Genomic DNA, 55784 nt, shown 5'->3' with positions numbered 1-55784 from the left:
GTCCGGCGGCGTGGCCTATGTTCTCGACGAGAAGGGCGATTTCGCCACCCGCTGCAACATGGCCATGGTCGAGCTGGAGCCGGTTCCGGAAGAGGACGACATGCTGGAGAAGCTGCACCATCACGGCGGCGACCTCATGCACAAGGGACGCGTGGACGTTTCCGAGGACATGACGCGCCACGACGAGGAGCGCCTCTACCAGCTGATCTCCAACCACTTCCATTACACGAACTCGTCGCGCGCCAAGGATATACTCGACCGCTGGAGCGAGTTCCGTCCGAAATTCCGCAAGGTCATGCCGGTCGAATACCGCCGTGCGCTTGAGGAAATGGAGCGCATGCGCATGGGCGTGGCGGCGGAGTAATCCGCCGCGTGAGAATTACACCAACTGGTCTCGCTGATGATCGCGGTCGCCGTTCCCACGGCGATCATCTGGACGAGCGGCGAGACCGGATTTGAGTTCATCGTGCTGGGGGCGGCTTTTGGTTTCGCTTACTGGTACTGGGGCCCGACAGGTGCTCCGCTTTGATGTGAGGACATAAACGTGGGCAAGGTTACAGGTTTTCTGGAGATCGACCGGCAGGTGGGCAAGTATCAGCCCGCATCGGATCGTATCCGCCATTTCCGCGAATTCACCATTCCGATGTCGGATGCCGAGGTGCAGAAGCAGGCGGCGCGCTGCATGGATTGCGGCATTCCCTATTGTCACGGCCCGACCGGCTGTCCCGTGCATAACCAGATCCCCGACTGGAACGATCTGGTCTATAACAACAATTGGGAAGAGGCGATCCGCAACCTCCACTCCACCAACAACTTCCCGGAATTTACCGGCCGCGTCTGTCCCGCGCCTTGTGAGGAGGCTTGCACGCTGAATCTCGAGGATGCGCCGGTCGCCATCAAGACCGTCGAGCAGGCGATTGCCGACAAGGCCTATGAGTTGGGCTTTATCGTGCCGAAGCCGGCGACGATCCACACCGGCAAGAAGGTTGCCATCATCGGTTCCGGTCCTTCGGGCATGGCGGCTGCGCAGCAGCTCGGCCGCGCCGGCCACGAGGTTCATGTCTATGAGCGCGAATCCAAGCCCGGCGGCCTGCTGCGATACGGTATTCCCGACTTCAAGATGGAGAAGAACTTCATCGACCGCCGCGTCGAGCAGATCAAGGGTGAAGGCGTCACCTTCCATTGCGGCGTCAATGTCGGCGTCGACGTGACGGTCGAGGCGCTTCTCGCCGACCACGATGCCGTGCTTTATTGCGGCGGTTCGGAAACCCCGCGCCCGGCCGGTATCGGTGGCGCTGATCTGCATGGCGTCTACGATGCCATGCCCTATCTCGTGCAGCAGAACCGCCGCGTTGGTCGCGAAAATATCGACAGCGTCGGCTGGCCGGCCGATCCGATTCTTGCCGGCGGCAAGCATGTCGTCGTTGTCGGCGGCGGCGATACCGCATCCGACTGCGTCGGTACGGCTTTCCGTCAGGGTGCGGTGAAGGTCACGCAGCTCGACATCCGCCCGATGCCGCCGGAAAAGGAAGACAAGCTGGCGGTCTGGCCCTTCTGGGCAACCAAGATGCGCACCTCGTCCTCGCAGGCCGAAGGCGCCATCCGCGAGTTCCAGGTGGCGACGCTCGAATTCGTCGGCGAAGACGGCGTGTTGACCGGCGTGAAGTGCTGCCAGGTGGATGACCGCCGCAAGCCGATTGCCGGCACGGAATTCATCATCAAGGCCGATCTCGCCTTCATCGCCATCGGCTTTTCCGGTCCCTTCACGGACAGCGTGCTGAAGGAAATGGAAGGCAAGCTGACGCTCAACACCGACCGTCGCGGCTCCACCAACGTGATCGCCAACGAAACGGACTACAAAACCTCGGTCGACAAGCTGTGGGCGGCGGGCGACGTACGCCGTGGCCAATCACTGGTGGTCTGGGCGATCCGCGAAGGCCGCCAGGCGGCGCGCGCGATCGATGAAGCGCTGATGGGTGCGACCGTTCTGCCGCGCTGAACTGGCGAAATCGATAAGAAGCGGAAGGGCCTGTTGCGTGCGCGACAGGCCTTTTTGTTAGACTGCGGCGTCGTCAGCAATAGGGAAGAGCGATGCGGAAGCAGACGCCGCCGGTGGAGGAATCGCTGATGGTGATCTCGCCGCCGTGATAACGGACGATCTCCTGCACGAGATTGAGCCCAAGCCCGGTGCCGCGATCTTTCGGTCGCAGGCGGTGGAAGGCATCGAAAACCAGTTCCCGGTCCTCCTCGGGAATGCCATTTCCTTCATCGGCTATCTCTATCACCCGGTTTGAGGCCACTCTTATGGTGATGGTTCCGCGATTGCCGCCATGTTCAATGGCGTTCTGCACGATGTTCATTAAAGCGCGCTGCAGCGAGGCATCATCGGCAAGGGCGAGGATCGGTTCCTCTTCCGGCTCGAAGGACAGATTATATCCCTGTGAGATCGCAAGCGGCGCCATATCGGCGACGACGGACCTGCACAGGCCGACGATATCAAGCGGAACCAGCGGTGCTTTCTGCCCGCCAAGGCGCTGCAAATCTAGCAATTGTTCGGCCAGCACGGCGATACGGCTGGCATCCGCCAATATTCTGCTGCGGGCCGGGCCGTCCAGCAAGGTTTCAACGCGGGTCTGGAGAATGGCGACGGGGGTTCGCAATTCATGGGCGGCATCGAGAATGAAGCGCTTGTGCCGTTCGTAGCCATCGTCCAGCCGCTTCAACGCGCCGTTGACGGCATGCACGAGCGGCTGCACCTCCCGTGGAATATCGCCATCCGGCAATCGGTATCCGCGCCTGTCGATATCGATGGTTTCCGCCGCGCGGGCAATGGTGGAAAGGGCGCGGAATTCCCTGCGGATGATCCAGGGGATGGTCACCACCGTCACGATGGACATGAGAATGAGGACAGGCATGATCAATATGTTCGAGAACAACAAAACGGGGAAGGTCATGCTGAACGGCCCGCCTTTGCCGATCATGACGAATTCTCCCGCCGGCCCCGAAGCGCGGCGAACGATGGCGATGCGCACCACGGCGAGGTAGGAATAGGACAGCGCCGCGTCGCGCACGTCGGAGACCCTGATGTCGCTCAGCTGCTGATCCATGTTACTGAATGCCTCGGGAACCTGCCCGCCCTGCACGATCTCACCTTTTTCGCTGACCGCGACGAACCAGAAATCGGAGGTATTGCTGCGCAGGTTGATGAATTCGGGCGTTTCTTGGAGAACCAGCCGATTGTCCTCATTCCGTATGATCGCGTTGGCGGTTATCTGGGCCGCCTCCGGGCTGAGCAGCGCGCTGCCTGCGCCGCCGCTCGACATATAGGTGACAATCGCGGCGGTGACAAAGAACAGGCTGCCGATCTGGAACAGCAGCAGTTGAATGGTGAGCCGGCGCTTGAGCGATTTTCTTCTGGCCAGCTTCACGAGGTTGCCCTCAGCAGGTAACCGACGCCGCGAATGCCGTGGACCTCAAGGCCCGCATCCGCGGCCGCCAATTTGCGGCGCAGGCGGGAGATATGGGAATCGAGTGCATTGGACTGGATCTCATCGTCGAAATTATAAACGGCTTCCTCCAGCAATGAGCGCAGCACCGTTCTGCCCTGTCGCCGCAACAGGGCCTCGAGGATCAGCAGTTCGCGTCTGGTCAGCGGAAGAAATTCGCCCTTGATACGCACTTCGCGGGTTTCGAAGCAAAATTCCAGCCTGCCCAGTTTTGCCGTCATCGTCACGGTGCCCGCCGGCCGGCGCATCAGGGCGCGAATGCGTGCAAGCAGTTCCTCGACGGCAAATGGCTTGGCCAGATAATCGTCCGCACCGAGGTTCAGGCCATTCACCCGATCCACAAGCGCGCCCTGCGCGGTGAGCACGATGACGGGCGGGGTGACGGGCAGGAGCCGCAAGTCTTCGATAAGCTGGATGCCGTCACCATCGGGCAATTGCCGGTCGAGCACGACAAGGTCGTGGACGCCGTCCATGATGGCGTGACGGGCAAGATCGAGCGTGCCGACCGTATCCACGATAATATCGAACCGGTGGAGCGCGGCGGACAGGGCTGCTGCCATTTCGCGTTCGTCTTCAACAAGCAGCAGGCGCATGAATTCATCTCGGTATTGTCCGGCGTACCTTCCGGAAAGGGGTGCGGTAAAAGGCAAAAAACGACGGCGCCGCTTACGCTACGAACAAGCGTGGCGTCGCCGTCAAATAGATGTCGCCATGCAAAAAGGGGACCGGGGATGATGGATGGCCAACCCCGCATTCCTGCAAAGCTGTACCTATCCTGTCATGCGCGGATTGCCTAAACATTACGCCCGCTGCGGGGCGGTCAGGCAGCTGCGAAAGCGTCTATTGTTTTGCCTGTGTGGTATCGGGCGCCACACGATAGTCATCGATGCGGCCTGCCGGTGCATCGGCCATTTCGCCCCGCTTGGTCAACCTCTCACGTGGCGATTCCACCACGGATACGCGTGTCGGTCCGGCGGTCAAAGGAGCATCGCCCAGCAGCTTGTCGCCGCCATCGAGATTGGGATCGGTGAGACTGATAGGCTGGGTGCGCACCTGCCCGGCATCGATGCCGAGTGCTGGCAGGGAGGTGAGCGCCGGCAGATTGCTGCCGTCCAGTTTCACGAGGTCCGGCCCGGCGCTATCGAGGTGCCGGCGCACGAATTTTTCGACGTAAAATGCAAGCTTACGTTTGCCGGCCTGGGTCATGCCGATGCCATCAGCCTCGCGCAGGCGCGCCTGCTGGCCGTTCATGTCGTAGCCGGTGATGACGAATTTTCCCGCCTCATCGACGAAACCGTCCCAGACGTCGACGAATTCGCCGCCATATTTTTCGACATGGCTGCGATAAAGCCGGTTGAAACCGACGAGATCGGCCGAAAGCGACGGCGACTGGAAGGCGGGCAGGCCAACCCACAAGAGCGGCACCTTTGGGCGTCCGGCAAGGGCCAGAAGCTCGTCGATCCGCCGCTCATATTCCTTGAACCAGACCTCCGTGCCGAACTTTTCCCTGATATCGCCGATCTGCATCTGCTGGCGATCGTTCGATCCCATCATGATGACGATGGTGGCTGGTTTGGTCTCGCTGATGAATTGCGGCAGGTTGGTGAACCAGTCGTAGTAATCGGTACGGACGAGGCCGGAAGAACCATTGGCACGCACATCGACGGCGATTGCAGGCGAACTGGCGAAGGCATTGACCAGTTCTTCACCCATGCCGCCGGCGAGAAAATCGCCGATGACCAGAACGCGCCGCGCATTTTCAAGCTTGGCGGCTGGCTCCGGCTTTGCGGTTCGCATCTGCACCACCGAGGGCGCTTTTCTGGCGGGTTGCGGGCGGGTGACCGATCTTTCGCGCGGAGCAGACGGAAAGTCGCGACGGTTGCGGGGCTGGTATTCGCGCCCGGATCCGCCATCGCGGCCCACCGGTCTGCCGAAGAGCATTTCAAACAGGGTGCGCCGTTGCTCCTGCGCGAAGCTTTCGAAAGGAACGAGCGGCACGGTAAGGACAGCGCAAAGAAGGACGGCGCAGAAACGCCAGCCGGTTCTTCCGTTCTTCGCCGCATGTTTCCTACTCATGACATCAACCTTTCCGGATGCATCGGCGGCGCTCACGCCGCCGCCGAATTCACCGGCACATTATCAATTGCGCAGGGCTCTCAGCAACCGCTGCGACGGCTGGCCGTCGGTTTCCATACCCATGCGCGACTGGATGGCGCTGATGGCGGCTTTCGAACCGGAGCCGAAGTTCCCATCCACCTCGCCGTCATAATAGCCGAGCTCCTTCATGCGGGTCTGCAGCTCGAATTTTTCACGAATGTCCAGCGTCCCATCGGGGCGCGGCCATTTCTGCTGCATGCCGCCATAACCGGCGATCTCATCCGCAAGCAGGCCGACGGCGAGCGCATAGCTGTCGGAGGCGTTGTATTTCTTGATGGTGAAGAAGTTTTTCATCATCAGGAAGCCGGGGCCGTTTGCTCCGCCCTGCAATTTCAGCATGGCGCGATCGGAACCGCGCGTGAAGTTCTTGCCGTTCGGGCGGGCAAAGCCGAGCTTCGTCCATTCCGCAATGGTCTTCGTTTGCCCTTCATAACGGGCGCCGCCACGCGGAACGGCGGTTTCATAACCCCAGGTCCGGCCAGGCTCCCAGCCGTTTTTGGAAAGAAGATTGGCAGCGGTTGCCAGTGCGTCCGGAACGGAGTGCCAGATGTCGCGCTTGCCGTTGCCATCCGCATCCACCGCATAAAGCAGGTAGCTGGTGGGAATGAACTGGGTGTGACCCATCGCGCCCGCCCAGGAGCCTGTCAGCTGTTTCGGCGTGACATCGCCCGCCTGAAGAATCTTCAGAGCGGCGATCAATTGCGTGCGCGCGAATTTGGCGCGTTTGGGATCGGAATAGGCGAGCGTTGCCAGCGCCTGCGGGATGTTGTGCAGCCGTTCCGGCTTTTCGAGAACCGCGCCGTAATTCGATTCCATCGACCAGATGGCGAGAATGATGTGCTTGTCGACGTTGAAGTTACGCTCGATCCAGTTGAGGGTCGTTGCGTGCTTCATCTTCATCTCGCGGCCGATCCGCACCGTGTACGGATTGACGCGGGAATCGAGATAATCCCAGATCTGCGTGGTGAATTCCGGCTGGAAGGTGGCCTTGCGCAGCGCATCCGGATCCGGCTCGCTGACACCGGCAAAGGCCTTCTGATAGGTCGCCTTGCTAATGCCTTCTTTCGCGGCTGTTGCATAGAACTGGTTGATCCACTGACGGAATCCCTGATCGGCGCGGGCCGAAACGGGCGCCAGCGAGATTGCCAGGCCTGCAACCACCATGCAGCCGAATTTGCGGACATCTGAAAGGATCATCTTTGTCATCGTCTGTCTTTCGTTCTCTCGAATGTCATTTCGATTGCGAAAACGCATCGGGCGTCATCATGGATAACAAAAGAACGTCAACAAATTCTTTACCATTAATAGATGGTAGCGTCACCCTTTACAAAACGTTGTTATTTTTGAAATAACAACAGCGTGCGGGGATTGTGATCAAGTTTTATCTCTCAGGAGGGATATGTGGTAGAACAGAAGAAAATTCGGAAGGCCGTATTTCCGGTCGCAGGTCTCGGCACGCGTTTCCTGCCCGCAACCAAGGCGGTTCCGAAAGAAATGCTCACCGTCGTCGACAAGCCGGTCATTCAATACGTCGTCGATGAGGCGGCGGAAGCGGGCATCGAGCATTTTGTATTTGTCACCGGCCGCGGCAAGGCGGTGATCGAAGATTATTTTGATATTCAATTTGAACTTGAACAGATGCTGCGCGAGCGCAACAAGAATGCCGAGCTGACATTGCTGGCCGGCCTTCTGCCCAAGGCGGGCACCGCGAGCTTCACGCGCCAGCAGGTGCCGCTCGGTCTTGGCCATGCGGTCTGGTGCGCCCGTGATATCGTCGGTGACGAGCCTTTCGCCGTGCTCTTGCCCGATATGATCATGCATTCGCAGAAAAGCTGCCTCAAGGGCATGGTCGAACTTTACGACCAGACCCAGGGCAACGTCATCGCGGTGCAGGAATGCGCTCCCGACCAGACGCATAAATACGGTATCGTCGGCGTGGGTGATGCCGTGGGTGAAGGTTTCAAGATCACTGAAATGGTCGAAAAGCCTGCCAAGGGTACGGCGCCGTCGAATTTCTATATCAACGGCCGTTATATTCTTCAGCCCGAGATTTTCGACATTCTCGAAAATCAGGAGCGTGGCGCCGGCAACGAAATCCAGCTGACGGACGGCATGCTGACGCTTGCCAAGTCGCAGCAGTTCTCCGGATATCATTTCCGTGGACAGACCTTCGATTGCGGCGCCAAGGATGGTTTCATTCTTGCCAACGTCGCCTTCGCGCTGGAGCGTGGCGATATTCGCCCGGCGATCGAAGAGCCGATCAAGGCCCTGATCAACGGGCTGAAGTAATTCACCAGAACAACAACGGAATCCCGGCCTCAGCGCCGGGATTTCTTTTTGGCCGAAGCCTATCGCTTAAGGACAAGTCCTGCGCCGACGCGCAGCTCGCTGCTGTCATAAACCGGTGTCCACTGATAGCTGACGTCCGCCGTCAGGTCGAGATAGCGGTTCAGTCCCCAGGTCAGGCCGGCGCCAGCGGTATATTCAACGGCATTTTCCATGTCGGAAGAGGGGAATGTGCGATGCACGATCTGTCCCGTCAGGCGGGCAACGAGGTTGCTGCGCAATTCGTGGGTCAGGCCGGCATCCAGCCGATAGGAAATCCAGCCACCCTGCGGTCCGCCGGCAAAGTCCTCTATCGTCGTGCGCAGGCCGAGATTGACATTGGTGCCCCGCTGAGGTGACCAGTTGAGTTCGCCATCCAGCGTCAATGCGCCTATCGAGGCGAGGCGATCGTCGTCATATTGCTTGCGCAGATAGCCGATGGCGGCCTCGCCGCGGGTCTTCTCGCCAAGATCGACTTCCGCGCCGACCTTCGCCCCATAGGCATTGGAGGAGCGGGCATAGCCCGAATTGTCGAGACGCCTGTCATATTTGGTCGTCCCGGCATTCAGTTCGAGGAAGGGGATGAGCGCTGGCGACAATTCATAACCGATGCGTCCGCGCAGGTTCGCGCCGTTCTGGTCGCGGTCACTGAGGCTGATCGGCCGGCCGTCGACGCCTTTAGCATCCGTATAGACCGTGCGCGAGAGATCGAGCGCCGCCAGGCCGCGCAGCTTGCCGAAATCCCGCTCTATCGATGCGCTGCTGGTGAAGCGGTGTTCGCCGCCCTGCACGGCAGCGCCGGTGAGAGCATTAGGGTCCGTCGTGTCTTCGCGGCTGAATTCGTAACCGGCCTTGAGATTGGCCGTCGTTTCTTCGCCGAGATCAAGGCGCAGATCGGCCTCTACCCTTGCCCGGGGTTCTTCGCCGTCCTTGTCGCTGCCGAAGTTCCTCTCCCAGGCGCCGTCGCCCGTCACCGTCAAGGCGTGACGGGACCAGTCGCTGGTGAGCGTACCGCGTATGCCTGTCGTCAGATAATTGCGTCTGGAAGGGCCGCCGGTATTCGTCTGCTTTTCCGTATTGATCGTCTGGCTGATCGAGGGCCGTAGCAGGAATGTGCCGAGCCGGATGCCGGGCGTCTGGCCGGGTTCGGTGGCTATCCGTGGATTTTCGCCACCGTCCACCGTTGGCTCATAGGGGTTTTCGCCCTCGGCATAGGGTTGGCCCGCTTCGTCCTGCTGTTCGTAAATCGGATCGCCGGGATTGTTGGACGGACGCCAGAGTTGCGGTGCAGGCGTGGGCGTGGCTGTGGCCGTGACAGCGCCAGTGCCAGTGCCGGTGCTCAACCCATTGTCCGTCGCCGGTGTGGGGGAAGCTGCTCCGTCGACGGCAGAAGCGCTGCCCGGCAATACCGGTATGGCTGTCGTTGCAGTCTGCGCGAAGGTGCTTCCCTGTGGGTAAAAAATCGTGCAGGCGAGCAGCAGGGTTGCTGCTTTCCGCGACGTCGGCAGACGTGTGGCGGTGCCCTTCACGCTCATTCCTTTTCACCCGGCGAGTTTGGCCGATGCCGGATCGAAGGGCCAACAAGACATCTCCTCAGGCCCGATGAGTGACAGGCCGATGAAATGACGTGAAGAAACCAGGGACCAGACAGGCGACGCAAGTTTTAACATCGCTTTAACAATAGGTTTTTTATGGTTAACAGTTGATAAAGATCGACGGGATTTCAGTGTTATGGCAGGCGAGGGAAAAGCAGAGACACCCCATCGCTCAATCGGGCGGCTCGATTTCACTCACCTCGGTTACTGGAGAAGAATAGTCATAAATGCAAAAAAATTCTAATATGAGAAGATTAAAACGTTTCAATTTGGCACGGAATTGCCCTATAGTTTACAGCGGCTGATCGTATATTGCGCAGCAAGTGGTATTGAATTTTATTTTGTGTGACAGCGCCGTTTCATGAATCCCGTTTTGAACGCCAAGCAGGTCGGTTTTTATTGTTGGGATATTACCAATGACCGTTTCTACCTAGATGAAGTATGTGCTGAACTCTTCGGGATTCCGCTGCGGGAAGCGATGCAGGGCATCAGCATTTTTCAGATGCTTGAAAAAGTGGACCTCGATCATCGAAACCATGTGATCGAAACGGCGTTGATCACCCTCAAGGCCGCGAGTTTTTATAATCAGGAATATGCCGTGCGCCGCAGCGACGGCTCGGTCTCATGGGTAAGGACGCTCGGGCGATATCTGGTCGACGAGGAAAACATCCCTTTCAAGCGCCTTGGAACGATGGAGGAGATTTCTTCGCCGGACCGGCGTCATTGATGACATGTCGTTGGACTGAAACCGTCGAACATTTTCGGACGACATCGACTAAAACCCCGCGCCGACGGGCTGGAGAGTGGACTTATTCCGGCTGAAAGAGTAACAGTCGGCCATGATTACGCGCGCCGTCAAACTGGTCGAAGACAATGCCATCGAATCCGCCGTGCGGACGATTTCGATGGAGCGGGCTGGCCTTGCCGCCCTTGAGGATGCTCTGAGGAACGGTCTTTCAGACCCCTTCTGCAAGGCGATCGAGACCATCGGCCAGTCGAATGGCCGTCTCATCATTACCGGGGTCGGTAAAAGCGGCCACATAGGCGCGAAGCTTGCCGCCACCTTCGCCTCCACCGGAACGCCTGCCTTTTTTGTGCATGCGGCGGAGGCCAATCACGGCGATCTGGGCATGATCGGCGGCGATGATGTGGTGCTGGCCATTTCCAAGGGCGGCGAAAGCGCCGAACTGCGCAGCATCATCAACTATTCGCGCCGTTTCTCCATTCCGTTGATAGCGCTCACCTGCTCGGAAAATTCATCGCTGGCACAGGCTTCCGATATCGTGCTGCTGGTTCCCAATGAGCAGGAAGCCTGCCCGCTCGGCCTTGCGCCGACGACCTCAACGTTGATGCAGCTTGCGCTGGGCGATGCCCTTGCCGTTGCGCTGCTGGAGGCGCGCAATTTCACCGCGGGCGATTTCAAGGTGTTTCATCCCGGCGGCAAGCTGGGGGCGAGCCTGACGCTGGTTAGCGATATCATGCATACCGGTGATCGTGTGCCGCTGGTCAACAAGGGAACGGCCATGCCGGAAGCGGTCGGGGTTCTCTCCCGCAAGCATTTCGGCTGCGTCGGTATTCTGGACGAGGATGGCCGCCTGTGCGGCATCGTCACCGAAGGCGATATGGCGCGCAACCTGTCGCGCAACCTCGCCGAAATGACGGTCGATGACATCATGACCCGCACGCCGAAGACCGTCAAAAAATCGGTGCTGGCGACCAGCGCGCTGGCGACGCTGGAAAAATACCACATTGGCGCGCTGATTGTCATCGATGACGACAACCGGCCCATCGGGCTGGTGCATTTCCACGATCTCTTGAGAATTGGCGTGGCTTGAAGCCAGCGCCGATCCTGAAAAAATGTTCCTGAAAACCTATCGGTCCAACGGCTCGATTGTCAGCGTGCGTCCGCGTGCGGAAGCAATTCTCACCCGGGTGCCGGCCGGCAGGTCTTCGCCGTTGACCGGCCACCAGGTATCGTCCAGCCTGATCCGGCCACGCCCTTCGACAATCGGCTCCTGAAGGGTAGCGGTGCGGCCGACAAGGCTTGCCTCACGCTGGTTGAGGAAGGGCTCGTCGCTTGCCGCCCGGTTCCTGCCGAAATATTTCCGGCCGAGCAGGGCGAAGACGACGGAAAGCGCGGCAAACAGCACCAGCTGCAATTGCCAGGCCCAGAATGCCGCATCCCATAAAAGCAGCGAGACCGCGCCGATGACCAGCGCGGCGAGGCCGATCCAGATCAGGAATACGCCGGGAGCGATGAGTTCGGCGGCCAGAAGCACGAAGGCGACAATCCACCAGCTCCATGGTCCCAGCTCAGTGGCAAGCCGTTGCAGCATCATCACTTCTCCGATGAAGAGCCGAAGGGATTACCGGGGATCGTGACGTTGATGCTCTGGCCGGAAGGCCGCGTCGGCGGCACGGAACGGGGTGCTGTGGACGCGGCGGGCGCAGTCGGCGCATCGCCCCTGTCACCGAAAACCTCTTTCGCAATCGTGCCGATACCGCCGAGGGAACCGATCAGCGCCGAAGCCTCCATCGGCATCAGCACGATCTTGGAATTCTTCGCCGTCCCGATCTCCGCCAGAGCCTCGGTATATTTCTGGGCGACGAAATAGTTGATGGCGTGGACATTGCCGGCGGCGATGGCTTCCGAGACCATGCGGGTGGCATTGGCTTCGGCCTCGGCCAGACGCTCGCGCGCCTCGGCATCGCGGAATGCCGCCTCGCGCTGGCCTTCCGCCTCCAGAATGGCGGATTGCTTTGCGCCTTCCGCGCGCAGGATCTGGGCATTGCGGGCGCCTTCGGCTTCCAGCACCTGCGCGCGTTTTTCGCGCTCGGCCTTCATCTGCCGCGCCATGGAATCGACGAGATCCTTCGGCGGTGCGATGTCCTTGATTTCGATACGGGTGACCTTGATGCCCCATGGTCCCACCGCCTCGTCCACCACGCGCAGCAGGCGGTCGTTGATGGCGTCGCGGTTCGACAGCAATTCGTCGAGGTCCATCGAGCCCATCACCGAACGGATATTGGTCATGGTGAGGTTTTCGATGGCCATTTCCAGATTGGCGATCTGATAGGCGGCCTGCGCGGCATTGAGGACCTGATAGAAAGTGACGGCGTCGGCGGAGACGCTGGCATTGTCGCGGGTGATGACTTCCTGTGTCGGTATATGAAGGACCTGCTCCATCACGTTCATTTTCGAACCGATGGTTTCGAAGAACGGCACGATGAGGTTCAGGCCCGGCTCGAGTGTGCGGGTGTAGCGCCCGAACCGTTCAACCGTGTAACGATGCCCCTGGGGGACGGTCTTGATGCCGGCAAACAGCACCAGAATAACGAGAACCACCGCTGCCATGACGACGATGTCGAAACCGCCCAATGCAATCATCACTTTTCCTCCTGATCGGAACCGTCCGGGTTTTACCCCGGCATCGTTATGGCAAGATTACACCCATCCTTGCAACTCCCGCCGCACAACCTTTTCGAGAACATTCATGCCCTCGGCGCTGTCGTTCAGGCAGGGAATATGGGTAAATTTCTCTCCGCCATTATGCAGGAAAATCTCGCCCGCTTCACCGGCGATTTCTTCCAGTGTCTCAAGACAATCCGAAACGAAGCCGGGATTCATTACGGCGATGCGCTTGATGCCTTCCGAGGCCAGCTTTTCCACGGTCTTGTCGGTATAGGGCTGCAACCATTCTTCCGGTCCGAAACGCGACTGGAAGGTGATCATGAAATTTTTCTCTGTCCGCCCCAGCGCCTCGCGCAGCAGCCGTGCGGTTTTCTGGCAGTGACAATAATAGGGATCGCCCTTTTTGAAATAGGATTGCGGAATGCCGTGGAAAGAGGTGATCAGCATTTCCGGCTCCCAGTCCAGCGTCGCCAGATGGTTTTTGACCGAGGCGGCGAGCGCCTCGATATAGGCCGGATCGTCGTGATAGGGCGGCACGGTGCGGATGGCGGGCTGCCAGCGCAGCTTCATCAAATGCTCGAAAGCCTTGTCGTTCACGGTTGCCGTGGTCGATGCGGCATATTGCGGGTAAAGCGGGAAAAGCAGGATTTTTTCGCAACCCTGTTCCTTCAGCGCGTCGATCTTGGAGGCGATGGAGGGCTGGCCGTAACGCATGCCCCAGTCGACCGCGACATTGGGCAGGTCCTTCAGCGCTTCTGCCAGCAGCTCGCCCTGGCTGCGAGTATAGGTGCGCAGATAGCTTTCATTGCGCTCGCGGTTCCAGATCTCCTCATAGGCCTTGCCGACTTTCTGCGGGCGCTTGTTGAGAACAATGCCGTAAAGGATCGGATACCAGTAGAGACGCGACCATTCGATTACCCGCTTGTCGCTCAGGAATTCCGCCAGATAACGGCGCATCGGCCAATAGTCCGTACCGTCAGGCGTGCCGAGGTTGACGAGCAGGACGCCGACCTTGCCAAATGCCGTGCGGGGATGGTTTGCGGGGAGTGCGGATAGTTCTGTCGCCATGAATGACACCCTGAAACTCGGACTGGTTGTGTGAGGAGCGGTTCCGTTTCGGACAAGGGCGGAAACGCTCCATCTTCTGTTTATGCGCGCCGAACGCAAACCGCGACGGGGTTGGGCCGGCAATGCCCGAGCTATACGCTCGTGCCGTCAATTTGTTCATGTGTTCTAGACGAAATTTTTCAGGATTAAACCACCGGCGGAGGCTATTTCCGGGGCGGGGGGCGCTGCAGGATGTCCTTTGCCAAAATTTGATCTGTAAGAATTTGTTTTTAAAAGGAAAATAAGAAACCGGCCCCGATTTCCGAGGGCCGGTTTCCTGTCTGCGGCAAATTGCCCTGTCTGTTCCCGTCCGGCTTATTGAGCCGGCAGCTCCAGCTCCTCGCCGATCTCGATGTGGTTCGGATGCTTCAGCGTGTTTGCCTTGGCAATCCTGCTCCAGAGAGCGCCGTCGCCATATTTCTCGGCTGCGATCTTCCAGAGCGAGTCGCCCTTTTCAACGACATATTTGCTGGCGGCTGCAGCGGCGGCTGCGGGCGTCGTCGTGGCGGCCGGTGCCGTGGCAGCAGGTGCAGTAGCGGCAGGTGCTGCGGGCGCGGGTGTAGCGGTCGGCGCAGGTGCGGTTGCGGCCGGCGCAGGTGCCGCAGGCTTTGCCGGAGCGACATAACCGGCAGGCGTCACTTCGCTGATACGGCCATCCGTGTAGGGCTTATAGGGGCTGTTGGCGGTAATATAGGCCGCAACGGCTTCCTCGAGGTTGGGGCCGAAGTCATAGGCGTTGATGGCCTTGGTCGCAAAGACCTTGAAGCCGTCGCCGCCGGTACGCACGTAATTATTGGCCGCGACGATGTAGGTCTTGGCGGGATCGAGAGGCACGAAAGCGTCGCCTTCCTTGACGTCGACCGAAACGACCCTGCCGCCGGCCGGCTTCGAGCGGTCGAAGGAATATTTCAGGCCGGAGACCTGCATGAAACGACCAGCGCCGTCATCGATCTGGCTGACGCCGTTTTCGAGGGCGGCGCGAATATCCTCGCCCTTCAGCTGGAAGGTTGCGACGGTGTTCTGGAACGGCAGAACCGTCAGCACTTCGCCCATGGAGACATCGCCGGCATCGATGGAGGAGCGCAGGCCGCCGCTATTGGCGAAAGCGATGGTCACGCCCTGATCCTTGACGCGCGCAAGCGTTGCATCCGCCACCAGATTGCCCATGGAGCATTCCTTCACGCGGCAAACCTTGCGGTCTCCCTCGATCGGGCCTTCCGAGGAGCCGACGACCTTCGACTTCAGAGCCTCGATCGGCGCCTTCAGCTCATCGATGCGCTTCAGCGTGGCTTCATCGGGCTTGAAGGAGGAGTCGATGAGGATTGGATCGCCCTTGCTTTCCTTGACCACGCCACTGTCATCGAAGACCACTTTGAGGTCGCCCAGATATTTGCTGTACTGCCCGGCCTGAACGACCGGAACCTTGTAGCCGCCGGGATTGTCGACGAGGGTGGGATAGGGGCCTTCGGCCTTCTGGTCGGTGTTGGAAAGCAGCGTATGTGTGTGGCCGCCGACCACGACGTCGACGTCAGGGATTTTGGCGATGAATTCGAGATCGCGGGGATAGCCGACATGGGTCAGCGCAATGATCTTGTCGACGCCGTCCTGCTTCAGCTTCTGCACCTGCTCGCTGATTTTCGCGACATCTTCGGCGATGGTGATATTGGGACCGGGCGTTGCCAGTTCCGCCGTGTCGTTCGCGACCGCGCCGACAATACCGATTTTCTGTCCGCCGACTTCGAGCACGATGGACGGCTTGACGCGATCGCCGATTTTCGAGGCGGTGGTGGCCACCACATTGGCGGTCACGACGGGGAACTGCACCTTGTCTAGGAAGCCGGCAAGCCCGTCCTCGCTGTCATCGAACTCATGGTTGCCGACGGTCATGGCGTCGAACTTCATGGCGTTCAGCACTTCCGCTTCCACCGTGCCCTTGTAGGTGGTGTAGAACAGCGATCCCTGGAAATTGTCGCCGGCATTGAGCAGGAGGACATTCTTGCCTTGAGCCTTCAGGGCATCACGGGTCTGATTGATTGCAGTCAGAAGACGGGCGGCGCCGCCGAAGCATTCGTTTTTGCCTTCTTCTTCAGCCGAGCAGGTCGAGTCGAACTTGTTGATCGATTCGATACGGGAGTGAAAATCGTTGATGTGAAGAATGTTGAGCTCGTAATCGGCCAGAGCCGCTCCGGCCGAAAGCGTTATCGCCGAAACGCTCAGCATGCCCAGTCCCAAAATTTTCTTCATGGTCCCTCTCTCCTGTTCAAAGCGGAAGCCCGGGGGTCGATCATCCTCCGGCCGTGCTCATTTTCTAATCTGAAATCATGTCAGTCTTTCAAAGCGCGATGTTTCCATTTAGCGGCAATCGCCGCAAGCGAAATTATGACAGGCGCACAATAAACGAAAACGCACGCCTGAGGCGTGCGTTCCAGAAGATCATCTCTTTGAAAAGGTGACGTTATCAGCCCTGGCGCGTCAGCGAGAACTGGCTGTTCGTGTCCGTCGTGCAGTTCAATTGTGACGGGGAGACGAGGGCGCAGTTGACGCGCGACTGCGTGTTGCGCACCAGCGAGGTCATGTTGATTTCGTAAAGCGTTGGCGAGATCGTGACATAGGTGCCGGAGGCCAGAAGCGTGTTGGTATCGGTCGAACGGGTGGAGAAGGCGCCGTTCTGGAATGTCGATACGATGCCGTTGCGGTCGATCCAGCGACCGTCGACGGCCGGGCCGCGGGAAAGCGAAGGCGCCATCGAGGTCTGCTGGGAGGGACCCGGCGCGACGCATGAAGACACCGCGATGGCGGCTGAAAGCAAAGCAGCGCTTGTCTTGAAGTTCATAGGCCTGTTCTCCTGCGATTCGATGAAACCTTCTGTGCTTCGACCATGCCGCGAAGCGTTGCTTATTTCAAGGCAACGTTGTTCGCTCTCCCCGGTTCCTGATGTCGTGCAGGAAAGCCCCGGCGTGACAAATATGAGACTCCCTCCCGTCAGCGCACGAGGATGTTGCGAAACTGCCAGGGATCGGACGTATCGATATTGTCGGGAAACAGGCCGGGGCGGCCATCGGTCGGCTTCCAGTCGGTATAATGTCCCTCGACGGGCCCGAGATAGGGGCGCTGCACCTCAAGGCAACGGCGGTAATCCATTTCATCCGCCTCGACGATGCCGGCCTGCGGGTTCTCAATCGCCCAGACCATGCCCGCGAGCACAGCGGAGCTGACCTGCAATCCGGTCGCATTCTGGTTGGGGGCGAGTGAGCGTGCTTCCTGCAGGCTCAACCGCGAGCCATACCAATAGGCATTCCTGTCATGGCCATAAAGAAGAACGCCGAGTTCATCGGCGCCGTCGACAAGCTCGTCTTCGCCGAGCACATGCTGGATCGGCTGGGGGGTGCCGCCATTGCCGAAAAGCTCATGCAGGGAAAGAATGGCGTCATTGCAGGGATGGTAGGCATAATGGCAGGTTGGCCGATAGGTCACGTTGCCATCATCGTTGCGGACGGTGAAATAGTCGGAAATCGAAATCGCTTCGTTATGCGTGACGAGAAATCCGTATTGCGGCCCAAGGCCCGGACACCATGTCCGCACCCGCGTATTGGCGCCGGGCTGATCGAGATAGATCGCCGCCTTGCTTCCCTTTTTCTGCTTTTTTGCGTTTTTCGGCATCCAGTTTTCATGCGTTCCCCAGCCGAGTTCGGCCGGCTGAAAACCTTCCGCGATAAAACCTTCGACGGACCATGTGTTCCAGAAAGCGCTGAAGGGCTTCGGTTCCTTCGCCCGCTGGGTGTCGCGTTCGGCCACGTGAACGCCCTTGACGCCAAGCCGCTTCATCAGCTTTGCCCAGCCATCGCGGTCATGCGGCTGCGGCTCCTCGATGTCGAGGCCGGTATCTTTGGCGAGATTGACGAGTGCCTGTTTCACGAACCAGGACACCATGCCCGGATTGGCACCGCAGGTGGAAACCGCCGTCGTGCCGCCCGGCTTGCGCGCCCTCTCCTTCAACATGGTTTCGCGCAGCGAATAATTGGTTCTGGCCGCATTATCGGCATCGGCGTCGAAATAAAAACCGGGCCAGGGTTCGACGACCGTGTCGATGTAAAGCATGCCATGTTTGCGACAAATCCGCATCAGATCGACGGAGGCGGCATCGACCGAAAGATTAACGCAGAAGCCCTGGCCCTGAACGCCCTTGAGGAGCGGCTTGAGAATCTCCCGGTAGTTTTCCTTGGTCAGATGCGTCTGGATATGGCGGATGTTCCTTTCGGCCAGAAAGGCGGCGATGTCTTCGCGCGGATCGATGACGACGAGCCGGGTCCTGTCGAAATTGAAATGACGTTCGATCAACGGAAGAGTGCCGCGCCCGATGGAGCCGAAGCCGATCATGATGATGGGGCCGTCAATATCGCCGTAAATCGGGTGGTTTTTATCCGTCATTCGTCAATTTTCCTTTTTTAGCCAATAAGTAAGCTAGATCATAAAAGCGTGCCACAATAAAGGGCAGGTGGATGACGGACATATGACGATGGCGACGGCAAGGCGGGCGCGCGCACCCTTTCCACCGCATTCTGCCTCTTCGCATTTTAGATAGTGCGTTTATAATTAAGTTCTTCTTTTCCTCTCTATGTCCAAAGGCTTGGGGGCTTTGGCCGGATGACGACGGGGGAATTTTCGCCATCACGGGAGAGTTGCCTGTTGAATAATCTTATCGAGCGTGTCGCAGCGCTTCAGAGTGCCACCCCCGTTCTTATTGCGCTTTACGATTCCGAGGACCGGTTGCGCCATGCCAATCCGTCGTTTCGGGAAAGCTTTCAGCTCGCCGCCGGCGATTTCCCGACCTGGGCGGATATCATGCGGCTGAACCATCGGCTGCGCACCGGTGTCGTCGTCCGCAACAATGATTTCGAGGGATGGCTGCTGTCGGCGCAGTCCCGGCGCGGCAAGCTGCCTTACCGCGCCTTTGAGATGGATATGCATGACGGCCGCTGGTTCTGGATGACGGAAACGGTGCAGCAGGATGGCTGGATGCTGTGCGTTGCAAGCGACGTCACCGAATTGCGCCAGGGCTACAGAACGCTGCGGCAGGACCGGGATCTGGCAGTCCGCGCCTCGCAGACCGATGAATTGACGGGAACGGCAAACCGCCGTTTCGTCTTCGCCAAGCTGGCTTTGCAGGTGGAGCGGGTTGCCAAGGGGCTGGAAACGCCTTTTTGCCTGTGCACGCTCGATATCGATTTCTTCAAGCAGATCAACGACCGTTTCGGTCATAAATGCGGGGATGCGGTGCTTCGCGATTTCGTCGGCATCGCCCATTCCGTCATCCGGCGGGTGGATTGTTTCGGCAGGATCGGCGGTGAGGAATTCATGCTCATCCTGCCGCGCAGCACGGTGGCCGAGGGCCGGGAGGTCGTCGAACGGCTGCTGCAGAAGGTGCGCCTTTCAAGGCCTCTCTCCGAATTTCCGGACTTTTCCTATAGCTGTTCAGCTGGGCTGACGGTCTATCGCGCGTCCGAAAGCGCCGACGATGTTTTCATGCGGGCGGATCAGGCTCTTTATGCGGCCAAGGAAAAAGGCCGCGACCGGCTTCTGGCGGTGACTGTTTAAACGAGTTCCGCCGCAATCAACCCATGCAGCGAATTGCCGACGAAGAGTTTCCGGCCGGCAATGTATTCCGGTTTCAGCGCCTGTCCGCGCGCCCTGCGTTCGCGGATCAGATCGGCGCGCAGCACACCCGGCAGAATGCCGCTGTCGAGCGGCGGCGTCAGCAATTGCCCATCCGGCATTTCGACGAAAATGCTGGTCGACGATCCCTCGCACAACTCACCGCGCTCGTTGAGCAGCAGCACCTCGTCGGCCTCCCCGGCTGAAAATTCGGCCCGGGCGGCATCATAGGGCTCGCGGCGTGAGGACTTGTGGCGATAGAAGGTATCGGTGGAGTCAAGCGTGGTCTGCCGGGCGATGCGAACCCGCCAGACGGCATCCTGCCGCAAGGGCTGGAAGTCGGCGGTTTCGATATCGAGTTCGCCCTTGTAGTTCATGACCAGCCTGACGCAGAGCGGCTTTTCACCACCCACCTTTTTTTCCAGCACCTGAACCGCATTGACCGGCGCGCGAAAACCGAGCGCGTCGGCGGAGCGCAGCAATCGGCGTATATGCTGGTCGATGCGCTGAAAGCCGGTCTGCGGCTCCCAGCGCAGGGTTTCCCTCAAGGTCAGATCGGCGGGTTTGCGTTTCATTGCCTGTGCTCGTCGCCCGAATTGTTGCCGGTGTCTCCGCCGGCAATATCAACCGGCAAAGCTTGTCCGAAATAGGATAGCCCTGCCGGCGGAAGAGATTAAGCCTGTTTGTTATCCAGCGCTTCCAGCTCGTCGATCAGCCCCTCGATCATCGAAAGCCCCTTGTCCCAGAAAGAGGGATCGGTCGCATCGAGGCCGAAGGGTTTCAGAAGCTCCGAATGATGCTTGGTGCCGCCCGCCTTCAGAAGCTCGAAATATTTCTCCTGAAAACCCGTCTCGGCCTTCTGGTAAACCGCATAGAGCGAGTTCACCAGGCAGTCGCCGAAGGCATAGGCATAAACATAAAACGGCGAGTGAATGAAATGGGGGATGTAGGTCCACCATGTCTCGTAGCCTTCGGAAATCCGGATTGCCGGACCAAGGCTCTCGGCCTGAACGGACAGCCACAATTCACCGATCTGCTCGGAGGTCAGTTCTCCCTGTTTGCGGGCGGTGTGCAGCTTGCGCTCGAATTCATAAAAAGCGATCTGGCGCACGACCGTGTTGATCATGTCCTCGACCTTGCGGGCGAGCATGGCCTTGCGTTCCCGGACATCTTTCGTGTCGTCGAGCAGCTTGCGGAAGGTCAGCATTTCCCCGAAGACGGAGGCGGTCTCGGCAAGCGTCAGCGGCGTCGCGCACATCAAGGCGCCCTGCTCCCCGGCCAGCACCTGATGCACGCCATGGCCAAGCTCATGGGCAAGCGTCATCACGTCGCGCGGTTTACCGAGATAGTTGACGAGCACGTAAGGATGGGCCGAGGGCACGGTCGGATGCGCGAAGGCGCCTGGCGCCTTGCCGGGGCGGGCCGGCGCGTCGATCCACTCTTCATCGAAGAAACGGCGGGCAATATCGGCCATCTCGGGGGCGAAATTGCCATAGGCGGAAAGCACGGTGTCCTTTGCCTCATCCCAGGAAATGATGGTGTTCGACGTATCGGGAAGCGGCGCGTTGCGGTCCCAATAATTCATCTGCTCCATGCCGAGCCATTTCGCCTTCATGGCGTAATAACGATGCGAGAGGCGCGGATAGGCCTTCTTGACCGCCGCCGCCAAGGCATCGACCACCTCGCGCTCGACGCGGTTGGCGAGATGACGGCTATCGGCAATATCCTCGAATTTGCGCCAGCGGTCGGAAATATCCTTGTCCTTGGCAAGCGTGTTGGTGATGAGCGTGAAGACGCGCAGATTGTCCTTGAAGGTTGCGCTCAGCGCCTGAGCCGCTTTCTTTCGGGTTTCCGGCTCCGGCTCCTGCAGCATGTTGAGCGTCACTTCCAGCGGCAGGCTCGCGCCGTCAATGTCGAAACGCAGGTCGGCCATCGTCTCGTCGAACAGGCGGTTGAAGGCCGCTGCGCTGGTCATCGATTTTTCGAGGAACAGCTGCTCTAGCTGGTCGTCGAGCTGGTGCGGCTTGTCCTTGCGCAAATCCACCAGCCACGGGCGGTAGTGACCCGCCGCGGCGTCATTCGCCATGCAGGCGTCCATCGTGGCGTCATCGATGCGGTTGAGCTCAAGGGTGAAGAACAGGAGGTGAGAGGAAATATCCGTCAGCTTCGCCTGGGCATCGCCGTAAAGCTTGCCATTCGCCGGGTTCGACGTATCGGAAAAATAGGTGAGCCCGGCAAAGGAGCCGATGCGGCCAATGAGATCGTCCAGCGCTTCATATTCCTTGAGCGCGGCGCCGATGCCGTTTTCGCCCTTCGCCTTCGCGGCTGCTTCAAGCTTGCCCTTCCATTTCTTCTCGAAAGCCGCCGCCATCGACGCCGCCTTGTCGAGATCGCCCTTGTATTCCGGCGAATCACCCGACGGATAGAGGTCCGAGAGCTTCCAGCCGGGCAGGTCGCCAAGCGCCGGACCGGTGGTTTCGGCAAGGGAGAAGACGGGTTGCGGGGTAGGGCGGTTGAGGGTCATCGAACGTGTCCTTCTGATTATGCGTGCGAAGCATATGGGGACCTTGTTTCCCGCGGCAATGGATAAAATGCAAGCAATTCTCAAAACTGGATGTTCAAGTCTCCCATGCGAGAGTGCGGAATAAGGGACCGCATGAAGCAGGTCCATAAACCGGAAACCGGAGCTAAAAATGACCGCGCATGTTCTCGTGATAGACGATGATCCCGTCCAGCGCCGCCTGCTCAAAAATGCGGTGGAACGTTATGGGCATCTCGCCTTGCTCGCCGAAAACGGCAAGGCGGGGCTGGAACTGCTCAAGCAATATAGCGGCGAGATCAATGTCATCGTCCTCGACCTCATGATGCCTGAAATGGACGGGCTTACCTTTCTCAAAGCTATCGGCGAACTCGGCACCGATGTTCCCGTCATTGTCCAGACGGGGCAGGGCGGCATCGATACCGTTGTGCAGGCCATGCGCGCCGGCGCTTTCGATTTTGTCGTCAAGCCGGTTTCGCCGGAAAGGATCGGCGCCGCCATCTCCAATGCGCTCAAGCTCGACAGGAGAGAGGCAAAGGCCCGCACGGGCCGGCGCGGACGGAGCAATGCAGTGAATTTTACCGATATCGTTTCCGCAAGCCCCGCAATGCTGAGGGTCATCGAACTCGCGCAGCGCGCCGCCCAGTCCAGCATTCCCGTGGTGCTGGAAGGCGAATCCGGTGTGGGCAAGGAAATGGTCGCCCGCGCCATCCAGTCGGCCGGAGACAGGGCGAGCAAGCCGTTCATCACCGTCAATTGCGGCGCCATTCCCCATAATCTCGTGGAAAGCATCCTCTTCGGCCACGAAAAGGGAGCCTTCACAGGCGCGACGGAAAAACATGTCGGCAAATTCATGGAGGCGGATGGCGGCACGCTGTTCCTCGATGAAATCGGCGATCTGCCGCTGGACGTGCAGGTGAAGCTGCTCCGCGCGGTCCAGCAGGGCGAAATCGAAACCGTCGGCTCCGCACGGGTGCAGAAGGTGAATGTGCGGCTGATCTCCGCCACCAACAAGAACCTCATCGAAGAGGTGAAGGAAGGTCGCTTCCGCGAGGACCTTTATTATCGCCTCAATGTCTTCCCGATCACTATTCCGGCGCTGCGCCGCCGCAAGGAAGATATTCCCCATCTGGCGCGGGTTTTCGCCGAGCGCTTTTCGGCGGAACAGAAATTGCCAAATCCCGTCGGCCTCGACGCCAGCGCGCTGGCGCTGCTGACGGCCTATGACTGGCCGGGCAATATCCGCCAGCTCGAAAACGCCGTCTTCCGTGCGGTAGTGCTCTCACAGGGCGAGGAACTCTCGGATTTCGATTTTCCGCAGATCGCGCTTCAGCTGCCGGAATTTTCGACCGGTGACGATGCGGACGATGTCATCCGCACACCATCGGGAGCGTCTCTGAAACTTGCGGCCTATTCGCCGGCCCCGCCACCGGCCGCTGAAAACCACGCCGTCATGGAGGAGCCGTCGGATATTTCCACCACTATCTACCGGGGCGGAAACCTGATCTCCAGCATGGATGAATCGGGCAATATCCGCAAACTGGCCGAGATCGAAGAGGAGCTCATCCGTTTCGCCCTGCGCTTCTATCGTGGGCAGATGAGTCAGGTTGCCAGAAAGCTTGGTATCGGCCGTTCGACTCTTTACCGAAAGCTGAAAGATTATGGCATCGATCCCGACGATCCCCTTCGAGATGCAGCCTGAGCGCACAACCCCCGTATTCGAAGGCAGATCGTAAATTCGTTAACTTCTGAGCAAGGATATCCGCTTACCGTCTATAAACCTCTTGTTAGTGGCTGATTCACTATGTAGAGGAAGGTTGTATGTGTGTGGCAATTTTGCCATCGTGTCACCGTATTTGACGTTCATTTGAGGCAATGTGACAGAAATTGTCTTCCAGGCGGGGATCGAATTGCCATATCTGCATCGGAATAACGCGCTTTCGACAAAGATCGCGCGCGGCTTGATCAAGGATATATGCACGAAGCTGTCGGCGCGCGCTGTCACCTTTGCCTGCCTGATGCTCGCCGCAATGCCTTTCGTAGGTGTTTCGGCGACGGAAGCCGCCGCCGAGACGCGAAGCCTCAAACTGTATTATATCCATACACGCGAGAAGGCGGTCATCACCTTCAAGCGCAATGGAAAATATGACCAGAAAGGTCTGCAGGAGCTGAACCGCTTCCTGCGCGACTGGCGGCGCAACCAGCCGACACGCATGGACCCGCGCCTTTTCGATCTCGTCTGGGAAGTTTATCGCCGCAGCGGCGCGACCGACTATATCAACGTCGTTTCGGCTTTCCGCTCGCCGGAAACCAACGGTTTGCTGCGCACACGCACCAAGGGTGTCGCGGAAAAAAGCCAGCATATGCTCGGCAAGGCCATGGATTTTTATATCCCCGGTGTGAAGCTTGCCCGCCTTCGTGAAATCGGTATGCAGATGCAGATCGGTGGCGTCGGTTTCTATCCGACGTCGGGCTCTCCCTTCGTGCACATGGATGTCGGCGGCGTTCGCGCCTGGCCGCGCATGAGCCGCCAGGAACTCGTCCGCATCTTCCCGAACGGCAATACGCTGCATCTTCCTTCCGACGGTAAGCCGCTTCCCGGTTATGAGCAGGCGCTCGCCGATTACAAGAAGCGTGTCAGCTCCTCCTCCATTCAGGTTGCTTCCAGCGCCGGTGCCGGCCCTGCCTCATCTGGCGGCGGCAAGCGCAAGACGTTGCTGCAGGCCCTCTTTGGCGGCGGTGACGAGGATGAAGATCCCGATAGCATCGCAGCGCCGGAGCCCGCAGAACGCCCGGCTGTCGCCCGTCCGGCGGCTCCGCAGCAGGCGGCTCCCGAGCCTGAACCCACCATTGCAGTTGCTTCGGCACAGGCGCTTCCCGGCGTGAACGATGCGCCGCTGCCGACGGCTCGACCCGCCTTCGGTAACCAGCCGCCGGCCAATACCGGCCTTGCGACTGCGCTTTATTCGCCGGCCCGCAATGCCGCACAGGATGCCCTGCAGGCAGCGACCACGCCGACTCCGGCTTCCGCGCCGGCCGAGCGCCAGCAATTTGCCGATTTGGCTGAGGTATCCGTGCCGGTGCCCACACTTCTTGGGCCGCGTGGCATGAAAGGTGATGCGGAAGGATCGATCCTGACGGCGTCCGCAGATGGTGCGACACCGGCTGCGACCGGCGAACTCGCTTCTGTTCCGGTTCCTGCCAATCGTCCGGCCGTGGCGGAAGCCCTGCTGGCGGCGGCCAATGCCGATCCAGAAGGTGAGGACGATCTCGCCGAGGCGCAGGAGGATACGCTTTCGCCGACGGTGGTTGCGGCTCTTGAACAGAGCGGTCAGGCCGCCCGGTCGCATGTCCAGTCGGCTGCCATGCCGACAGCCGCGCCATTCCCGGCCGCCGTCAACCATAAGGTTACCGTCGCACCCGCCGAAACGGCCAAGGCCGAACCGCAGGCTGGCTTCGGTGATGCTTTCGACCTGAAACCTGCGATCAATGGCGGCCTCAGCGCCGGCATGCCGACCAAGGGTTCGCGCCCGAGCAGGCAGGATGCCGCCGTTTCCCAGCAGGCCATGGTGGGCGGTGGACGTCTGACGCAGGATCTGATTTCGGATTGGGCGCTCAATCAGAACAAGGGCACGACCGGACGCTCGGTAAAGGCGCCGCGTGTTGTCGCCAACCGCATGCTCAGCAACGACATGTCGGCTTCCGCGACCTCGGCGAGCTTCAAGCCCGGTGCCGTTGCCATCGAATCCAGCCGCTTCAGCACGCCGGTGAAGATGCACTGAGCCCGCTTTCATTAAGTAAGACAGCCGAGAGGCCAACAAAAAACCCGCCGTTACCGGCGGGTTTTTTATGCGGGATATTGAAGCTTTAGACGCCGCTCTGGCCGTCCGAGCCGATATAGGCGATGCGGACCATATTGGTCGCGCCGGGGGTGCCGAGCGGTACGCCTGCGGAGATGATGATACGATCGCCCGGCTTGCCGAAACCTTCGGAAACGACGATGCGACAAGCGCGGTTCACCATGTCGTCAAGGTCGCTGGCATCGCCCGTGACGACGCAGTGCAGGCCCCAGACGACCGACAGGCGGCGGGCGGTCTGGATGATCGGCGACAGCGCGATGATCGGAACCTGCGGCCGCTCGCGCGCGGCGCGCAGGCCGGTCGTGCCCGAAGACGTATAGGTGACGATTGCCGCAAGCTTCAGCGTTTCGGCGATCTGGCGGGCGGCGAGCGAAATGGCATCGGCGCCAGTCGGTTCCGGCTGGGCGCGCTGCGCGTAGATGATATTGGAATAATAGGGGTCCTGCTCCACCGTGCTGGCAATGGATGCCATGGTGGAGACCGCTTCGACCGGGTAGTCGCCGGAGGCAGATTCAGCAGAAAGCATGATGGCGTCCGCGCCTTCGAAGACGGCGGTGGCGACGTCGGAGACTTCGGCGCGGGTCGGTACAGGTGCGGTGATCATCGATTCCAGCATCTGCGTGGCGACCACGACCGGCTTGCCGGCGCGGCGGCAGGCGCGGGTCAACTGCTTCTGGATGCCCGGAACGGCTTCCAGCGGCATTTCGACGCCGAGATCGCCACGGGCGACCATCAGCGCGTCGGAAAGCTCGATGATTTCTTCGATGCGCTCGACAGCCTGCGGCTTTTCGATCTTGGACATCAGGCCGACGCGACCGCGTGCGATCTTGCGCACTTCGGCAAGGTCTTCCGGACGCTGGACGAAGGAAAGCGCCACCCAGTCGACTTCGCCGGTGGCGAGAACGGCGTCGAGATCGACGCGGTCCTTGTCGGTCAGAACGCCGACGCCGAGCAGCGTATCCGGCAGGCTGATGCCCTTGCGGTCGGAAATGCGTGTACCGGAAATGACGGTGGTGACGATGCTCTTGCCGTCGCTCTTTTCAGCGCGCAGATGCAGCTTGCCGTCGTCGATCAGCAGGCGATGGCCGGGCTTGACCGCCTCGAGAATTTCCGGATGGGGAAGGAAAACGCGGGTGTTGTCACCAGGCGTGTCGTTATTGTCCAGCGTGAATGTCTGGCCCGGAACAAGTTCGACCTTGCTTTCGGCGAATTTTCCGACGCGCAGCTTGGGACCCTGCAGGTCGGCCAGAATGCCGATGGGGCGGCCGGTACGGCTCTCGACAGAACGGATACGCTGAATGAGCGTCCGCATCACGTCGTGGCTCGCATGGCTCATGTTGATCCGGAAAAGATCTGCGCCAGCAAGATGCAGCTTCTCAATCATCGCCTCTTCGGAAGAGGCCGGGCCGAGAGTTGCAAGAATTTTGACTTTGCGGTTACGCTTCATCAGTTTTGATTTCCCTGTGTGCCTGGCGTATCGGAGAGCTGGACCATCCAGCTGCCCTGTCTGCCCGTGTCATATTCCTTGAAACCCATTCTCTGGAAGCTGCGGGCAAAACAATCGTCCACGCCGTTGATCTTGAACTCGTTTTCCGCCACGCACATGTTGACGTCACCGGTCCAGCGGCCGCCATGGGCGGCATCTTCGGCATAGAGATAATAATAACGTGACTGCAGCTCACCCTCGATCAGCGTCGCGCAGGTCGAGGAGGGGACCTGCCACCAGCCTTCGCTGACCCAGCCCTCCTGTGCCCGGTAGCCGATTGCGACCCCCACGAGGTTCTGCGTGCTGTTGCACACGCGAAAATCCGCATGCGCGGGCGCCGCGATCATGAACGGGGTCAGAAACAATGCCGCTGCGGAAAAAAGACGGGCGATATGCCGAAAGTGGCGAGGAAGAGCGAGAGATGACTGAGTCACGGCTTCCATCCGGATTCCATGGTTATAATGAACACACTTCTTGGCGTGGCCGCCCAAGAAAGTCAACGCGATTTTAATCGATTATATTGTTCGTGGGATCGTGAGTGCGATAAGGTAGATGGCTGTTCTTTCGCCGCAACTTGCGCCCGGCCTCAAGCCATGCCATCAAGCTTCTCTCCTCAATCCTGCCCCAGAAAATCATCGATGAACGACTTCATACCCTATGAAATCATAGAAGGCGATTATGACAAAGGCATGGTTCTTCTGGCGGACCATGCCATGAACCTCCTGCCGGCACACTACGGCAAACTTGGCCTTCCGCAAACCGCTTTTCATCGCCATATCGCATTTGATATCGGTATAGAGGGGCTGACGCGCTCACTTGCCGCGCGCCTTGGCGTGCCGGCGGTGCTCGGGCGGTTTTCCCGGCTGCTGATCGATCCGAATCGCGGCGAGGATGATCCCACTCTCATCATGAAGATTTCCGACGGGGCGATCATCCCTGGCAATCATCCGATTTCGGACGAGGAATGGCAAAGGCGGATCGAGATTTTTCACCGGCCCTATCACAATGCCGTGGATCGTGTGCTGACCGGCGTGGCCGAGGCCTCGGAAGAAGCGCCGCTGGTTCTGTCGCTGCATTCCTACACGCCGTTCTGGAAGGAAACGCCGCGGCCGTGGCATGCGGCGGTTCTGTGGGATACGGATCATCGTGCGGTCGATCCGCTTCTGGCGCATCTGCGGGCCACGGGCGACATCCTCGTCGGTGACAACGAGCCCTATGACGGAGCGCTCAAGGGCGATACCATGTATCGCCATTGCATGATGAAGGGCATACCGCATGCGCTTCTCGAGGTTCGGCAGGATCTGATCGCGAATGAAGAGGGGATCGCCGAATGGTCGGACCGGCTCGCTCCCATTTTCGCCGCAATGAACGACGATCCCGTCCTGCATGAATATCAGCAGTTCGCCTCCCGCACCGGTCCCTATTGAGCCTGGAGTTTTGCCATGACGAATGAGAACGACAATCGGCAGGTCGAATTCGAGGCGGCGGCATTTCGCCGTCTCGTGCAGCACCTTCGCGAACGTCACGACGTGCAGAACATCGACCTGATGAATCTCGCCGGCTTTTGCCGCAACTGCCTGTCCAACTGGTACCGGGAAGCGGCCGAGGAGGCCGGCGTTCCCCTCAGCAAGGAAGAGTCCCGGGAAATCGTCTACGGCATGCCCTATGAGGACTGGAAGGAAAAATATCAGGCGGAGGCGAGTGATGCCCAGAAAGCCGCCTTTGAGCAGAACAGGCCCAGGGAATAACCCCGATCGACGGAAACGACTTGACGCGACGCCTTTCAGTGGGCAGTTCACAGGCCGGAATTCTGCTGCCCGTCGGCGGCGACCGGCGAAAGCTTCGCCCGGAAATAATGAACAAGGCTCGCATGCGGGCCGTCAATAAAGGATGACATGATGGACGATACCAGCACCACCGAAACCGTCGCCGCCGCAGAACTGCGCCAGATTATTGAACGGATTGAACGCCTGGAAGAAGAAAAGGCTGCCATTCAGGGCGATATCAAGGACGTAATCGGTGAGGCCAAAGGCCGTGGTTACGATACCAAAGCGATCCGCACCATTATCCGCTTGCGCAAAAAGGACGCCAACGAGCGTATCGAGGAAGAAACCATTCTTCAGACGTATATGGCTGCGCTTGGCATGGAATGATCAACAGCTAGCTGTGGGGCGACTTCCGGGTGCGCCCTGCGGCTAAATCTTATTTTCCAACACGTCCTTGTTGGCGATAAGAAGCTCCAGGATTTTTTCACTTACGAATTTGTGCTCTTTTGACAATTCGGCTTGGCGCTTTTCCGCGGATCGCGAAATCTCTGCAAACATAACGACTGTAAACAGAAACTCCTCGAAACCGCCTGACCGGGTCACTTCGGATGTGGCGCGTTCCGTCGTGAGAGTACGAAACAAATTGCGCTTCTCTTCGTCCGAAACGTGGAATACCAGTTTGTGCGCAAACCTATTCCGTAAGTTATTGACGGCCCTTAGAACATTGCCGAATTCATCACGAAAATATCCCAGCGCCTGACATAGGCTGAGCTTCTCAGCGAACGATCTGTGGCCGTTGAAATATGAGGCGGGATGATCGAGATGCATGTTCAAAACTTCAGTGACGATGTGATCCAGATAGATATGGGCGACGATGAGTTTCCCCCAATCCTCAGTCACGGAAATTCGATCTATGAACTCGCTTATATCGAAACTCGGATTGTCTCCGATGGAGTTTAAAAGACTTTCGGCTGCTTTAAATTCACTCTGCTCTGCCAAAATAAAGCCCTGCTAAGTCCAATAAATAAAATCAGTGGTATCGAATTCAGCCGCGCGTGCCGGCCAGCTTTTCCGAAAGGTCGACGGCCTCCTTGCGGGCGTCCTTGTCTGCGGGGTAGAGCGCCAGATAACGTTCCCAAGCCTTCAACGCCAGCTCGTCGCGGCCCGAGGCTTCGAGGATGTTGGCAAGGCTTGCCAGCGCCGGGAAATAGCGCGGCTCCCTTTCCAGCGTCAGGTTGATATCCGCCATCGCCTTGCGGGTGTCGCCATCGGCAAAATGCACCATGGCGCGGCGATAGGGCGCCTGCACATAGTCCGGATCGAGCAGAATGACCTGGTCGAGAAAATCGTAAGCGGCGGCGTTGCGCTTTTCGTCGGCGGCTTCGCCCGCCCATTGCATCAGCAGGTTGACCGTTGCGCTGCCGGAATCATTCCATTCGGAGGCGATCTGGTTAGCAATGCTGCGCGCCTTGACCGCATTCCGTTCTTTTTTCAGCGATGCGAAAAGCGTGTCGATCGTCTTGGCGGGTGAAGGTGAGTCCGCGACAGCAGGCGGTTGCCCGTCTGCCGCGTGGGCAATGGCAGCCATTCCCGAAAGCGGGAGGCTTGAAAACAGGAAGCCCTGGGCGAGGATGATAGCCGTGCAAAAACGATTTGGGCGCATGGGTTAAAGCTTAACCCGACTGCGCCCAATATCAAATGCAAACTTCTGCTCTGTCAACAAAGTGATCCGCGAGCTTGATCGCGAACCGCAGTCGCAGTCAATCAGCCCTGACGAGCCTTGAAGCGCGGGTTCTGCTTGTTGATGATGTAGACGCGGCCCTTGCGGCGAACCAGGCGGTTATCGCGATGACGGGCCTTAAGCGCTTTAAGCGAATTCTTGATCTTCATTTTACTGGTCCGCAGTTTTGCACGGTTTCTGCCGTGCTTATTCAAACAATCAAAAGCGCGCAACGGGGCGCGCTCTTTTCGGTTGGCAGGCAGATACCCGTTTGAGCCCTGCCTGTCAACACTTGCCCGTGTCTTTGCCTTAAAAGACTAGGCTTTTCCTGTGCGCAAAAGCTCGGTCACATGGCCCATCTTGCGGCCCGGCCGTGCTTCCGTCTTGCCGTAGAGATGCACGAGACAGTCTTTTTTCGACAGCCATGCCGGTACATCGTCGATGTCGTCGCCGATGAGGTTGGTCATGACGCAATCCGAATGGCGATCCGTGCTGCCGGGAGTAAGGCCCGATACGGCCCGGATATGCTGTTCGAATTGCGAGATTACGCAGGCCGCCTCCGTCCAGTGGCCGGTATTGTGAACGCGCGGCGCCATTTCATTGGCGACCAGCGAACCATCCGGCAGGACGAAGAATTCGATGCCGATGACGCCGACATAATCCAGCGCAGCCAGAAGCTTTTCCGCCGATTGCACGGCAACTTCCCTCGCGGCGTCGGAAAGTGCGGCCGGAACGGTGGACGTGTGTAGAATGCCGTTCAGATGAACGTTCTCGGCCGGATCGTAGCAGGTGACGGTTCCATCCAGGAAACGCGCGGCGATAATCGAAATTTCCCGCTCGAAGGAGATGAAGCTCTCGAGAATCAGCGGCACGCCGCCGAGCGCCGCAAAAGCGCCTGCGAGGTCTTCTCCACCGCGGAAAAGACGCTGGCCCTTGCCGTCATAACCCATGCGGCGGGTTTTCAGCACGCCCTTGCCGCCGAAGGCGGCCAATGCGGCCTCCAGCTCTTCCTGGTTGTCCACAGCACGGAAATCAGCAGTCGGGATGCCGCAGCCATTGAGGAAGCGCTTTTCCGTCAACCGGTCCTGCGAGGCGCTGAGCGCTTTCGGAGGCGGATAGACGGGAACGGAGAGGCTGAGCTTTTCGGCGGCCGCAACAGGCACGTTCTCGAATTCGTAGGTCACGACATCGCAACGGCTTGCGAGTTCCGCAAGCGCGTTTTCGTCGTCATATTCCGCCACGATCTGCTCGTTGCAGGCCTGCGCAGCCGGACAATCGGCCTGCGGTTCGAGTACGATGGTACGGTGGTTGAGGCGGGCTGCGGCCATCGCCAGCATACGCCCGAGCTGCCCGCCACCGATGATGCCGATGGTCAGGTTGGTCGTCTTTGCCATCACTTTTGTCGTCACTGGGTGCTGTCCATTGGATATTCCGCGACAGCCGCCGACTGGCGCGCACGCCAGGCATCCAGCCGGTCGGCGAGGTCGTCGTCGCTCAGCGCCAGAACCGCGGCGGCAAGAAGGGCCGCATTGATCGCGCCTGCCTTGCCGATGGCGAGCGTGCCAACCGGAATTCCGGCGGGCATCTGCACGATGGAATAGAGGCTGTCCTGACCGGACATGGTCTTGGACTGCACCGGAACGCCGAAGACCGGAAGCGGCGTCATCGAGGCCGTCATGCCCGGCAGGTGGGCGGCGCCGCCCGCACCGGCGATGATGACCTTGAAGCCTTCGTCCTTCGCGCTATTGGCGAAGTCATAAAGCCGGTCCGGGGTGCGGTGGGCGGAAATGATGCGGGCTTCGTATTCGATGTCGAGCGCATCCAGCGTATCGGCGGCGTTCTTCATGGTCTCCCAGTCGGACTGGCTGCCCATGATGATGGCGACGGGGGGCGTTTCTGCTGTCACGTAATGTCTCCGGGCTCAGGCGATGATATCGGGAATGACCTGGTCTTCGAGCTGGGTCATCTTGTCCTTGACGGCCAGCTTCTTCTTTTTCATGCGCTGTATTCTCAGCGCATCGCAGCTGGTCTGGATCATCGCGTTGATCGCCGCGTCATAATCCTCATGCTCCTGGCGCAGCCGCGCCAGCGTGAGCCTGATGTCCGCCTGGTCCTGATCGGGCATCTCGTCATCCCCATTTTATGCCAGCCGGATCGGCTCCGGCGCGTCTGTGATCGTTCACGAGCCTCTATCATCAAATCGCGGTAACGGGAAGTTATCCCTTGCGACCAAATTGCCCACTTATTGCCTTCATTTCGCCTTCGACAAGCGGCGCGATCCGTGTCACATTGCCGTCGTAAACCTGAAACTCCAGCGATGGAGAGCTGGAGGTAGGTTCAAAAAGGAAGGACGTGCCGCATGACCATTCAGGCTCATATTGCATCGCTCGAAAAGAAACACGGTGCTCTGGAGGAGGAGCTCGAAAGTATTCTTGCTTCCCCGTCGTCTGACGATAGAGAGATCGCGGACCTTAAACGTCGAAAACTGCGCCTGAAGGATGAACTGCAGAGGCTCAAGGCCTCGACAAGGCATTGATTTTTGCCAGCCCGTCAGCCCTCGATGAATGAGGGTTCGACGGTCTGAGCCTTTCGAGCTCTGGCGGCGAAAACCTGCTGCCAGAGCTTTTTTATTGTCGGATTTAGAACGGCAGTCCGTCCCATAGCAGTTTAAGCGCCGCAATCAGCGCCATGGCATACATGAGTGGGTAAAACACGGCCGGTTTCAGATATTTCACCACCCTGGCGCCAGCAAGCGTCGCCAGCATCGCCACCGGCAGCAGGCTTGCCGATGTCTTGAGGTTGGTGGCGTCCAGCGCGCCGAGCGCGAAATAGGGAATGAGCTTGATCGCATTCATGATGGCGAAGAAGCGCACGCTCATGCCGGTATAGGTCTTTGGATCGAGCTTCAGCGGCAGAACATAGATCTGAAAGGGCGGACCGCCCGCATGAGCCACGAAACTCGCATAACCCGACAGGCTGGACCAGAGGGTTGCAGCAGCTGGTCTTTGCGGCTTGGCCGGGATTTCCTGGCCTTTGCGGCTTTTGAAGCTCTCATGGAAGTAACGCAGCACGAACAGGATCGTGACAGAGGCGACGACGAGACGCATGGCGTCCGCGGAAATGAGGCTCGAGGTCGCCCAGCCGAGCGCGATACCGGCGATTGCGCCCGGCAGCATGATGAGGAGCGTTTCCCGGTGGTTGTAATGCCGCCAGGCAAAAAGCGCCACGATATCCATGACGATCAGGATCGGCAGGAAGATGGCCGCCGCCTGCACGGGCGATACGGCAAGCGCCATCAGCGGCACGCCCATAAGGGCCAGAGCACCGCCCAGCCCGCCCTTGGAAAGGCCGACGAGCACGACTGCGGGGATGGCGACGAGATAAAAATGAAAATCGGTGAGCATGGATGGACAGTTGATCCTTTCGCCGGTCCGGTTTATCGGATTTGTCATATGAAAACGAGTGCAGATTGCGCGGTAAGCGTCTTCTGTCTGAAATGGACGAACCGATGACCCTAGTTGAAGATCGTTGCCGCCTTGTCCTGATCGTTCCGCAATCGGACGACGCGCAAAAGCAGGCGACAGAGGTGGAAGATGCATTGCGGGGCGGCGATGTCGCTTCCGTCATCATTCCGCAATATGGTCTGGATGACGCCGCTTTCCAGAAACGCGCCGAACTGATCGTGCCGCTTGTCCAGAAGGCAGGTGCGGCAGCGCTCATCGCCGGCGACAGCCGCGTTGCCGGTCGCGTGAAGGCGGATGGCCTGCATGTGGTTGGCAATGGCGAGGCGCTTGCCGAGGCAGTGGAAAAATTCACGCCGAAGCTCATCGTCGGCGGCGGCAATGCGGATGACCGTCACAAGGCGCTGGAGCAGGGCGAGGCCAATCCGGATTACGTGTTTTTCGGAAAGCTCGAAGGCGACATCAAGCCGGAAGCGCACCCCAAAAACCTGGCGCTCGGCGAGTGGTGGGCCTCGATGATCGAAATCCCGGCCATCGTCATGGGTGGTACCGATGTGTCCTCGGTGGTTGCCGTGGCCGAAACCGGTGTGGAGTTCGTGGCGATGCGCAGCGGCGTTTTCGATAATGCCACCGGCGCCGCCCAGGCCGTTTCTGAAATCAACGCCCTGCTTGACGAAAAAGCGCCACGGTTTGACGGTTGATACAGGCGATGATCATGCGCTCGGTTCACCTCTGCCTTTCCGTTTCGCTGTTGGCGCTCGCTTTCGGCGCGCCGGCGGGTGTCGCTTTTGCCCAGTCCGGGCCGCAGAGCGAAAGCAATGCGCTGTCCCGCCAGCTGGAAAATGAGGCTCAGCCGACCCGTCAGGGCCGGGTGCAATCCGAAGAGCAGAAGGACTTGCAGCCGTCGGCAGGCGTGAATGTCTATCAGCGCATGGGCGCGGAATTGCCGGCGCTGCCGCCTGAAAAGGAATTCAAGGGCCGGGTGGACGAAGCTTACGGGCATTTCCAGCGCGGCGAATATGTGCAGGCGCTCGACAAGGCGCTGAACCGCGCGCAGAACGGTGACGCAGCCGCCCAGACGCTGGTGGCGGAAATGATGTCGCGTGGTCTGGGCATCGCCCGTGACGAGAAGACAGCCGCTTTCTGGTACCAGCAGGCGGCTCAGGGTGGCGATCCCGTCGCCATGTTCAAATTCGCGCTGATCCTGATGGAAGGCAAATTCGTCACCCGCGACAAGGCGAAGGCCGACGATTTCATGCGCCGTGCGGCGGAAGCCGGCAACGCCTCTGCCCAGTTCAACTGGGGTCAGATACTGGTTTCGGAAAATCCCGGCGCCAAGGGTCTGCTGATGGCTTTGCCGTTCTATGAGAAATCCGCCGAACAGGGCATTGCCGATGCGCAATATGCGGTGTCGCAGATTTACTGGTCGCTCAAGGATGTGCCGGCCGAGAAGAAGGCAAAGGCGCGGGACTGGCTGACACGGGCCGCGAAGGCGGGCTACGATACCGCGCAGGTCGATCTCGGCATCTGGCTGGTCAATGGTTTCGGCGGTGAGCGCAATCTGGATGAGGGCTTCCGCTGGCTCTATGGTGCGGCACAGCGCGGCAATGTCGTGGCGCAGAACAAGGTGGCGCATCTTTACATTCAGGCGCTCGGCACCCGGCCCGATCCGGTCGAAGCGGCCAAATGGTATGTGCTTTCCCGCCGCGCCGGGCTGAAGGACCCGTCGCTCGAGGACTTTTATCTCGGCATCACCGACGAGCAGCAGAAGAAGGCGATTGAGGCCGCAAATCGTTTCCGCCCGACGTGATGGAAGGGTAGCCTTGCCACGCTGGCGTTGACCCTTGGGCTTTTTGCCTTGAATTTCCGCGCGTTTTGTGGTCTTGAACCGCAAACTTTCAATTCAAGAAAATAATGACGTGCCTGCCCGGTGAGCTTCCGGGCGGTTCGCAAGCTTTCCAGGAAACAACATCGATGGCCCGTTCAGCCCTTCTCAATGTCATGGTTCAGGCCGCCATCAAGGCGGGTAAGTCTTTGTCGCGTGACTTCGGTGAAGTGCAGAACCTTCAGGTCTCGGTCAAGGGACCGAGCGATTTCGTCTCGCAGGCGGACCTGAAAGCCGAGAAGATCGTGCGCGACGAGCTGATGAAGGCCCGCCCGACCTACGACTTCCTGGGTGAAGAAGGCGGCGAGGAAAAGGGCACGGACGGCGCACATCGCTGGATCGTCGATCCGCTGGATGGCACCACCAACTTCCTGCACGGCATTCCGCATTTCGCGGTTTCCATTGCGCTCGAGCGTAACGGTGAAGTCGTCGCCGGCGTGATCTTCAATCCGGCCACCGACGAACTCTACACTGCCGAGCGCGGCGGCGGCGCGTTCCTCAACGATCGCCGCATCCGCGTCGCTGCGCGCAAGGCGCTGACCGATTGCGTCATCGGTTGCGGCGTGCCGCATCTTGGCCGCGGCAATCACGGCAAGTTCCTGGTCGAACTTCGCCACGTCATGGGGGAGGCAGCCGGCATCCGCCGCATGGGTGCGGCGTCGCTCGATCTCGCCTACGTTGCCGCTGGCCGTCTAGATGGTTACTGGGAAGCCGATCTTTCGCCGTGGGATATGGCGGCAGGCCTCGTGCTGATTCGTGAAGCCGGCGGTTTCGCCTCCGACATCAAGGGCGGCACGGATATCTTCGGCAGCAGCTCCGTCGCTGCCGGCAACGAATATATCCACAAGGCGCTCGTTGAGGTCGCCAACCGTCCCATTCCGGGCCGCTGATTGGTTTTCGGCGGAAAACCTGCCGTTTTCCGCAAGTTTTAGACGCCCGGCGAATATTCGCCGGGCGTTTTTGTTTTCCGTCATCCGGTTCCAGGCTGTTTTCGTGAAACGCCTGTGACGAAAGACCGGCTTTTCGCTTCAAATCGTCGCAATTTTCAAATAGCTTCCGCTGGATAGCTGACCAAAGGGAATGCGAACGTTATGGCGGATTCGGAGCTGCTCGATCTTGGCGTCGAGAAACCGGTGACCACACGGCAATACAGCCACAAGCTGTCCAGCCCGACACCGTTTCTCTGGACGATGGTTCTGTTTCTGGTCCTCGTGGGCTTTCTGGCGGCCATTCTTTACCGGCAGGCCCACACCGCCTTCATGACCAATCCGGGGCTCAACGGCTTCATTCTCGGCGTGTTGGCCATAGGCATCATTCTGGTGTTTACACAGACGATGAGCCTGCGTTCCGAAGTGCGCTGGTTCAATGCCTTTCGCGCTGCCGGCAGCGTCGAAAAGGTCGGCCGTGCGCCCAAGCTGCTTGCGCCGATGAGCACGCTGATCGGCAAGCGTGGCGAAGTCCGGCTTTCTGCCGTTACGCAGCGGACGATCCTCGATTCCATCGCGACGCGCCTTGACGAGACGCGTGACACATCGCGTTATCTCGTCGGCCTGCTGGTGTTTCTCGGCCTGCTCGGCACCTTCTGGGGCCTGATCGGCACCATTGGCGCCATCAGCAATGTCATCCAGTCGCTCGATCCAAGCGCCGGCGACAGCAACGATATTCTCGGCTCCCTCAAGGCAGGCCTGACTGCGCCGCTGGCGGGCATGGGAACGGCCTTTTCCTCGTCGCTGCTCGGTCTTTCGGGGTCGCTGATTCTCGGCTTCCTCGATCTTCAGGCCGGCCGCGCCCAGAACCGTTTTTATACCCAGCTCGAAAACTGGCTTTCCTCGGTGACGGATACCACGGAAGGGCCGCGGGAGTTCAAGGGCGAACCCGGCGCCGTGGTCAGCACCGAGCGCTCGCTTGCGGCCATGACCAGCCTTGCCGAAGGCATTCAGGGCCTGGTCAAGAACATGCGAAGCGAACAGCAGATGTTGCGTGACTGGATCGAAGCGCAGCAGGAAGAATCGAAATCGCTCCGCCGCACGCTCGACCGGCTGTCGGCGCGGATCGACAGCGACACGAAATCTTCCGGACGCACCCGGCACGATAACGGGAGCGAGTAGCCATGGCGCTTGCGCGCAACCGCCGCCGCGACAGGGGTGTGGATTATTGGCCGGGTTTCGTCGACGCGCTTTCGACGCTGCTCATGGCCATCATGTTTCTGCTCACGGTCTTCGTGCTGGCGCAATTCGTTCTGTCGCGGGAAATCACCGGCAAGGACGAGGTGCTGACACGTCTCAACAGCCAGATTGCCGAACTGACCGAACTTCTGGCCATGGAAAAAGGCAACAAGCAGGATATTGAGGACGCACTCGCGAGCCTGCAATCCACCCTTGCCGCATCCGAAAACGAGCGCTCGCGCCTGCAGGCGCTTCTCGATGCGGGATCTGGCAGCAATGCGAATGCCAATGCCCGGATCGGTAGCCTGACCGGTGAGCTGGACGAGCAGCGGCAGGCCAATTCCCGTGCCTCCGCACAGATCGAATTGCTCAACCAGCAGATTGCAGCGCTGAGAGCGCAGATCGCCTCGGTCGAAGCCGCGCTTCAGGCCTCGGAAGCCAAGGATGCCTCTTCTCAGGTCAAGATCGCCGATCTCGGTCGCCGTCTCAATGTCGCGCTGGCGCAGCGGGTGCAGGAACTGAACCGTTATCGCTCCGATTTCTTCGGGCGGCTGCGCGAAATCCTGTCGGACCGCGAAAACATCCGCATCGTCGGCGACCGGTTCGTCTTCCAGTCCGAAGTGCTCTTCCCCTCCGGCGGCAACGAACTCAACCCGGAAGGGCAGGCGGAGATGGAGAAGCTGGCTGTCGCGCTGCTCGATCTCGCCAAGGAGATTCCGGCGGAGATCAACTGGGTGCTGCGCGTGGATGGCCATACGGACAATGTCCAGCTTTCCGGTTCCGGGCGTTACCGGGACAATTGGGAGCTTTCCTCGGCTCGCGCCACCTCGGTGGTGAAATTCCTGATCTCCAAGGGCGTTCCGGCAAACCGGCTGGTCGCCGCCGGTTTCGGCGAATATCAGCCGATTGCCGAAGGCGATACGCCGGAAGCACGGCAGCAGAACCGCCGTATCGAACTCAAGCTCACCGAGCGCTGAAATTGCGGACCGCGTCATCGCGGTTGCCTTCTGATGAAAGTAAATTTACGTTCGCGTAAAAGTAATTCCGTCATATCTGGGAGGGGCTGATGGAAGGCTATGATGTGATCGTTGTCGGCGCGGGGCTTGCAGGGCTGGTTTCGGCAACCGAGGCGGCTGAGCGGGGTTTCAGCGTCTGCGTCGTGGATCAGGAGGGCGAACAGAACCTTGGTGGGCAGGCCTTCTGGTCGCTGGGCGGTCTGTTTTTCATCGATAGTCCCGAACAGCGCCGGATGCGGGTGCGAGACAGTCTCGATCTTGCAAGACAGGACTGGTTCGGTTCGGCCGGTTTCAACCGTCCGGAGGATTATTGGCCGCGCCGCTGGGCGGAGGCTTATCTCGATTTTGCTGCCGGTGAGAAACGCGAATGGCTGCACCGCATGGGCATGCGCTGGTTTCCCGTTGTCGGCTGGGCCGAGCGCGGCGGCAGCCTTGCCCACGGCCATGGCAATTCCGTTCCGCGTTTCCATGTAACCTGGGGCACGGGTCCGGGCGTACTTGCACCTTTCGTAAAAAAGGTGAAGGCCATGGCGGCAACCGGCCGTCTGACCTTTCGCTTTCGCCACCGGGTTGATCGTCTGGAGATCACCGACGGCCGGGTGACCGGTGTTTCAGGCTCCGTTCTCGCAGCCGACTCGGCGCAACGTGGGCAGGAGAGCAGCCGGGAAGAGCAGGGCGATTTTGTCTTCTCCGCTGCTGCCGTCATCGTCAGTTCTGGCGGCATCGGCGGCAATCAGGAACTGGTGCGGCGCAACTGGCCGGTGGAACGGCTGGGCGAGCCTCCTGCCAGCATGGTTTGCGGTGTTCCCGCGCATGTGGATGGCCGCATGATCGCCATTACGGAAACCGCCGGTGGAGCCGTCATCAACCGTGACCGCATGTGGCATTATACCGAGGGCGTGAAGAACCTCGATCCGATCTGGCCGGGTCACGGCATCCGCATCTTGCCTGGCCCCTCGTCCTTCTGGTGCGATGCGGATGGAAACCGCCTTGCCGCCCCGGCCATGCCGGGTTTCGATACGCTCGGCACGCTAAAAATGCTGGGTGAACGCGGCAGCGGCCATAGCTGGTTCATTCTGACCAAGGCGATCATCAAGAAGGAATTTGCGCTTTCAGGCTCGGAACAGAATCCGGATCTGACCGGCAAGGATATAAGGCTGCTGCTCAAAAGACTGGGCAAGGAACCGCCGGGACCGGTGCGTGCCTTCATGGAGCGCGGCGAAGATTTCGCCGTCCGGGATAGGCTCGAAGAACTCGTGACGGCGATGAATGCCATCAGCGGCGACGACCGGCTGCATATAGACCATATCCGTCATCAGATAGAGGCGCGCGACCGCGAAATCGAAAACGGTTTCAGCAAGGATGCGCAGGTAACGGCCATCCACGGCGCGCGCCGTTATCTCGGCGACCGGCTGATGCGGACGGCAAAACCGCACCGGCTGCTTGATCCGGCAATGGGGCCGCTGATCGCCGTGCGGCTGCATGTGCTGACGCGCAAGACGCTTGGTGGCCTCCATACCGATCTTGAGGGGCGGGTGCTGGATGCCGCCGGTGCGCCGGTTCCGGGCCTTTATGCCGCCGGAGAAGTGGCGGGTTTCGGCGGCGGCGGCATGCATGGCTATAATGCGCTGGAGGGCACGTTCCTTGGCGGCTGCCTGTTTTCCGGCCGCGTTGCGGGGCGCAAAGTGCTGGCGTGATCTAGGCCTGGGCGCGCAATTCGTCCGGCCCGGTCTGGAATTGCAGCCGGGCAAGCCGCGCATAAAGGCCATTCTGGCGAATGAGGCTCTGATGCGTGCCCTCTTCGATGATGCGGCCCTCATCCATCACCAGAATACGGTCAGCCTTCAGCACAGTGGCGAGGCGATGGGCGATGACGATGGTGGTGCGGGTTTTCATCAACTCATCGAGCGCCTTCTGCACCAGCGTTTCGCTTTCCGCATCCAGCGCCGAGGTGGCTTCGTCGAGCAGCAGGATTGGCGCATTGCGCAGAATGGCGCGGGCAATGGCGATGCGCTGGCGCTGGCCGCCGGAAAGCGTCACGCCGCGCTCGCCCACCTGCGTATCATATCCTTCGGTGAGACGTTCGATGAAGCTGTCGGCCTGTGCGGCGATGGCGGCGGCCCGCACCTCCTCGCGTGTCGCGTCAGGTCGGCCAAAGGCGATATTATCGTGGATGGAGGAGGCGAATATCGCCACATCCTGCGGAACGATGGACAGGCGCGCGCGCAGATCGGCAAGGGTGACGTCGCGAATATCCGTGCCATCGACGGTGATGCGGCCCTGCTGCGGATCGTAAAAGCGCATCAGCAGCGAAAAGACCGTGCTCTTGCCGGCACCGGAAGGCCCGACGATGGCGACGGTTTCGCCGGCGCTGACCTTGAAGGAGAGGCTGGAAACGATCGGCCGTTCTGTCGCGAGTGGATAAACGAAATCGACATTCTCGAATTCCGCCTCGCCGCGCGGCGGTTGCGGCATGGCGACGGGCGATATGGGTTCCGCGACGGGCGAGTGCTCGTTCAGCAGTTCGGAGAGCCGTTCGGCCGCACCGCCCGCCTGCGCCAGTTCGCCCCATACTTCCGAGAGCTGACCGAGACCGCTTGCCGCGATGACCGAATAAAGCACGAACTGGCCGAGCGTACCGGCCGTCATAGTGCCCGACAGCACGCTTTGCGCGCCATACCACAGAATGCCGACGACGCTGCCGAAGACGAGCGCAATGGCGACGGCGGTGAGGATGGAGCGGGCGCCGATTGCGGCGCGTGCGCCCTGATAGGCGGCTTCCACGGAGGCTCCATAACGGGCATTCGCCAGCACCTCGGCATTAAAGGACTGCACGGTGCGGCTCGCCGCAATCGTCTCGGAAGCATAGGCGGCGGAATTGGCCAATGTGTCCTGCGTGGTGCGGGAGCGGGCGCGAACCGAGCGTCCGAAGGCGATCAGCGGAAAAACGATGAACGGAATGGCAAGCAGCGCAAGGCCGGAAAGGCCGGGGCTGGTATAGATCATCATCGCCACCGCGCCGCAGCACATGATGATGTTACGCAGCGCTACCGAGGCGGAAGAGCCAAAAGCCGAGCGAATTTGCACGGTATCGGCGGTCAGCCGCGAGGTCAGCTCGCCGGATCGATTGCTATCGAAAAACTGCTGCGACAGGGTGGTGAGGTGGGCAAAGACATCGCGGCGCAGATCGGCGACGACCCTTTCACCGATGGTCATGACGTAATAATAACGCATGGCGCTGGCGAGCGCGAGGACAACGGCAATCGCCAGAAGCATGGCGAAATAGCTGTTGATCATGCCGCCATCAGGCGTCTGGAAACCGTGATCGATAATGCGGCGAACGGCAAGCGGCAGGGCGAGTGTCGTGGCGGAAGAAAGCACGAGAGCGAAAAGGGCAGCCGCCATCAGGCCGCGGTAACGCCGGAGATAGGGAAACAGGCCAAGAAGCGGCTTCAGGCTTCGTTGTTTCGCCGCTTTCTGCTCGTCAATGTCTGCCACGTCCTCTATGCTCCTCATTCCCTGCCGTTTTGGGCCTTTTGCGGGTGAATTTCCCGCGTGCGGCAAAATTCCCGCCCCTTTGGCCATCTCCCTTCACAAGGGGATAGCAGGCTCTTGTTATCTGGGCGACCTTCATGTATAGGCTCCGCATCGAATTGGGAAGCCATAGCCCATCTGGTCTATGGCTTCATTTATTGAAATGGCTCAGTTGACGCAATTGCGGCAAATGGACCGCACGTCACTTAACCAGGAAGATTGTCATGAAGGCTGATATCCATCCCGATTATCACACGATCAAGGTGGTCATGACCGATGGCACCGAATACGAAACCCGCTCCACCTGGGGTTCGGAAGGCGCCGTCATGAACCTTGAAATCGACCCCAAGTCCCATCCGGCATGGACGGGCGGCAACCAGCAGCTTATGGACCGCGGTGGTCGCGTTTCCAAGTTCAACAAGCGTTTCGGCGGCCTCGGCCTCTGATCCTCTTGCGGACGGATCGTTTAAAAAAAGCCCGGTTTTGCCGGGCTTTTTTTGTTGCCATTTTTCGGCGATGGCGCTCGCGCCCGCGTAGCACGCAAAAGAAAAAAGCAGGCCGGTGAGCCTGCTTTTCAAATTGTCCGGATAAGGTTGTCTTTTCTCAGTTGATCGAGAAAGCCGTGCGCAGGAGGTTGAGCTGCGCCTGCACGCTGTTTTCATTGTCCGGCACCTTGGCGGCTTCGGACGGGCGATAGATTTCGCGGTCGAGCAGGGCGATGCGGTTCTGGAGACGCAGCGAGCGCTCGATGAGGTCGCGGAAGGATTCCGGCAGGTCGTTCCAGCCGGGCGCATTGCGGTCGACGTTGAAGCTGTCGAGTCGCACCTTGTTCTTTTCGCTCAGAACCTGATCGCGCGTCATTTCACCGTTGTTGACGGCGCGCTGCAGAAGCAGCCAGGAGGCCATCTGCATCAGGCGGGTGGTGAGGCGCATCGATTCCGCCGCATAAAGAACCGAGGCCATGCGCGGCAGCACCTTGGAGGCGGCGCGGCCGGCGCCGTCGAGATAACTTGCCGTTTCCTCAACCAAGGTCATGCCTTCGGTATAGAGGGTCTTGAACTGGCTGGAAGCAGCTGCGCGACCCGCAAAGCTTATGGTATTTAAAACCTGTTCCGACATTTTCTTTAAATCCCTGCTCACGCACCACACTGTCAGGCAACGACGACGCGGATATTTTGTTCCGGCCTTTAGTGTTTTCAGGATGGTATCTTTACCTGAAATGCGCAAGGCAATTATTAAAGAAGGGTTAATACCCACAGTTTTACGGAAACCGGCCAGCGGCAAAAAAAGAGCCGCGAAAGCGGCTCTCAAGGTAAAACAGGGAGAAAAATCAGACCAATTCGCCGTATGGAGAAGATGCCTGAGGTCCAGAAGAACTGGACATGTATAGTAATCTCTCAGAAAGCTTAATTTTTGGTTAATGGTAAACGAAAGACTGCCCCGTAATATTCATTTTCGGGCGCTGGCTGAGCCTTAGCTTACGGCAGCGGAAGTGCAGTCGTGTACCTATTCTGCAGTGCGCGTCAGGATCGGAAGAGATTTTCCGCCGCCTGCCTTCCGGCGGATTTCCGTGTCCTCTCCTCTTCGAGTCGGGTGATTTCGGCTTGCAGAAGATCGATACGGCTGCTCAGTTCGTCCACGGAAAGAAGGCTGAGATCGCCACCGATCTCATGCGCTGCCGGTTTTTGCGGACGGTCATCGTCAAAGAGGCTCATATGCCTGCTCCTTTTTCCACATAGTCGCCATCGTCGCCTGGATATTGCGGCGCGCGCGGGTCAAGCGCAATACTTTCCGGCGTGACGAGCGGCGAGGGTGTCGTTGGCATCATCGTCGAGAAATTGTCTTTTTCCTCGGTTGAAAGTGCTGCGCGCCGGCGGCTTCTGATGATGGCATAGGCGGTGATGAGCAGATGGGCCACAGCCGTGACCAGAAACAGCGCATAGGGGCCGAAATGGGTCATGATCGCGCCGCCGAGCGTCGGGCCGATGATGGTGCCGATGCCGTAAAGCAGCAGCAGACCACCGGAAACCTTGACGAAGTCTTCCGATGCGGCGAAGTCGTTGGCATGTGCCACGGCGATGGGATAGAGCGCATTGGCGGCGGCGCCATAAATGGCGATCATCGAAATCAGCACATAAACATCATGCGGTTGGACCACCGCGACAGCCAGGCCCGCGACCGCGCCAAGCCCGGCCAAGCCCGCCAGCACATAGCGGCGGTCTATCCGGTCTGAAAGCCGGCCTGCGGGAAATTGCGCCAGCGCACCGACGAAAATCGTGACGGACACCATGATGGCGATCATGGTCGGGTCCAGTCCTGCCCGCGCACCGAAGACGGCGCCGAGCGTACCGTAAGCGCCGTTGGCAATGCCGATCATCAGAATGCCGATGAAGGAAACCGGTGAGTTGCGGTAAAGGGCCGGCAGATCCAGCTTCACCTTCTGCAACGGCTGTGGGCTCGCCGCTTTCGAAAGCGTGGCCGGCAGAATGGCGATGCAATAGATGATGCCGCAGATCATGAACAGCGAGGTATTGCTGATATCCCCCATCGGCACGATCATCTGCCCCGCCACGACGCCGAGCAGCGTGATGGCGATATAAAGCGAGAAGATCATGCCACGACTTTCATTGGTGGCGCGCTCGTTCAGCCAGCTTTCGATGATCATCGAGGTTCCGGCCGTGCAGAAACCGGTTAGCGCGCGCAGCGCGATCCATGAGGTGTCGTCGATGATAAGGCCGGTCATCAGCACCGTCAGGCACACCAGCGCCACGAAGGACCCGAATGCCCGCACATGGCCAGCGCGGCGCACGATGGCAGGCGCGACAAAGCAACCGACGACGAATCCCGCCGCCCAGGAGGTGCCCAGAAAGCCAAGAATTTCGTTGGAGTAACCTTCCGCCGAACCACGCACCGGCAGCACGAGGCCCTGAAGGCCGTTGCCGAGAAAAAGAAACAGAGTGCTGGATAAAAGAGCGAATACGGGTAGAAGATTTCTGCTCATGAAAACACTCTCATGCGTTCGGACGGACGGTCGGACAGGTCATAGGACGGGCGTTACCCGAATGAGTTGCACTCTTCTGGTGAACGGTAAAAATGTCCAGCCTGTGACGATGCAGAAATAAAGAAAAGGCTCAATAAATGACAAAGGCGATCGGCCTTTTTTTACTGCTGGCCATGGTGGTCCAGATCATCCGGCCGCTCGGTCTGCCGGGCCTGAAAAAAAGAGGCGATTGCTGGAAGATCGCGGTTGCCGCCTTTGTCATCTGGTCGGTGACGCTGCTTCTGCGCCCGTAAGGAAAAACCGCCGCGGAGGCAGGCTCCTTTCAGGCGGGTGGCGGCTCCGCATCGGGCACGACCGATAAAGTATGCTTGAGGCATTTAAGTGCGAAACAGGAGCGGGAATGGCGCACACCCTCGATCTTGTAGAGCTTGCGGCGCAGAAACTGCTCGTAGCCCGCGGTTCCCGCCACCGCCACCTTGATGAGATAATCATATTCGCCGGTTGTCAGATAGGCTTCCAGCACTTCGGGAAGAGCGGCCATGGCCTTACCGAAACGTTCCAGAACTTCATCGTCGTGACGTTCCAGCATGACCTCGATGATCACCGTCTCCGTCAGTCCCAGATGGGCCTGATCGAGAATGGCGGTATAGCCGCGAATGACCCCTTCGTCTTCCAGCCGCTTGACGCGCTGCCAGCAAGGGCTGGGCGACAGCCCCACCTTTTCCGATAGTTCCGTATTGCTCAGCCTGCCGTTCTCCAGCAGGGCCCGCAATATTTTGCGGTCAATTCTGTCCAGCGGCTTCGTCATGCCGGTCTCCCTGAAATGTATCGCAAAAAAATCTGCCGTCCGCGGGGCCGCTCGCGAAAGAAGTGTTTTCCGAAGGGCACTTTGACGACGCCATTCGAAAGCACCTTTGGCTGGTCTTTAAGTACCGTACTGCAAGGTACAGGCAGCAGGGAGGAGCAGGCATGGCACCCACACGGCAACAGCATTTTCCACGGCCGAGAACGCTGATACACCCCGGTATTTCTTCGCCGGTGCGTATCAACAGCCTGCGCTCGCCATCTGCGCGTCATATGCGGCTGTTCATCGCGCCGGGGTGCAGCCTCTACGATGGCATCGTGCGGCCTTTGGCCGAAAACGGCATCGAAAATGCCTCTTTGACCATTCTCGGCGGTTATTTCGACATCCTGTCCTATTGCGTGGCTCCACCCGATCCTTCCGGCAGGGCGGTCATCGCCTATACGAAACCCATCGATGCCGGGGCGGCCTGGCTGGTTTTCGGCAACGCGACGCTGGGGCGGAGCATGAAGGGCGAGCCGATCGTGCATTGCCATGCCGCCATGCGGACTGCGGCGGGTGTGGTCAAAGGCGGCCATTTGCTGACGGAATCCTGTATCGTCGGAGAAAGCGGCATTTCCGCCCTTGTGACCTCGCTCGACAGTTTTGTGCTGCAGCAGTCCTTCGATCCCGAAACCAATATTCCCCTTCTTCAACCCAGGAACCGCACGGAGCCCGCCGATGAACACGCATAACACTGTCGAATCCGGCTCCATGGGCCGCGTGGCCTATGCCCGCATTGCGCCCAATGAAGACCTCGTGCTCGGCGTCGAGAAACTGTGCCTGGCCGAAGGTTTCCGCAACGCCTTCGTGCGCGGCGCGCTGGGCAGTCTGGTGGATGCGTGCCTCGGCACCCGCACCGGTGCGTTTTTGCAGATAAGCGGTCCTGCCGTTGAAATCGTTTCGATTGCCGGTGAGGTGCGCGCCCAGCCGGATGGCTCCCTGCGCGCCGCGCTGACCGGCGTTGTCGCCGACACCGATGGCGCGGTTTACGGCGGTCCCTTCATCGCCGGCGCCAACCCGGTGTGCATGACCTTCGAGGTGACGCTGGAAGAATGGTTGCCTGCGGAAAAGCCGCAGGCGGCGTGAGGTACGGTAAGGCGGGCGGTGGAGTTGCACGGCGCAACTCATGCAGCCGCCCCCTGTCTTTCGGTCAGAAGCAGTTCGAAAGTGACGCAGACCGGGTTTTTGCCGCGCACCAGCCGCCCGCCGCTGATCTGCGTGGTAAGATCGACCATCGCAATATCCAGCATTGCCCGTTCGCCACCCGTGGCGGCGGGGTGGATGCGGCCATTGCGGATGAGGATTTCGCTGGCATAGGCGGTGAGACTTGTTCCGTCTTCATAATCCGCGCCGATCAGGCTGCCGATACCATTGACCTCGGCCTGCCGCAGGTCGAACTCTCTGCAGGCGGCTTCAAGCGCCGTGCAGATATCGGTATTGGGCCGAACGGTGCACAACAGCGCCCGGAGCCCTGCATCCTTCCGGTTGCGCGGCTGAGCGATGGGCGTGAAGAGGGGGAAATTGGTTTCCTCATCCTTCTGCACGTCCAGAATTGCGCCATCCAGCGCCAGCGCCTCGAGCGGCGTTTCCCCGGCAAATTCGGACTCCAAAGGCAGCAGGTGGCCCATGGAGAGAACGCCTTCGGCACTTTTCCACGAACCGTGGCAGTGCAGGAACGGCTGACCGTCGCGCCGCCCCATATGCAGGCCGGCATCGATGATTGTGCCCCCCGGCATGGAGAAAGTTTCGCTATACCAGGCGGCATGCGCGTCATCGGGTGCCGCTGCGGGCATGACATAGTGCAACCGCTTCATCGGCACATTTTTCAGTCTGACATAACCCCCATAGAAACCCTGTTCGACAAAGGCTTCTGCAATCGCCTCATTGACGCAGACACCGGGTCTGGCATTCAGCCTGACCGGATGGGCGTGGCAACCGACGACTCGGAAGCGTTCGGGTGTTGCCGGCCCCGGATGGACGATGCTGCGCGGAAGCCCCTCCGGGGGCGTTATCGTCATACCGCAAGCCCTGCGGTAATGAAGCCGCCGTCTACGGCCAGCACCTGTCCGTTGATGTAGCTCGCGTCGTCCGAGACAAGGAAAGCCACGGCAGAGGCGATCTCGTCCGTCCTGCCATAGCGGTGCATGGGAACGCGGCTGTGCCACTGGCTGCGAACATTCTCCGTATGAACCGCCTGGGTGAGGGGGGTATCGACGGGGCCCGGCGCAATCGCATTGACGCGAATGCCAGATTGCCCCAGCTCGTTTGCCATAACCATCGTCAGAAGATTGACACCGCCTTTTGAGGCGCCATAGGCGCTGCGACCACGATTGCCGCACATGCCGGAAACCGAGCTGATATTGACGATCGAACCGGAAATTGCGCGGTCCAGCCAGTAACGCGCGGCGGTGCGGGCCACGGCGAAACTGCCGACGAGATTGACGTCAACGATACGACGGAATTCTTCCACGCTGGTATCGACGGAAAGCTTGTCGATGCCGATGCCGGCGCTGTTGACGACGGCCACCAGATCAACGGCATGATCGGCGCCGCCCGCCGTCAAGGCGGCGAAAGCCTCTTCTATCGACCTCTCATCCGCCACATTGCAGACGATGCCGCGCGAAGCATCGATGCCGAGTTTTTCGCAGGCCGCATCCAGCGCCTCACGCTTGAGATCCAGTAGCCATGGCTGCCAGCCGCGCGCCATCAACAGCTGCGCCGTGGAAAAGCCGATACCCGATGCGCCGCCGGTGATGGCGACAGCGCCTTTCATCTCTCTCGTCTGCTGTGTCATACCGTCTCCTCCCGGTTATGCGTTACGGCCTTCAGCCAGTCAGTTTTTCCTCGAAAACCGGCATCTGGCCGCGCTTTTCCAGCTCCTCGCGGATCATCTTCTTGGTGATCTTGCCATAGGCGGATTTCGGCATGGCATCCCAGAACACAACGGCTTTCGGCAGCTTGTAGCGGGCCATCTTGCCGTCGAGATAGGCTTTCAGGTCGATGCCGGCGATATCCGCGCCCTCCCGCGCCACGCAGACGGCGACGCCGACCTCGCCCCACACCGCATCCGGCACGCCCAGAACCGCTGTCTCGCTGATATCCGGATGCATGAGGATTTTTTCCTCGATCTCGCGCGGATAGATGTTCGAGCCGCCGGAAATATACATGTCGGAGGCGCGGCCGGTGATGTAGACGAAACCGTTCTCGTCGCGGTGACCAAGATCGCCGGTGCGGAACCAGCCGTTGCGGAAGGCTTTGGCATTGGCATCGGGATTATCGTAGTAACCCGCGAAAACAGCAGGGCCAATAACGCAGATTTCGCCGGTTTCACCGGCCTGAAGCTCCTCGCCCGCATCGTTCTGGATTTGCACTTCCATGCCGGTGCGATCAAAACCGCAGGTGCCGATCCGCGCCTCCGGGCCGTCTTCGGCGTTGTGGAAGGAAGGCGGCAGCACGGTGATGTTGCCGGTCACTTCGCCAAGGCCGAAATATTGCACCAGCACCGGGCCGAGCTTGGCGAGCGCCCGTTTCTGATCGGCGCGATACATGGGCGCACCGGCATAGATGACATAGCGCAGCGAGGAATGATCGAAACGATCCACGGAAGGGTCTTCGATCAGCATTTTCAGAATGGTCGGCACGGTAAAGGCATTGGTGACGCGCCATTTCTCGATCAGCGCCCACACCGCGGTCACATCGAGTTTTTCCGCAGCCGGAAGCACCGTTTTTGCCCCATGCGCCACCTGCACGAGCTGGTGAATGCCCGCGCCGTGCGAAAGCGGTGCAACGACGATGGAAGCGTCGCCCGGTCCGGTGCCGGGCATCAGATCGCAAAGATGGTTGGTGATGACGAAGGCCATCTGGCCATGGGTCAGCACCGCAGCCTTGGGTCGACCCGTCGTGCCGGAGGTGAAGAAGAACCAGCAGGGATCGTCCCGATCCACCGCCTCGCTTTTTACTTTCTGGCCCAGATGGCGGGCCACGATAGTATCGTAGTCCTCGCCAAATTCGGCCGGGCCAATGGCGATGGTGAAATCGATCGCGGTTGCTTCGCGGCTCGCCCTTGCATGCTCGGGAAAAGCGCTGGCGCAGATCATGCCGCGTGCGCCGCTGGCTTTTGCCAGGTAGGCCACCTCATCGGGCGACTGGCGATAATTGGTCGGCACCCACACCGCGCCCACGCGGAAGCAGGCGAACATGGATTCGAACATCTGGTTGTTGTTGGAAGACTGCACCAGAATGCGGTCACCTTTCCTGACGCCGAATTCTGTTACCAGCGCCTGCGCCATGGCATCGACGCGGGCGTCCATTTCAGCCCATGTCCAGCTCTTGTCACCCCATACGAAGCCGATGTCGGCGGGGTTGCGGCGCGCTGCCTGGGTCAGGAAATGCGAGAGATTCATGACCCGCGTGGTCGAAGGCGCAACCCCGCCCGGAGGATGTATCGTCATTTCACGCGCTCCATGATCGAGACATAGTTGGCAACCGCAGTTCCCCCCATGTTGAAAACACCGGCGAGCGAGGCGCCGGGGATCTGCATGTCGCCCGCTTCGCCCATCAATTGCATCGCCGCCATGACATGCATGGAGACCCCGGTTGCCCCAACCGGATGCCCCTTGGATTTCAGCCCGCCGGAGGGGTTGATCGGCAGGCGACCGGTTTTCAGGGCCGTGCCTTCGCGCACCACCCGGTGCCCTTCACCGGGCTTCGCCAATCCCATCGCCTCATATTCGATGAGTTCGGCAATGGTGAAGCAATCATGGGTTTCGACGAAGGAGAGGTCGTCGAGCGTCGCGCCTGCGAGTTCCAGCGAACCTGCCCAGGCGCGGCGCGCGCCCTCGAAGGCCAGCGGATCGCGGCGGCTGAGCGCCAGAATGTCATTGACATGCTTGCGGCCCCGGAAACCGATGGCCCGGTTGAGTGTCGCTGCGGTTTCCTCGTCGGCCAGAATGATGGCGGCGGCGCCATCGGAAATCAGCGAGCAGTCGGTGCGGCGAAGCGGGCCTGCGACGTAAGGGTTCTTATCCGATACTGTGTTGCAGAAATCGAAGCCGAAATCCTTGCGCATATGGGCGTAGGGATTGACCGCGCCATTGGCGTGGTTCTTGGCGGCGATCATCGCCAGTTCTTCCGAGCGATCGCCATAGCGCTGGAAATAGGCCTCGGCGATGCGGCCGAACTGGCCGGCAAAGCCGCCGGAAATATCGGCTTCTTCGGTACGGTAGCAGGCGGACAGCAGGATTTCACCCACCTCGGCGGTTGGCAGCGCCGTCATTTTTTCCGCGCCGACAACGAGCGCGATGCGCCCACGCCCGGCCTCGATGAAATCCATGGCGCTGTAAAGGGCGGCCGATCCCGTCGAGCAGGCATTCTCGAAACGCACGGCGGGCGTGTAGGCGAGGCGCTCATCGCCCATGGCCACCAGCGCGCCCTGAAAATCCTGTTTCGAGAAACCGTTATTCATGACGCCAACGAAAATGCCGCCTATATCGCCGACATCGACGCCGGCATGGTCTATGGCGGGCGCCACGACGGAAGCCATCAGTTGCTCGGTATTTTCAAGGGCCGATTTGCCGAAAGGCGAATGCGCCCAGCCGACGATCTGCGCTTTGCTCATTTGCTCGTTCTCCTTGTTTGCCGTTTCGCATCGCCTTCGCCACGCGTGCGGGCGCGGCTTGCCATCATTTCCGCAATGCGTGTTTCGATGCGGGTCACTTCCTCGCGCAGCACCGCCGCCAGTTCCGGCTGGCGCTCCGGCCGCATGCGGCTGTCGACGGCGGCAATGCTCAACGCTCCCGCCACCGCGCCATCCGGTGTTCGGATGGCAACGCCGATACCCCAGGAATTCGAGAGGATCAGACCCGGATTGAGCGAATAACCATTGGTTCGCGTCAATTCGACATCGCGGCGCAGTCCGTCCAGCGTGATGCCGGGATAGTTCGCGGCAATCAGCCCGCTATTGGCGGCAATGACGCTTTCCACCTCGGCATCGGGCAGGGCCGCGAGCATGGCGAGCGATCCCGCCCCAATGCCCAGCGGGTGCTCGAAACCGGCCTGAAGCGCGTGGGTGCGCACCGGCCAGGTGCCTTCCTCGCGATAAAGGCACAGCGCAAACGTGTCGCGACGCACGGAAAGGAAGCTCGAATCCTCTGTGCGGCGGGAAATCCGCGTCAGACTGTCCTGGGCCATCTGCAGCAAGCCGAAGCGGCGCGATGACAGGCTGCCGAGCACATAGGCTTCCTCGCCCAGATAATAACGCCGCGTTTCCTCATCCTGCTCCACCAGGCCTGCGCGGATCAGCGCCAGCAGCAGGCGGCGGGCCGTGGGCTTGTTCAGCCCGCTTTCGGTGACGATGACCGAAAGCGCCACACCGCGTTCGGCATGACGCCCCACCATGGAGAGCAGCCCCAGCGCCCGGTCTACCGCGCGCGCGCCTGTCAGGTCGTTTTCCATCGGGATCATCGTGGCCATATCAGGAAAACGCTCCCACCGCACAGCTTTGCCCGCCATCGACCGGCAGGCAGATGCCGGTGATGAACTTGGCTTCATCGGATGCCAGAAAGACTGCCGCGCGGGCGATATCGAAGGCATCGCCCATGCGGCCGACCGGGACTGCGGCATTGCGCGCCGCCACCATATCCTCGACGGAGGCATATTGATTGCTGATCTGTTTGTAGATCAGCGGCGTATCGATCATTCCGGGCAGAACGCAATTGGCGCGAATGCCCTGGCGGGCATATTGCATTGCCAGCGCCACAGTTGCCTGGTTTACGGCGGCTTTCATGGCGTAATAGGCAAAATAGGGATAACCGGTCCAGCGAATGGAGGCGAGCGAGGAGATGTTGACGATGGCCCCACCGCCCTGCGCCAGCATCACCGGCAGTACCGCCTTGGCGGTGCGATAAACGGAGCCGATATTGAGATCGACCGAGGCTCGAAAACGTTCCTCGTCCAGCTCTACCGGGCCGCCCATATGGGTCACGCCGACATTGTTGTGCAGAATATCGATGCCGCCGAAGATCTCGCAGGTCCGCGCAACCGTAGCCGATACGGAATCGAGTTCCGTGACATCGGCAGCAACCGCAATCGCCTCGAAACCTTCGCCGCGAATGATCTGCGCGGTTTCCTCGGCCGCGTCAGCGGAAAGGTCGACACAGGCTACGCGCGCGCCTTCGCGGGCAAATTGCACGGCCGCAGCCTTGCCATTGCCGAAACCCGGACCAGATGATCCTGCGCCAAAAACTATGGCGCGTTTTCCCGTCAGGCGACCTGTCAAAACAGTCTCCATTACAATCGTCAGAAATAGTCGGGTCGGCCCCGCTAGAGCGTTTTCACTTTTCCTGGAAATGCTCTCAAAGCGGGGCCAATTATTCAGCGGACCGATCAGGTCAGGCTGGCGCCAACGGCCTTTTCGAGAATGGCCCAGGCTTCATCGCCATATTTGCCCTTCCATTCGGAATAGAAACCGGCTTCCTTGAGAGTTGCGCGGAAGAGTGAGGCGTCGGTGTCGTTGAAGGTCATGCCCTTGGCAATCAGGTCTTCCTTCACCGAGGCATTGAGCTTCGCCACATCGGCCCGCTCGTCCTTGCCGGCTTGATTGAGGTTTTTGGCAACGATGGCGCGCAGGTCATCCGGCAGGCGCTCCCAAGCACGTTTGTTCGCCAGGAACCAGAAGCCGTCCCACATATGGTTGGTGACCGAGCAGAATTTCTGCACTTCGAACAGCTTGGCGGTGGAAATGATCGCCAGCGGGTTTTCCTGGCCATCGACAACGCCGGTCTGCAAGGCGGTGTAGACTTCAGCGAAATTGATCGAGGCTGGGGCCGACTTGAAGGCCTTGAACATCGAGGTCCAGAGCGGGCTTACCGGCACGCGGATCTTGAAGCTTTCGAGATCGGCCGGCGTGGCGATGGGCTTGGACGCGCTGGTGATTTGACGGAAGCCGTTATCCCAGATGGTGTCCATGGCAACGAGGTTCTGCTTGGCGATTTCGCCGCGTACATATTTGCCGAGATCGCCATCCATGGCCGCCCAAACCGAATCGTAGTTCGGGAAGGCGAAGCCGATGCCGCTGATGGATGCATTCGGCACCAGCGTCGACAGGATCAGTGGCGAAAGCGTAAAGAATTCAACGCCGCCAGAGCGTACCTGGCTCAACACATCCGTATCAGCGCCCAACTGGCTGCTGGGGAAGATGTTGATATTCACCTGGCCGTCGGTTTCCTTGGCGATACGGTCAGCCGCTTCCTTGGCGCGGATGTTCATGGGGTGCGCGGCAGGCAGGTTGTTGGCATATTTATAATTGAATTGCGCAGCGCGGGCGCGCGACACAAAAGCGGTGGCAAGAACGGCAGAACCGGCGCCGGCCAACACGGTACGTCTGTTGATATTCATTGCTTTCTCCTCCCAAAATAAAAGCATGTGTCATTCATCGGCGTGGCGGGTGGACCCGCCACGGTCTCAGAGCAGAATTGTCGAGAAGCCCGGAACTGCTGCAATCAGCAGCAGACCGATGACCATGGCTGCGAGATAGGGCCAGATGGCGCCCATCGCCTCATCAGGCGAAACATTGCCTATCTTGCAGGCGATATAGAAACCGATGCCGATGGGCGGCGCCATCAGGCCGATATTCATGGCGACCACCACGACCATCGAATAATGGATGTCGTTGATGCCAAGCGTGCGGGCAATGGGGAACATGATCGGTGCGAGCAATACGATTGCCGGCAGGCCTTCCAGCACGCAGCCGAGGA

The 55784-nt window shown here is 59.8% G+C and carries 58 protein-coding genes (2 of these 58 cut by a window edge); 23 read left to right on the top strand and 35 right to left on the bottom strand.

Going from position 1 to position 55784, the window contains the following annotated elements; genetic code table 11:
- The 3 genes in view from gltB to PH605_RS15450 are tightly spaced (at most 36 nt apart) and all read left to right on the top strand, a layout consistent with a single transcriptional unit that may run on beyond the window.
- Nucleotides 1-364, top strand: partial view of a glutamate synthase large subunit gene (gene gltB, locus PH605_RS15460; RefSeq protein WP_142845361.1) — the 3' end only. Its footprint begins 4382 nt before the window's first position; only the last 364 of its 4746 coding nucleotides appear in the window; its start codon lies off the left edge, out of view; its stop codon occupies nucleotides 362-364.
- A 36-nt stretch (nucleotides 365-400) separates the two neighbouring features.
- The gene (locus PH605_RS15455; protein ID WP_271040152.1) at nucleotides 401-529 is read left to right on the top strand and encodes a hypothetical protein; all 129 of its coding nucleotides are present in this window, start codon (nucleotides 401-403) and stop codon (nucleotides 527-529) included.
- Between the two features lie 15 nt (nucleotides 530-544).
- Nucleotides 545-1999: a glutamate synthase subunit beta gene (locus PH605_RS15450; protein WP_065656528.1), complete on the top strand. Its 1455-nt coding sequence runs from the start codon at nucleotides 545-547 to the stop codon at nucleotides 1997-1999.
- Nucleotides 2000-2072: 73 nt separating this feature from the next.
- On the opposite strand, the gene PH605_RS15445 is transcribed toward PH605_RS15450, so the two are convergent.
- The 4 genes from PH605_RS15445 to PH605_RS15430 all read right to left on the bottom strand — a co-directional run bounded on the left by PH605_RS15445 (nucleotide 2073) and on the right by PH605_RS15430 (nucleotide 6869).
- The gene (locus PH605_RS15445) at nucleotides 2073-3428 is read right to left on the bottom strand and encodes a sensor histidine kinase (RefSeq protein ID WP_142845360.1); all 1356 of its coding nucleotides are present in this window, start codon (nucleotides 3426-3428) and stop codon (nucleotides 2073-2075) included.
- A complete protein-coding gene (locus tag PH605_RS15440; RefSeq protein ID WP_078052056.1) occupies nucleotides 3425-4099 on the bottom strand; it encodes a response regulator transcription factor in 675 nt (224 codons plus the stop codon). The genes PH605_RS15445 and PH605_RS15440 overlap by 4 nt, the downstream gene beginning before the upstream one ends.
- A gap of 247 nt (nucleotides 4100-4346) precedes the next feature.
- Nucleotides 4347-5582 (bottom strand): SGNH/GDSL hydrolase family protein, encoded by a 1236-nt coding sequence (locus tag PH605_RS15435; RefSeq protein WP_142845359.1) that lies wholly within the window; start codon nucleotides 5580-5582, stop codon nucleotides 4347-4349.
- A 63-nt stretch (nucleotides 5583-5645) separates the two neighbouring features.
- Complete coding sequence (locus PH605_RS15430) at nucleotides 5646-6869, bottom strand: lytic murein transglycosylase (protein ID WP_003519550.1); 1224 nt, start codon at nucleotides 6867-6869, stop codon at nucleotides 5646-5648.
- Between the two features lie 195 nt (nucleotides 6870-7064).
- On the opposite strand from PH605_RS15430, the gene galU reads away from it, so the two are divergent.
- Nucleotides 7065-7952, top strand: coding sequence for a UTP--glucose-1-phosphate uridylyltransferase GalU (galU, locus tag PH605_RS15425; RefSeq protein WP_065656524.1), 888 nt, complete (start codon nucleotides 7065-7067; stop codon nucleotides 7950-7952).
- Nucleotides 7953-8011: 59 nt separating this feature from the next.
- Here galU and uppP read toward each other — a convergent pair whose 3' ends face one another.
- On the bottom strand, nucleotides 8012-9523 hold the full coding sequence (uppP, locus tag PH605_RS15420; protein ID WP_142845358.1) for a polysaccharide biosynthesis protein UppP: 1512 nt from the start codon (nucleotides 9521-9523) through the stop codon (nucleotides 8012-8014).
- A gap of 421 nt (nucleotides 9524-9944) precedes the next feature.
- Between uppP and PH605_RS15415 the strand changes: the two genes are divergently transcribed.
- Nucleotides 9945-10310, top strand: coding sequence for a PAS domain-containing protein (locus tag PH605_RS15415; protein ID WP_142845357.1), 366 nt, complete (start codon nucleotides 9945-9947; stop codon nucleotides 10308-10310).
- A 112-nt stretch (nucleotides 10311-10422) separates the two neighbouring features.
- Entirely contained in the window at nucleotides 10423-11418 is a 996-nt protein-coding gene (locus tag PH605_RS15410) for a KpsF/GutQ family sugar-phosphate isomerase (protein ID WP_142845356.1), read from the top strand.
- Between the two features lie 36 nt (nucleotides 11419-11454).
- Here PH605_RS15410 and PH605_RS15405 read toward each other — a convergent pair whose 3' ends face one another.
- From PH605_RS15405 to PH605_RS15380, 6 genes are all read right to left on the bottom strand, one after another.
- On the bottom strand, nucleotides 11455-11919 hold the full coding sequence (locus PH605_RS15405) for an NfeD family protein (protein WP_031233584.1): 465 nt from the start codon (nucleotides 11917-11919) through the stop codon (nucleotides 11455-11457).
- A gap of 2 nt (nucleotides 11920-11921) precedes the next feature.
- Entirely contained in the window at nucleotides 11922-12971 is a 1050-nt protein-coding gene (locus tag PH605_RS15400) for an SPFH domain-containing protein (protein ID WP_125144965.1), read from the bottom strand.
- 57 nt (nucleotides 12972-13028) lie between these two features.
- Nucleotides 13029-14063: a ferrochelatase gene (hemH, locus tag PH605_RS15395; protein WP_142845355.1), complete on the bottom strand. Its 1035-nt coding sequence runs from the start codon at nucleotides 14061-14063 to the stop codon at nucleotides 13029-13031.
- A gap of 354 nt (nucleotides 14064-14417) precedes the next feature.
- Nucleotides 14418-16346, bottom strand: a complete 1929-nt coding sequence (locus tag PH605_RS15390) for a 5'-nucleotidase C-terminal domain-containing protein (protein ID WP_142845354.1) — start codon at nucleotides 16344-16346, stop codon at nucleotides 14418-14420.
- A 214-nt stretch (nucleotides 16347-16560) separates the two neighbouring features.
- Nucleotides 16561-16935: an outer membrane lipoprotein Omp10 gene (gene omp10, locus PH605_RS15385; RefSeq protein WP_003506132.1), complete on the bottom strand. Its 375-nt coding sequence runs from the start codon at nucleotides 16933-16935 to the stop codon at nucleotides 16561-16563.
- Nucleotides 16936-17084: 149 nt separating this feature from the next.
- Nucleotides 17085-18530: a homospermidine synthase gene (locus PH605_RS15380; RefSeq protein WP_078052052.1), complete on the bottom strand. Its 1446-nt coding sequence runs from the start codon at nucleotides 18528-18530 to the stop codon at nucleotides 17085-17087.
- A gap of 258 nt (nucleotides 18531-18788) precedes the next feature.
- On the opposite strand from PH605_RS15380, the gene PH605_RS15375 reads away from it, so the two are divergent.
- The gene (locus tag PH605_RS15375; protein ID WP_142845353.1) at nucleotides 18789-19697 is read left to right on the top strand and encodes a sensor domain-containing diguanylate cyclase; all 909 of its coding nucleotides are present in this window, start codon (nucleotides 18789-18791) and stop codon (nucleotides 19695-19697) included.
- Here the strand turns inward: PH605_RS15375 and PH605_RS15370 are convergent.
- Both PH605_RS15370 and PH605_RS15365 read right to left on the bottom strand, forming a co-directional pair.
- Nucleotides 19694-20329, bottom strand: a complete 636-nt coding sequence (locus PH605_RS15370) for an aminotransferase class IV family protein (protein ID WP_142845352.1) — start codon at nucleotides 20327-20329, stop codon at nucleotides 19694-19696. The two genes, PH605_RS15375 and PH605_RS15370, sit on opposite strands and share 4 nt — an antisense overlap.
- Nucleotides 20330-20427: 98 nt before the next feature.
- Nucleotides 20428-22278: a M3 family oligoendopeptidase gene (locus PH605_RS15365; protein WP_078052049.1), complete on the bottom strand. Its 1851-nt coding sequence runs from the start codon at nucleotides 22276-22278 to the stop codon at nucleotides 20428-20430.
- A 169-nt stretch (nucleotides 22279-22447) separates the two neighbouring features.
- On the opposite strand from PH605_RS15365, the gene PH605_RS15360 reads away from it, so the two are divergent.
- The gene (locus tag PH605_RS15360; protein WP_078052048.1) at nucleotides 22448-23995 is read left to right on the top strand and encodes a sigma-54-dependent transcriptional regulator; all 1548 of its coding nucleotides are present in this window, start codon (nucleotides 22448-22450) and stop codon (nucleotides 23993-23995) included.
- A gap of 175 nt (nucleotides 23996-24170) precedes the next feature.
- Nucleotides 24171-26075, top strand: coding sequence for a DUF882 domain-containing protein (locus PH605_RS15355; RefSeq protein ID WP_161987913.1), 1905 nt, complete (start codon nucleotides 24171-24173; stop codon nucleotides 26073-26075).
- Nucleotides 26076-26160: 85 nt separating this feature from the next.
- Here PH605_RS15355 and pyk read toward each other — a convergent pair whose 3' ends face one another.
- On the bottom strand, nucleotides 26161-27600 hold the full coding sequence (gene pyk, locus PH605_RS15350; protein WP_065656511.1) for a pyruvate kinase: 1440 nt from the start codon (nucleotides 27598-27600) through the stop codon (nucleotides 26161-26163).
- Nucleotides 27600-27986 (bottom strand): DUF1036 domain-containing protein, encoded by a 387-nt coding sequence (locus PH605_RS15345; RefSeq protein ID WP_020012242.1) that lies wholly within the window; start codon nucleotides 27984-27986, stop codon nucleotides 27600-27602. Before PH605_RS15345 ends, pyk begins: the two co-directional genes overlap by 1 nt.
- 291 nt (nucleotides 27987-28277) lie before the next feature.
- On the opposite strand from PH605_RS15345, the gene PH605_RS15340 reads away from it, so the two are divergent.
- The 3 genes from PH605_RS15340 to PH605_RS15330 all read left to right on the top strand — a co-directional run bounded on the left by PH605_RS15340 (nucleotide 28278) and on the right by PH605_RS15330 (nucleotide 29792).
- Nucleotides 28278-29066, top strand: a complete 789-nt coding sequence (locus tag PH605_RS15340; RefSeq protein ID WP_065656510.1) for an N-formylglutamate amidohydrolase — start codon at nucleotides 28278-28280, stop codon at nucleotides 29064-29066.
- A gap of 15 nt (nucleotides 29067-29081) precedes the next feature.
- Nucleotides 29082-29387, top strand: coding sequence for a DUF1244 domain-containing protein (locus PH605_RS15335; RefSeq protein WP_059755835.1), 306 nt, complete (start codon nucleotides 29082-29084; stop codon nucleotides 29385-29387).
- 147 nt (nucleotides 29388-29534) lie between these two features.
- Nucleotides 29535-29792: a DUF2312 domain-containing protein gene (locus PH605_RS15330; RefSeq protein ID WP_026364047.1), complete on the top strand. Its 258-nt coding sequence runs from the start codon at nucleotides 29535-29537 to the stop codon at nucleotides 29790-29792.
- A gap of 42 nt (nucleotides 29793-29834) precedes the next feature.
- Here PH605_RS15330 and PH605_RS15325 read toward each other — a convergent pair whose 3' ends face one another.
- The 6 genes from PH605_RS15325 to PH605_RS15300 form a co-directional block, all read right to left on the bottom strand.
- Complete coding sequence (locus PH605_RS15325; protein WP_065656509.1) at nucleotides 29835-30404, bottom strand: hypothetical protein; 570 nt, start codon at nucleotides 30402-30404, stop codon at nucleotides 29835-29837.
- A 46-nt stretch (nucleotides 30405-30450) separates the two neighbouring features.
- Nucleotides 30451-31068, bottom strand: coding sequence for a tetratricopeptide repeat protein (locus PH605_RS15320; protein ID WP_078052044.1), 618 nt, complete (start codon nucleotides 31066-31068; stop codon nucleotides 30451-30453).
- Nucleotides 31069-31169: 101 nt separating this feature from the next.
- On the bottom strand, nucleotides 31170-31295 hold the full coding sequence (gene ykgO / locus PH605_RS15315; protein WP_003497670.1) for a type B 50S ribosomal protein L36: 126 nt from the start codon (nucleotides 31293-31295) through the stop codon (nucleotides 31170-31172).
- A gap of 147 nt (nucleotides 31296-31442) precedes the next feature.
- Nucleotides 31443-32519 (bottom strand): 5-(carboxyamino)imidazole ribonucleotide synthase, encoded by a 1077-nt coding sequence (locus PH605_RS15310; RefSeq protein ID WP_142845351.1) that lies wholly within the window; start codon nucleotides 32517-32519, stop codon nucleotides 31443-31445.
- 11 nt (nucleotides 32520-32530) lie between these two features.
- On the bottom strand, nucleotides 32531-33031 hold the full coding sequence (purE, locus tag PH605_RS15305; protein ID WP_065656506.1) for a 5-(carboxyamino)imidazole ribonucleotide mutase: 501 nt from the start codon (nucleotides 33029-33031) through the stop codon (nucleotides 32531-32533).
- A 15-nt stretch (nucleotides 33032-33046) separates the two neighbouring features.
- Nucleotides 33047-33250, bottom strand: a complete 204-nt coding sequence (locus PH605_RS15300) for a YdcH family protein (RefSeq protein WP_003497661.1) — start codon at nucleotides 33248-33250, stop codon at nucleotides 33047-33049.
- 234 nt (nucleotides 33251-33484) lie between these two features.
- On the opposite strand from PH605_RS15300, the gene PH605_RS15295 reads away from it, so the two are divergent.
- Nucleotides 33485-33661 (top strand): YdcH family protein, encoded by a 177-nt coding sequence (locus tag PH605_RS15295; protein WP_003506164.1) that lies wholly within the window; start codon nucleotides 33485-33487, stop codon nucleotides 33659-33661.
- Nucleotides 33662-33764: 103 nt separating this feature from the next.
- Here the strand turns inward: PH605_RS15295 and PH605_RS15290 are convergent, their stop codons facing one another.
- Nucleotides 33765-34529, bottom strand: coding sequence for a sulfite exporter TauE/SafE family protein (locus PH605_RS15290; RefSeq protein WP_065656505.1), 765 nt, complete (start codon nucleotides 34527-34529; stop codon nucleotides 33765-33767).
- A gap of 104 nt (nucleotides 34530-34633) precedes the next feature.
- On the opposite strand from PH605_RS15290, the gene PH605_RS15285 reads away from it, so the two are divergent.
- The 6 genes from PH605_RS15285 (at nucleotide 34634) to PH605_RS15260 (ending at nucleotide 41349) form a co-directional block, all read left to right on the top strand.
- Complete coding sequence (locus PH605_RS15285; protein ID WP_065656695.1) at nucleotides 34634-35287, top strand: thiamine phosphate synthase; 654 nt, start codon at nucleotides 34634-34636, stop codon at nucleotides 35285-35287.
- A gap of 8 nt (nucleotides 35288-35295) precedes the next feature.
- The gene (locus tag PH605_RS15280; RefSeq protein WP_035262893.1) at nucleotides 35296-36396 is read left to right on the top strand and encodes a tetratricopeptide repeat protein; all 1101 of its coding nucleotides are present in this window, start codon (nucleotides 35296-35298) and stop codon (nucleotides 36394-36396) included.
- A 164-nt stretch (nucleotides 36397-36560) separates the two neighbouring features.
- Nucleotides 36561-37361 carry an inositol monophosphatase family protein gene (locus PH605_RS15275; protein ID WP_003520360.1) on the top strand — a complete coding sequence of 267 codons (801 nt, stop codon included), beginning with the start codon at nucleotides 36561-36563 and terminating at the stop codon, nucleotides 37359-37361.
- Nucleotides 37362-37562: 201 nt separating this feature from the next.
- Complete coding sequence (locus PH605_RS15270; protein ID WP_065656504.1) at nucleotides 37563-38579, top strand: flagellar motor protein MotA; 1017 nt, start codon at nucleotides 37563-37565, stop codon at nucleotides 38577-38579.
- Nucleotides 38580-38581: 2 nt separating this feature from the next.
- Nucleotides 38582-39613, top strand: coding sequence for a peptidoglycan -binding protein (locus PH605_RS15265; protein ID WP_003520358.1), 1032 nt, complete (start codon nucleotides 38582-38584; stop codon nucleotides 39611-39613).
- Between the two features lie 89 nt (nucleotides 39614-39702).
- Nucleotides 39703-41349 carry an FAD-binding dehydrogenase gene (locus PH605_RS15260; protein ID WP_142845350.1) on the top strand — a complete coding sequence of 549 codons (1647 nt, stop codon included), beginning with the start codon at nucleotides 39703-39705 and terminating at the stop codon, nucleotides 41347-41349.
- A 1-nt stretch (nucleotide 41350) separates the two neighbouring features.
- On the opposite strand, the gene PH605_RS15255 is transcribed toward PH605_RS15260, so the two are convergent.
- Entirely contained in the window at nucleotides 41351-43150 is a 1800-nt protein-coding gene (locus tag PH605_RS15255) for an ABC transporter transmembrane domain-containing protein (RefSeq protein WP_142845349.1), read from the bottom strand.
- A gap of 260 nt (nucleotides 43151-43410) precedes the next feature.
- Here PH605_RS15255 and rpmE point away from each other — a divergent pair, with 260 nt between their 5' ends.
- Nucleotides 43411-43632, top strand: a complete 222-nt coding sequence (gene rpmE / locus PH605_RS15250) for a 50S ribosomal protein L31 (protein ID WP_003497640.1) — start codon at nucleotides 43411-43413, stop codon at nucleotides 43630-43632.
- 157 nt (nucleotides 43633-43789) lie between these two features.
- On the opposite strand, the gene rcdA is transcribed toward rpmE, so the two are convergent.
- From rcdA to PH605_RS15235, 3 genes are all read right to left on the bottom strand, one after another.
- Nucleotides 43790-44305 carry a protease adaptor protein RcdA gene (gene rcdA, locus PH605_RS15245; RefSeq protein WP_142845348.1) on the bottom strand — a complete coding sequence of 172 codons (516 nt, stop codon included), beginning with the start codon at nucleotides 44303-44305 and terminating at the stop codon, nucleotides 43790-43792.
- Nucleotides 44306-44709: 404 nt separating this feature from the next.
- Nucleotides 44710-44901, bottom strand: a complete 192-nt coding sequence (locus PH605_RS15240) for a DUF1192 domain-containing protein (protein ID WP_003506186.1) — start codon at nucleotides 44899-44901, stop codon at nucleotides 44710-44712.
- Nucleotides 44898-46187 carry an MFS transporter gene (locus tag PH605_RS15235; protein WP_035262904.1) on the bottom strand — a complete coding sequence of 430 codons (1290 nt, stop codon included), beginning with the start codon at nucleotides 46185-46187 and terminating at the stop codon, nucleotides 44898-44900. The genes PH605_RS15240 and PH605_RS15235 overlap by 4 nt, the downstream gene beginning before the upstream one ends.
- Nucleotides 46188-46324: 137 nt before the next feature.
- On the opposite strand from PH605_RS15235, the gene PH605_RS15230 reads away from it, so the two are divergent.
- Nucleotides 46325-46480, top strand: a complete 156-nt coding sequence (locus tag PH605_RS15230; RefSeq protein WP_003520354.1) for a hypothetical protein — start codon at nucleotides 46325-46327, stop codon at nucleotides 46478-46480.
- A 29-nt stretch (nucleotides 46481-46509) separates the two neighbouring features.
- Here PH605_RS15230 and PH605_RS15225 read toward each other — a convergent pair whose 3' ends face one another.
- Nucleotides 46510-46995: an Lrp/AsnC family transcriptional regulator gene (locus tag PH605_RS15225; RefSeq protein ID WP_065656502.1), complete on the bottom strand. Its 486-nt coding sequence runs from the start codon at nucleotides 46993-46995 to the stop codon at nucleotides 46510-46512.
- A gap of 161 nt (nucleotides 46996-47156) precedes the next feature.
- On the opposite strand from PH605_RS15225, the gene PH605_RS15220 reads away from it, so the two are divergent.
- Both PH605_RS15220 and PH605_RS15215 read left to right on the top strand, forming a co-directional pair.
- Nucleotides 47157-47723 (top strand): DNA-binding protein, encoded by a 567-nt coding sequence (locus tag PH605_RS15220; RefSeq protein ID WP_161987912.1) that lies wholly within the window; start codon nucleotides 47157-47159, stop codon nucleotides 47721-47723.
- Complete coding sequence (locus tag PH605_RS15215) at nucleotides 47710-48117, top strand: PPC domain-containing DNA-binding protein (protein ID WP_161987911.1); 408 nt, start codon at nucleotides 47710-47712, stop codon at nucleotides 48115-48117. Before PH605_RS15220 ends, PH605_RS15215 begins: the two co-directional genes overlap by 14 nt.
- 38 nt (nucleotides 48118-48155) lie before the next feature.
- Here the strand turns inward: PH605_RS15215 and PH605_RS15210 are convergent, their stop codons facing one another.
- The 8 genes from PH605_RS15210 to PH605_RS15175 all read right to left on the bottom strand — a co-directional run.
- Nucleotides 48156-49049: a PCC domain-containing protein gene (locus tag PH605_RS15210; protein WP_142845346.1), complete on the bottom strand. Its 894-nt coding sequence runs from the start codon at nucleotides 49047-49049 to the stop codon at nucleotides 48156-48158.
- Nucleotides 49046-49825, bottom strand: coding sequence for an SDR family NAD(P)-dependent oxidoreductase (locus PH605_RS15205; RefSeq protein WP_142845345.1), 780 nt, complete (start codon nucleotides 49823-49825; stop codon nucleotides 49046-49048). Before PH605_RS15205 ends, PH605_RS15210 begins: the two co-directional genes overlap by 4 nt.
- Nucleotides 49826-49856: 31 nt before the next feature.
- The gene (locus tag PH605_RS15200) at nucleotides 49857-51482 is read right to left on the bottom strand and encodes an acyl-CoA synthetase (protein ID WP_065656498.1); all 1626 of its coding nucleotides are present in this window, start codon (nucleotides 51480-51482) and stop codon (nucleotides 49857-49859) included.
- Nucleotides 51479-52648: an acetyl-CoA acetyltransferase gene (locus PH605_RS15195; protein ID WP_142845344.1), complete on the bottom strand. Its 1170-nt coding sequence runs from the start codon at nucleotides 52646-52648 to the stop codon at nucleotides 51479-51481. The genes PH605_RS15200 and PH605_RS15195 overlap by 4 nt, the downstream gene beginning before the upstream one ends.
- Entirely contained in the window at nucleotides 52645-53502 is an 858-nt protein-coding gene (locus tag PH605_RS15190) for an IclR family transcriptional regulator (RefSeq protein WP_065656496.1), read from the bottom strand. The genes PH605_RS15195 and PH605_RS15190 overlap by 4 nt, the downstream gene beginning before the upstream one ends.
- A 1-nt stretch (nucleotide 53503) precedes the next feature.
- Nucleotides 53504-54307, bottom strand: coding sequence for an SDR family NAD(P)-dependent oxidoreductase (locus PH605_RS15185; RefSeq protein WP_161987910.1), 804 nt, complete (start codon nucleotides 54305-54307; stop codon nucleotides 53504-53506).
- A gap of 107 nt (nucleotides 54308-54414) precedes the next feature.
- Nucleotides 54415-55425, bottom strand: a complete 1011-nt coding sequence (locus PH605_RS15180) for a TRAP transporter substrate-binding protein (protein ID WP_003520342.1) — start codon at nucleotides 55423-55425, stop codon at nucleotides 54415-54417.
- Nucleotides 55426-55491: 66 nt separating this feature from the next.
- Nucleotides 55492-55784 carry the 3' end of a TRAP transporter large permease gene (locus tag PH605_RS15175; RefSeq protein ID WP_142845343.1) on the bottom strand. It continues 1585 nt past the right edge of the window, so only the last 293 of its 1878 coding nucleotides appear in the window; its start codon lies off the right edge, out of view; the stop codon is at nucleotides 55492-55494.

It is taken from the genome of Agrobacterium sp. CFBP 3001 (assembly GCF_027871605.1).
In the GTDB taxonomy this organism is placed as follows: domain Bacteria; phylum Pseudomonadota; class Alphaproteobacteria; order Rhizobiales; family Rhizobiaceae; genus Agrobacterium; species Agrobacterium leguminum.
This window is presented reverse-complemented; position numbering and strand designations above follow the sequence as displayed.

Bases quoted from the DNA above. Each gene is read 5' to 3' on its own strand.
- PH605_RS15455 (WP_271040152.1), top strand. From the start codon at position 401: ATGATCGCGGTCGCCGTTCCCACGGCGATCATCTGGACGAGCGGCGAG.
- PH605_RS15440 (WP_078052056.1), bottom strand. From the start codon at position 4,099: ATGCGCCTGCTGCTTGTTGAAGACGAACGCGAAATGGCAGCAGCCCTG.
- PH605_RS15435 (WP_142845359.1), bottom strand. From the start codon at position 5,582: ATGAGTAGGAAACATGCGGCGAAGAACGGAAGAACCGGCTGGCGTTTC.
- PH605_RS15430 (WP_003519550.1), bottom strand. From the start codon at position 6,869: ATGACAAAGATGATCCTTTCAGATGTCCGCAAATTCGGCTGCATGGTG.
- uppP (WP_142845358.1), bottom strand. From the start codon at position 9,523: ATGAGCGTGAAGGGCACCGCCACACGTCTGCCGACGTCGCGGAAAGCA.
- PH605_RS15415 (WP_142845357.1), top strand. From the start codon at position 9,945: ATGAATCCCGTTTTGAACGCCAAGCAGGTCGGTTTTTATTGTTGGGAT.
- PH605_RS15410 (WP_142845356.1), top strand. From the start codon at position 10,423: ATGATTACGCGCGCCGTCAAACTGGTCGAAGACAATGCCATCGAATCC.
- PH605_RS15405 (WP_031233584.1), bottom strand. From the start codon at position 11,919: ATGCTGCAACGGCTTGCCACTGAGCTGGGACCATGGAGCTGGTGGATT.
- PH605_RS15400 (WP_125144965.1), bottom strand. From the start codon at position 12,971: ATGATTGCATTGGGCGGTTTCGACATCGTCGTCATGGCAGCGGTGGTT.
- hemH (WP_142845355.1), bottom strand. From the start codon at position 14,063: ATGGCGACAGAACTATCCGCACTCCCCGCAAACCATCCCCGCACGGCA.
- PH605_RS15390 (WP_142845354.1), bottom strand. From the start codon at position 16,346: ATGAAGAAAATTTTGGGACTGGGCATGCTGAGCGTTTCGGCGATAACG.
- omp10 (WP_003506132.1), bottom strand. From the start codon at position 16,935: ATGAACTTCAAGACAAGCGCTGCTTTGCTTTCAGCCGCCATCGCGGTG.
- PH605_RS15380 (WP_078052052.1), bottom strand. From the start codon at position 18,530: ATGACGGATAAAAACCACCCGATTTACGGCGATATTGACGGCCCCATC.
- PH605_RS15370 (WP_142845352.1), bottom strand. From the start codon at position 20,329: ATGAAACGCAAACCCGCCGATCTGACCTTGAGGGAAACCCTGCGCTGG.
- PH605_RS15365 (WP_078052049.1), bottom strand. From the start codon at position 22,278: ATGACCCTCAACCGCCCTACCCCGCAACCCGTCTTCTCCCTTGCCGAA.
- PH605_RS15360 (WP_078052048.1), top strand. From the start codon at position 22,448: ATGACCGCGCATGTTCTCGTGATAGACGATGATCCCGTCCAGCGCCGC.
- pyk (WP_065656511.1), bottom strand. From the start codon at position 27,600: ATGAAGCGTAACCGCAAAGTCAAAATTCTTGCAACTCTCGGCCCGGCC.
- PH605_RS15345 (WP_020012242.1), bottom strand. From the start codon at position 27,986: ATGATCGCGGCGCCCGCGCATGCGGATTTTCGCGTGTGCAACAGCACG.
- PH605_RS15340 (WP_065656510.1), top strand. From the start codon at position 28,278: ATGAACGACTTCATACCCTATGAAATCATAGAAGGCGATTATGACAAA.
- PH605_RS15335 (WP_059755835.1), top strand. From the start codon at position 29,082: ATGACGAATGAGAACGACAATCGGCAGGTCGAATTCGAGGCGGCGGCA.
- PH605_RS15330 (WP_026364047.1), top strand. From the start codon at position 29,535: ATGATGGACGATACCAGCACCACCGAAACCGTCGCCGCCGCAGAACTG.
- PH605_RS15320 (WP_078052044.1), bottom strand. From the start codon at position 31,068: ATGCGCCCAAATCGTTTTTGCACGGCTATCATCCTCGCCCAGGGCTTC.
- ykgO (WP_003497670.1), bottom strand. From the start codon at position 31,295: ATGAAGATCAAGAATTCGCTTAAAGCGCTTAAGGCCCGTCATCGCGAT.
- PH605_RS15310 (WP_142845351.1), bottom strand. From the start codon at position 32,519: ATGGCAAAGACGACCAACCTGACCATCGGCATCATCGGTGGCGGGCAG.
- PH605_RS15300 (WP_003497661.1), bottom strand. From the start codon at position 33,250: ATGCCCGATCAGGACCAGGCGGACATCAGGCTCACGCTGGCGCGGCTG.
- PH605_RS15295 (WP_003506164.1), top strand. From the start codon at position 33,485: ATGACCATTCAGGCTCATATTGCATCGCTCGAAAAGAAACACGGTGCT.
- PH605_RS15290 (WP_065656505.1), bottom strand. From the start codon at position 34,529: ATGCTCACCGATTTTCATTTTTATCTCGTCGCCATCCCCGCAGTCGTG.
- PH605_RS15285 (WP_065656695.1), top strand. From the start codon at position 34,634: ATGACCCTAGTTGAAGATCGTTGCCGCCTTGTCCTGATCGTTCCGCAA.
- PH605_RS15280 (WP_035262893.1), top strand. From the start codon at position 35,296: ATGATCATGCGCTCGGTTCACCTCTGCCTTTCCGTTTCGCTGTTGGCG.
- PH605_RS15275 (WP_003520360.1), top strand. From the start codon at position 36,561: ATGGCCCGTTCAGCCCTTCTCAATGTCATGGTTCAGGCCGCCATCAAG.
- PH605_RS15270 (WP_065656504.1), top strand. From the start codon at position 37,563: ATGGCGGATTCGGAGCTGCTCGATCTTGGCGTCGAGAAACCGGTGACC.
- PH605_RS15265 (WP_003520358.1), top strand. From the start codon at position 38,582: ATGGCGCTTGCGCGCAACCGCCGCCGCGACAGGGGTGTGGATTATTGG.
- PH605_RS15260 (WP_142845350.1), top strand. From the start codon at position 39,703: ATGGAAGGCTATGATGTGATCGTTGTCGGCGCGGGGCTTGCAGGGCTG.
- rpmE (WP_003497640.1), top strand. From the start codon at position 43,411: ATGAAGGCTGATATCCATCCCGATTATCACACGATCAAGGTGGTCATG.
- rcdA (WP_142845348.1), bottom strand. From the start codon at position 44,305: ATGTCGGAACAGGTTTTAAATACCATAAGCTTTGCGGGTCGCGCAGCT.
- PH605_RS15240 (WP_003506186.1), bottom strand. From the start codon at position 44,901: ATGAGCCTCTTTGACGATGACCGTCCGCAAAAACCGGCAGCGCATGAG.
- PH605_RS15235 (WP_035262904.1), bottom strand. From the start codon at position 46,187: ATGAGCAGAAATCTTCTACCCGTATTCGCTCTTTTATCCAGCACTCTG.
- PH605_RS15230 (WP_003520354.1), top strand. From the start codon at position 46,325: ATGACAAAGGCGATCGGCCTTTTTTTACTGCTGGCCATGGTGGTCCAG.
- PH605_RS15225 (WP_065656502.1), bottom strand. From the start codon at position 46,995: ATGACGAAGCCGCTGGACAGAATTGACCGCAAAATATTGCGGGCCCTG.
- PH605_RS15220 (WP_161987912.1), top strand. From the start codon at position 47,157: ATGGCACCCACACGGCAACAGCATTTTCCACGGCCGAGAACGCTGATA.
- PH605_RS15215 (WP_161987911.1), top strand. From the start codon at position 47,710: ATGAACACGCATAACACTGTCGAATCCGGCTCCATGGGCCGCGTGGCC.
- PH605_RS15210 (WP_142845346.1), bottom strand. From the start codon at position 49,049: ATGACGATAACGCCCCCGGAGGGGCTTCCGCGCAGCATCGTCCATCCG.
- PH605_RS15205 (WP_142845345.1), bottom strand. From the start codon at position 49,825: ATGACACAGCAGACGAGAGAGATGAAAGGCGCTGTCGCCATCACCGGC.
- PH605_RS15200 (WP_065656498.1), bottom strand. From the start codon at position 51,482: ATGACGATACATCCTCCGGGCGGGGTTGCGCCTTCGACCACGCGGGTC.
- PH605_RS15195 (WP_142845344.1), bottom strand. From the start codon at position 52,648: ATGAGCAAAGCGCAGATCGTCGGCTGGGCGCATTCGCCTTTCGGCAAA.
- PH605_RS15190 (WP_065656496.1), bottom strand. From the start codon at position 53,502: ATGGCCACGATGATCCCGATGGAAAACGACCTGACAGGCGCGCGCGCG.
- PH605_RS15180 (WP_003520342.1), bottom strand. From the start codon at position 55,425: ATGAATATCAACAGACGTACCGTGTTGGCCGGCGCCGGTTCTGCCGTT.